Origin of the sequence: Streptomyces marokkonensis (assembly GCF_039539045.1) — a bacterium.
GTDB classification, from domain to species: Bacteria; Actinomycetota; Actinomycetes; order Streptomycetales; family Streptomycetaceae; genus Streptomyces; species Streptomyces marokkonensis.
Window position 1 is genome coordinate 1 of sequence record NZ_BAABCQ010000011.1, and the last position, 56654, is coordinate 56654.

53 protein-coding genes and 1 pseudogene (1 of these 54 running past the window's edge) are annotated in these 56654 nt (G+C 71.7%); 30 read left to right on the forward strand and 24 right to left on the reverse strand.

The features are described from left to right. From ABEA26_RS04250 to ABEA26_RS04265, 4 genes are all read right to left on the reverse strand, one after another. Positions 1–481 (reverse strand): Tat pathway signal sequence domain protein (locus tag ABEA26_RS04250; protein ID WP_345589336.1); only part of this gene is annotated, 481 nt, incomplete at its 3' end. After that, positions 478–927, reverse strand: a complete 450-nt coding sequence (locus ABEA26_RS04255; RefSeq protein WP_345589337.1) for a hypothetical protein — start codon at positions 925–927, stop codon at positions 478–480. The genes ABEA26_RS04255 and ABEA26_RS04250, both read right to left, overlap by 4 nt. A gap of 289 nt (positions 928–1216) precedes the next feature. Then, entirely contained in the window at positions 1217–1705 is a 489-nt protein-coding gene (locus ABEA26_RS04260) for a PaaI family thioesterase (RefSeq protein ID WP_345589338.1), read from the reverse strand. 79 nt (positions 1706–1784) lie between these two features. Further along, complete coding sequence (locus ABEA26_RS04265) at positions 1785–4088, reverse strand: FdhF/YdeP family oxidoreductase (protein WP_345589339.1); 2304 nt, start codon at positions 4086–4088, stop codon at positions 1785–1787. A 280-nt stretch (positions 4089–4368) separates the two neighbouring features. On the opposite strand from ABEA26_RS04265, the gene polA reads away from it, so the two are divergent. Continuing rightward, positions 4369–7095, forward strand: coding sequence for a DNA polymerase I (gene polA / locus ABEA26_RS04270; protein WP_345589340.1), 2727 nt, complete (start codon positions 4369–4371; stop codon positions 7093–7095). Positions 7096–7797: 702 nt separating this feature from the next. On the opposite strand, the gene ABEA26_RS04275 is transcribed toward polA, so the two are convergent. Continuing rightward, a complete protein-coding gene (locus tag ABEA26_RS04275) occupies positions 7798–8652 on the reverse strand; it encodes a DUF4184 family protein (protein WP_345589341.1) in 855 nt (284 codons plus the stop codon). A 238-nt stretch (positions 8653–8890) separates the two neighbouring features. On the opposite strand from ABEA26_RS04275, the gene ABEA26_RS04280 reads away from it, so the two are divergent. Further along, entirely contained in the window at positions 8891–10747 is a 1857-nt protein-coding gene (locus tag ABEA26_RS04280) for a lytic transglycosylase domain-containing protein (RefSeq protein ID WP_345589343.1), read from the forward strand. A 141-nt stretch (positions 10748–10888) separates the two neighbouring features. Here ABEA26_RS04280 and hrpB read toward each other — a convergent pair whose 3' ends face one another. Both hrpB and ABEA26_RS04290 read right to left on the reverse strand, forming a co-directional pair. Further along, positions 10889–13387, reverse strand: a complete 2499-nt coding sequence (gene hrpB, locus ABEA26_RS04285; protein ID WP_345589345.1) for an ATP-dependent helicase HrpB — start codon at positions 13385–13387, stop codon at positions 10889–10891. Between the two features lie 95 nt (positions 13388–13482). Further along, complete coding sequence (locus ABEA26_RS04290) at positions 13483–14391, reverse strand: class I SAM-dependent methyltransferase (protein WP_345589347.1); 909 nt, start codon at positions 14389–14391, stop codon at positions 13483–13485. A gap of 291 nt (positions 14392–14682) precedes the next feature. On the opposite strand from ABEA26_RS04290, the gene rpsA reads away from it, so the two are divergent. From rpsA to ABEA26_RS04325, 7 genes are all read left to right on the forward strand, one after another. Beyond that, entirely contained in the window at positions 14683–16203 is a 1521-nt protein-coding gene (rpsA, locus tag ABEA26_RS04295; protein ID WP_345589349.1) for a 30S ribosomal protein S1, read from the forward strand. A gap of 196 nt (positions 16204–16399) precedes the next feature. Continuing rightward, positions 16400–17338: a PAC2 family protein gene (locus tag ABEA26_RS04300; RefSeq protein ID WP_345589351.1), complete on the forward strand. Its 939-nt coding sequence runs from the start codon at positions 16400–16402 to the stop codon at positions 17336–17338. 154 nt (positions 17339–17492) lie between these two features. Next, the gene (gene coaE / locus ABEA26_RS04305; protein ID WP_345589353.1) at positions 17493–18098 is read left to right on the forward strand and encodes a dephospho-CoA kinase; all 606 of its coding nucleotides are present in this window, start codon (positions 17493–17495) and stop codon (positions 18096–18098) included. 76 nt (positions 18099–18174) lie between these two features. Next, entirely contained in the window at positions 18175–18555 is a 381-nt protein-coding gene (locus tag ABEA26_RS04310; RefSeq protein ID WP_345589356.1) for a tetratricopeptide repeat protein, read from the forward strand. Positions 18556–18625: 70 nt separating this feature from the next. Beyond that, on the forward strand, positions 18626–19537 hold the full coding sequence (locus ABEA26_RS04315; RefSeq protein WP_345589358.1) for an acyltransferase domain-containing protein: 912 nt from the start codon (positions 18626–18628) through the stop codon (positions 19535–19537). A gap of 127 nt (positions 19538–19664) precedes the next feature. After that, positions 19665–20351: a class I SAM-dependent methyltransferase gene (locus ABEA26_RS04320; protein WP_345589360.1), complete on the forward strand. Its 687-nt coding sequence runs from the start codon at positions 19665–19667 to the stop codon at positions 20349–20351. Between the two features lie 79 nt (positions 20352–20430). Beyond that, positions 20431–20883 carry a DoxX family protein gene (locus ABEA26_RS04325; protein ID WP_345589361.1) on the forward strand — a complete coding sequence of 151 codons (453 nt, stop codon included), beginning with the start codon at positions 20431–20433 and terminating at the stop codon, positions 20881–20883. Between the two features lie 59 nt (positions 20884–20942). Here the strand turns inward: ABEA26_RS04325 and ABEA26_RS04330 are convergent, their stop codons facing one another. Both ABEA26_RS04330 and ABEA26_RS04335 read right to left on the reverse strand, forming a co-directional pair. Next, positions 20943–21503, reverse strand: coding sequence for an RNA-binding S4 domain-containing protein (locus ABEA26_RS04330; RefSeq protein WP_345589363.1), 561 nt, complete (start codon positions 21501–21503; stop codon positions 20943–20945). Between the two features lie 135 nt (positions 21504–21638). Beyond that, a complete protein-coding gene (locus ABEA26_RS04335; protein ID WP_345589364.1) occupies positions 21639–22040 on the reverse strand; it encodes a hypothetical protein in 402 nt (133 codons plus the stop codon). Positions 22041–22376: 336 nt separating this feature from the next. On the opposite strand from ABEA26_RS04335, the gene ABEA26_RS04340 reads away from it, so the two are divergent. Together ABEA26_RS04340 and ABEA26_RS04345 are read left to right on the forward strand one after the other, a co-directional pair. Next, entirely contained in the window at positions 22377–23099 is a 723-nt protein-coding gene (locus tag ABEA26_RS04340) for a uracil-DNA glycosylase (protein WP_345589366.1), read from the forward strand. 32 nt (positions 23100–23131) lie between these two features. After that, entirely contained in the window at positions 23132–24163 is a 1032-nt protein-coding gene (locus tag ABEA26_RS04345; RefSeq protein WP_345589368.1) for an alpha/beta fold hydrolase, read from the forward strand. Positions 24164–24187: 24 nt separating this feature from the next. Here ABEA26_RS04345 and ABEA26_RS04350 read toward each other — a convergent pair whose 3' ends face one another. Both ABEA26_RS04350 and ABEA26_RS04355 read right to left on the reverse strand, forming a co-directional pair. Beyond that, positions 24188–24655 (reverse strand): GNAT family N-acetyltransferase, encoded by a 468-nt coding sequence (locus ABEA26_RS04350; RefSeq protein ID WP_345589369.1) that lies wholly within the window; start codon positions 24653–24655, stop codon positions 24188–24190. Next, complete coding sequence (locus tag ABEA26_RS04355) at positions 24652–25065, reverse strand: RidA family protein (RefSeq protein WP_345589370.1); 414 nt, start codon at positions 25063–25065, stop codon at positions 24652–24654. The genes ABEA26_RS04350 and ABEA26_RS04355 overlap by 4 nt, the downstream gene beginning before the upstream one ends. Positions 25066–25221: 156 nt before the next feature. Here ABEA26_RS04355 and ABEA26_RS04360 point away from each other — a divergent pair, with 156 nt between their 5' ends. Continuing rightward, positions 25222–26001, forward strand: a complete 780-nt coding sequence (locus ABEA26_RS04360) for a nucleotidyltransferase domain-containing protein (protein WP_345589372.1) — start codon at positions 25222–25224, stop codon at positions 25999–26001. A 102-nt stretch (positions 26002–26103) separates the two neighbouring features. Here the strand turns inward: ABEA26_RS04360 and ABEA26_RS04365 are convergent. Continuing rightward, positions 26104–26202, reverse strand: a pseudogene (locus ABEA26_RS04365) (transcriptional regulator); the annotation flags it as partial. 132 nt (positions 26203–26334) lie between these two features. On the opposite strand from ABEA26_RS04365, the gene ABEA26_RS04370 reads away from it, so the two are divergent. The 3 genes from ABEA26_RS04370 (at position 26335) to ABEA26_RS04380 (ending at position 28971) form a co-directional block, all read left to right on the forward strand. After that, on the forward strand, positions 26335–27792 hold the full coding sequence (locus ABEA26_RS04370) for an amidohydrolase (RefSeq protein WP_345589374.1): 1458 nt from the start codon (positions 26335–26337) through the stop codon (positions 27790–27792). Between the two features lie 127 nt (positions 27793–27919). Continuing rightward, the gene (locus ABEA26_RS04375) at positions 27920–28609 is read left to right on the forward strand and encodes a DUF899 domain-containing protein (protein ID WP_345589375.1); all 690 of its coding nucleotides are present in this window, start codon (positions 27920–27922) and stop codon (positions 28607–28609) included. A 155-nt stretch (positions 28610–28764) separates the two neighbouring features. Continuing rightward, positions 28765–28971: a hypothetical protein gene (locus tag ABEA26_RS04380; RefSeq protein ID WP_345589376.1), complete on the forward strand. Its 207-nt coding sequence runs from the start codon at positions 28765–28767 to the stop codon at positions 28969–28971. 12 nt (positions 28972–28983) lie between these two features. Here the strand turns inward: ABEA26_RS04380 and ABEA26_RS04385 are convergent, their stop codons facing one another. Further along, positions 28984–29418 carry a hypothetical protein gene (locus ABEA26_RS04385; protein WP_345589378.1) on the reverse strand — a complete coding sequence of 145 codons (435 nt, stop codon included), beginning with the start codon at positions 29416–29418 and terminating at the stop codon, positions 28984–28986. Continuing rightward, positions 29415–30053, reverse strand: a complete 639-nt coding sequence (locus ABEA26_RS04390) for an ATP-binding protein (protein ID WP_345589380.1) — start codon at positions 30051–30053, stop codon at positions 29415–29417. Before ABEA26_RS04390 ends, ABEA26_RS04385 begins: the two co-directional genes overlap by 4 nt. A gap of 226 nt (positions 30054–30279) precedes the next feature. Here ABEA26_RS04390 and ABEA26_RS04395 point away from each other — a divergent pair, with 226 nt between their 5' ends. From ABEA26_RS04395 to ABEA26_RS04405, 3 genes are all read left to right on the forward strand, one after another. Next, entirely contained in the window at positions 30280–31140 is an 861-nt protein-coding gene (locus ABEA26_RS04395; protein WP_345589382.1) for a helix-turn-helix domain-containing protein, read from the forward strand. Next, positions 31141–31431: a DUF397 domain-containing protein gene (locus tag ABEA26_RS04400; RefSeq protein WP_345589384.1), complete on the forward strand. Its 291-nt coding sequence runs from the start codon at positions 31141–31143 to the stop codon at positions 31429–31431. It abuts the gene before it with no gap. 200 nt (positions 31432–31631) lie between these two features. Continuing rightward, positions 31632–32435, forward strand: a complete 804-nt coding sequence (locus ABEA26_RS04405; RefSeq protein WP_345589386.1) for an SAM-dependent methyltransferase — start codon at positions 31632–31634, stop codon at positions 32433–32435. Positions 32436–32516: 81 nt separating this feature from the next. On the opposite strand, the gene ABEA26_RS04410 is transcribed toward ABEA26_RS04405, so the two are convergent. After that, positions 32517–32996: an anthrone oxygenase family protein gene (locus ABEA26_RS04410; protein WP_345589387.1), complete on the reverse strand. Its 480-nt coding sequence runs from the start codon at positions 32994–32996 to the stop codon at positions 32517–32519. Positions 32997–33167: 171 nt separating this feature from the next. Here ABEA26_RS04410 and ABEA26_RS04415 point away from each other — a divergent pair, with 171 nt between their 5' ends. Next, positions 33168–33800 (forward strand): nucleoside/nucleotide kinase family protein, encoded by a 633-nt coding sequence (locus ABEA26_RS04415; protein ID WP_345589389.1) that lies wholly within the window; start codon positions 33168–33170, stop codon positions 33798–33800. Positions 33801–33877: 77 nt separating this feature from the next. Here ABEA26_RS04415 and ABEA26_RS04420 read toward each other — a convergent pair whose 3' ends face one another. Continuing rightward, entirely contained in the window at positions 33878–34549 is a 672-nt protein-coding gene (locus tag ABEA26_RS04420; RefSeq protein ID WP_345589391.1) for an enoyl-CoA hydratase-related protein, read from the reverse strand. Positions 34550–34967: 418 nt separating this feature from the next. Between ABEA26_RS04420 and ABEA26_RS04425 the strand changes: the two genes are divergently transcribed. Continuing rightward, the gene (locus ABEA26_RS04425; RefSeq protein WP_345589393.1) at positions 34968–35762 is read left to right on the forward strand and encodes a class I SAM-dependent methyltransferase; all 795 of its coding nucleotides are present in this window, start codon (positions 34968–34970) and stop codon (positions 35760–35762) included. Between the two features lie 82 nt (positions 35763–35844). Here the strand turns inward: ABEA26_RS04425 and ABEA26_RS04430 are convergent, their stop codons facing one another. Then, a complete protein-coding gene (locus tag ABEA26_RS04430; protein WP_345589395.1) occupies positions 35845–36762 on the reverse strand; it encodes a carbohydrate kinase family protein in 918 nt (305 codons plus the stop codon). After that, positions 36759–37664: a pseudouridine-5'-phosphate glycosidase gene (locus tag ABEA26_RS04435; RefSeq protein WP_345589459.1), complete on the reverse strand. Its 906-nt coding sequence runs from the start codon at positions 37662–37664 to the stop codon at positions 36759–36761. Before ABEA26_RS04435 ends, ABEA26_RS04430 begins: the two co-directional genes overlap by 4 nt. Before the next feature lie 123 nt (positions 37665–37787). Here ABEA26_RS04435 and ABEA26_RS04440 point away from each other — a divergent pair, with 123 nt between their 5' ends. After that, positions 37788–38216: a VOC family protein gene (locus ABEA26_RS04440; protein ID WP_345589397.1), complete on the forward strand. Its 429-nt coding sequence runs from the start codon at positions 37788–37790 to the stop codon at positions 38214–38216. 100 nt (positions 38217–38316) lie between these two features. Here the strand turns inward: ABEA26_RS04440 and ABEA26_RS04445 are convergent, their stop codons facing one another. Together ABEA26_RS04445 and ABEA26_RS04450 are read right to left on the reverse strand one after the other, a co-directional pair. After that, entirely contained in the window at positions 38317–38871 is a 555-nt protein-coding gene (locus tag ABEA26_RS04445) for a methylated-DNA--[protein]-cysteine S-methyltransferase (RefSeq protein WP_345589399.1), read from the reverse strand. Between the two features lie 49 nt (positions 38872–38920). Further along, positions 38921–39838, reverse strand: coding sequence for a glycerophosphodiester phosphodiesterase (locus tag ABEA26_RS04450; RefSeq protein ID WP_345589401.1), 918 nt, complete (start codon positions 39836–39838; stop codon positions 38921–38923). A 290-nt stretch (positions 39839–40128) separates the two neighbouring features. Between ABEA26_RS04450 and ABEA26_RS04455 the strand changes: the two genes are divergently transcribed. From ABEA26_RS04455 to ABEA26_RS04480, 6 genes are all read left to right on the forward strand, one after another. After that, positions 40129–41007, forward strand: coding sequence for an MHYT domain-containing protein (locus tag ABEA26_RS04455; protein ID WP_345589403.1), 879 nt, complete (start codon positions 40129–40131; stop codon positions 41005–41007). 40 nt (positions 41008–41047) lie between these two features. Beyond that, the gene (gene uvrB, locus ABEA26_RS04460) at positions 41048–43186 is read left to right on the forward strand and encodes an excinuclease ABC subunit UvrB (protein ID WP_345589405.1); all 2139 of its coding nucleotides are present in this window, start codon (positions 41048–41050) and stop codon (positions 43184–43186) included. A gap of 142 nt (positions 43187–43328) precedes the next feature. Beyond that, the gene (locus tag ABEA26_RS04465; protein ID WP_345589407.1) at positions 43329–43907 is read left to right on the forward strand and encodes a TerD family protein; all 579 of its coding nucleotides are present in this window, start codon (positions 43329–43331) and stop codon (positions 43905–43907) included. Positions 43908–44015: 108 nt separating this feature from the next. Beyond that, entirely contained in the window at positions 44016–46067 is a 2052-nt protein-coding gene (locus ABEA26_RS04470; RefSeq protein ID WP_345589409.1) for a TerD family protein, read from the forward strand. A 254-nt stretch (positions 46068–46321) separates the two neighbouring features. Then, the gene (locus ABEA26_RS04475) at positions 46322–47323 is read left to right on the forward strand and encodes a TerC/Alx family metal homeostasis membrane protein (RefSeq protein ID WP_345589411.1); all 1002 of its coding nucleotides are present in this window, start codon (positions 46322–46324) and stop codon (positions 47321–47323) included. Between the two features lie 169 nt (positions 47324–47492). Next, positions 47493–48593, forward strand: a complete 1101-nt coding sequence (locus ABEA26_RS04480; protein WP_345589413.1) for a calcium:cation antiporter — start codon at positions 47493–47495, stop codon at positions 48591–48593. 13 nt (positions 48594–48606) lie between these two features. Here ABEA26_RS04480 and ABEA26_RS04485 read toward each other — a convergent pair whose 3' ends face one another. Next, complete coding sequence (locus ABEA26_RS04485) at positions 48607–49653, reverse strand: S66 family peptidase (protein ID WP_345589415.1); 1047 nt, start codon at positions 49651–49653, stop codon at positions 48607–48609. A 104-nt stretch (positions 49654–49757) separates the two neighbouring features. On the opposite strand from ABEA26_RS04485, the gene aroQ reads away from it, so the two are divergent. Then, entirely contained in the window at positions 49758–50231 is a 474-nt protein-coding gene (aroQ, locus tag ABEA26_RS04490; RefSeq protein ID WP_345589417.1) for a type II 3-dehydroquinate dehydratase, read from the forward strand. A 116-nt stretch (positions 50232–50347) separates the two neighbouring features. Here the strand turns inward: aroQ and ABEA26_RS04495 are convergent, their stop codons facing one another. Then, positions 50348–51004, reverse strand: a complete 657-nt coding sequence (locus tag ABEA26_RS04495; RefSeq protein ID WP_345589419.1) for an MBL fold metallo-hydrolase — start codon at positions 51002–51004, stop codon at positions 50348–50350. Positions 51005–51082: 78 nt separating this feature from the next. Beyond that, on the reverse strand, positions 51083–51769 hold the full coding sequence (locus ABEA26_RS04500) for a maleylpyruvate isomerase family mycothiol-dependent enzyme (protein ID WP_345589421.1): 687 nt from the start codon (positions 51767–51769) through the stop codon (positions 51083–51085). Between the two features lie 222 nt (positions 51770–51991). Here ABEA26_RS04500 and uvrA point away from each other — a divergent pair, with 222 nt between their 5' ends. Continuing rightward, complete coding sequence (gene uvrA / locus ABEA26_RS04505) at positions 51992–55021, forward strand: excinuclease ABC subunit UvrA (protein WP_345589423.1); 3030 nt, start codon at positions 51992–51994, stop codon at positions 55019–55021. A 118-nt stretch (positions 55022–55139) separates the two neighbouring features. Here the strand turns inward: uvrA and ABEA26_RS04510 are convergent, their stop codons facing one another. Next, the gene (locus ABEA26_RS04510) at positions 55140–56048 is read right to left on the reverse strand and encodes a carbohydrate kinase family protein (RefSeq protein ID WP_345589425.1); all 909 of its coding nucleotides are present in this window, start codon (positions 56046–56048) and stop codon (positions 55140–55142) included. A 334-nt stretch (positions 56049–56382) separates the two neighbouring features. On the opposite strand from ABEA26_RS04510, the gene ABEA26_RS04515 reads away from it, so the two are divergent. Next, positions 56383–56654, forward strand: partial view of a Rieske (2Fe-2S) protein gene (locus tag ABEA26_RS04515; RefSeq protein ID WP_345589426.1) — the 5' portion only. The gene runs 154 nt beyond the window's last position; only the first 272 of its 426 coding nucleotides appear in the window; it begins with the start codon at positions 56383–56385; its stop codon lies beyond the right edge, outside the window.

The window sequence follows — 56654 nt, forward strand, 5'->3', positions numbered from 1 at the left end:
CGGGGTTCCGCGGTGTTTTATCGCATTCCGTCACCCGCACCGTCAGGATGATCTTGCGGGCGGAATGCGTCTTTGTCTGGAAAGGTGCCGCGGGTGACGACGTCATGGAGAGGCCGTCGTAGGGCTGGGTCAGCCCCGTCACGGTGACGTGCGGTCCGGACCGCACGCTCAGCCGCACCGCGAAGCTGAAGCTGCCGGGACCGGCGCCGCCGGGGCCGGGCACCGCGTCCAGGTAGTCGAGGTCGACCGCCTGGGAGGCCGGCGGCGGTGGGGGAGTCGGCGGCTTTTGCGGCCGGTCGGCGTACAGGTAGCCGCCGCCCGCCAGGACGACGAGTGCCGCGGCGGCCGTGAGGACGGTCGGGCGGTGGCGGGCGTAGTACCCGGCGGGACGTCCGCGCGGCCGGGCACGGGGCGGGGTGGCGTGCGGGGTGTCCCAGGCGCGGGTGCCCTCGCCCGGCTCGACGGGCCCCGTGCCGCTCACTGCCGCGGGCCGTCGCTCGGACCGCCCCCGCGGTACTGTTCGACGCACGCCGCGCGCACCTGGCGGTCGGTCAGCTCCTGGGCGGCCCGGACGCCCTGCTCGCGCTTCGTGGCCCGCGCGGCGCCCACGACCTTCCGCAGGATGTCGTACTGGCGGTTGGACAGTCCCATCGACTGGTGGTCGCCGTGGGGTTCGCGGCCGTGCAGCGTTTGGCGTGCCCAGTACGCGACGGTGCTCGTGCACAACTCGGCCGGGGACGGGGTGCGTCGGCCCGCCGTCGGCGCGCTCGCTCCGGTGGCGGCACCGGGACCGGCCTCGTCGGCGCCTGGGTTGCCGTTGCCGCAGGCTGTCGCCAGGGCCGCGGCCGGCGGCGTCGGTGCGAACAGGATCAGTGCGGGCGCGATCCGTCCATGCGCGATGCGTGCGGGCGCGACCCGCCGGGGCATGGCGTGTGCGAGCGTGAGACGTGCGTGCGTGGCGCGTGCGTGCGTGGCGCGTCCGGGCGCAAGCCGTGTGGGCGTGAACCGTGCGGGCGTGAACCGGAACCGCCGAGCCGTCGCCCCCGGCCTGGGGGCCCCTCCCCGTCCCATGCCCCGAAGCTAGAGCGCCGGGTGGCCGGCGGCAATGGCCGTGGCCGGGAGCGACAGGGTGACCGGGGACGGTGAGGCGGCCGGGGGCGATGAGGCGGCCGGAGCGGGAGCAGGCCGGGCGATCTCGCGCCCGGCGGTACGCCGCTCAGCCCGTCGTGCCGGCCGGTGCCCCGTCGCCGGGGTTCACGTCCCGCAGCAGACAGGTCAGCCGGGCGGTGCACACCCGCCGGTCCTGCTCGTCGCTGATCACGATCTCGTACGTCGCCGTCGACCGGCCCCGGTGTACCGGCGTGGCCACCCCGGTGACCAGACCGGAGCGGGCTCCGCGGTGGTGGGTGCAGTTCAGGTCGACGCCGACGGCGATCTTGGAGGCGCCGCCGTGCAGCATCGAGCCGACCGACCCGAGCGTCTCGGCCAGCACCGCGGAGGCGCCGCCGTGCAGCAGCCCGTACGGCTGGGTGTTGCCCTCCACCGGCATGGTGCCGACGACGCGGTCGGCCGACGCCTCGAGGATCTGGACGCCCATGCGCGTCCCGAGGTGTCCGGCGGAGAAGAGCGCGGGCAGGTCGACGCCGAGTGCGGCGTACTCGTCGATGACCTCCTGCGGGAACTGCACCTGCTGCTGCTCGCCCATGGGCCGGCTCCGTTTCGTCGCTCCGTCTGTTCGATCGGCCGGCCGGCCCGGTAGGCCCGCCGGCTGGCTGAGCAAACGCTCAGTCGGTGGCCGATTGTTCCAGACGGACGACGACGGACTTGCTGGCCGGGGTGTTACTGGTGTCCGCCGTGGCGTCCAGCGGCACCAGCACGTTGGTCTCCGGGTAGTACGCCGCCGCGCAGCCCCGGGCCGTCGGGTAGTGCACGACGCGGAAACCGGGCGCCCGCCGCTCCACCCCGTCCTTCCACTCGCTGACCAGGTCGACGTACGAACCGTCCCGGACGTCCAGCGTCCGGGCGTCCTCCGGGTTGACCAGGACGACCCGGCGGCCGTTTTTGATGCCCCGGTAGCGGTCGTCCAGGCCGTAGATCGTGGTGTTGTACTGGTCGTGCGAGCGCAGCGTCTGGAGCAGCAGCCGCCCCTCGGGCAGCTCGGGGTACTCGATCGGCGCGGCGGTGAAGTTGGCCTTGCCGGTGGCCGTCGGGAAACGGCGCTCGTCGCGCGGGGCGTGGGGGAGGGCGAAGCCCCCGGGGTGTGCCACGCGCGCGTTGAAGTCCTCGAAGCCGGGGATGACGCGTCCGACGCGGTCGCGGATCGTCGCGTAGTCCTTCTCGAACTCCTCCCACGGTGTACGGCTGTTCCCGCCCAGTACGCGGCGTGCCAGCCGGCACACGATCGCCGGTTCGGACAGCAGGTGCGGGCTCGCGGGCTCGAGCCGGCCGCGGGAGGCGTGCACCATGCCCATGGAGTCCTCGACGGTGACGAACTGCTCGCCGCCGGCCTGTACGTCGCGTTCGGTGCGGCCCAGGGTCGGCAGGATGAGGGCACGGGCGCCGGTGACGGCGTGCGAGCGGTTCAGCTTCGTCGACACGTGCACGGTGAGGCGGGCGCGGCGCATGGCCGCCTCGGTGACCTCGGTGTCGGGGGAGGCGGAGACGAAGTTGCCGCCCATGGCGAAGAAGACCTTGGCCTCGCCGTCGCGCAGCGCGCGGATGGCGCGTACGACGTCGTAGCCGTGCTCGCGCGGCGGGGCGAAGCCGAACTCCTTCTCCAGGGCGTCCAGGAAGGCGGGCGCGGGGCGTTCGAAGATGCCCATGGTGCGGTCGCCCTGCACGTTGGAGTGGCCGCGCACCGGGCAGACGCCGGCGCCCGGACGGCCGATGTTGCCGCGCAGGAGGAGGAAGTTGACGATTTCGCGGATGGTGGGCACGGAGTGCTTGTGCTGGGTCAGGCCCATCGCCCAGCACACGATGGTGCGCTTGGAGGCGAGCACCATGCGCAGCGCTTCCTCGATCTCCGCGCGGGTGAGGCCGGTCGCCGTGAGTGTCTCGTCCCAGTCGGCGGCGCGGGCGGCCTCGGCGAAGTCCTCGTAGCCGTGGGTGTGTTCCTCGACGAAGGCCTTGTCGACCGCGCCCTCGCCCTCGCCCTCGGTCTCGGTCTCGGTCTCGAGGATCAGCTTGTTGAGCAGTCGGAACAGGGCCTGGTCGCCGCCGAGGCGGATCTGCAGGAACAGGTCGGTGAGTGCGGCGCCCGCGGTGAGTCCCTTGGCGGTCTGCGGGTTCTTGAAGCGCTCCAGGCCGGCTTCGGGCAGCGGGTTGACGCTGATGATCTTGGCGCCGTTGGCCTTGGCGCGCTCCAGGGCGGAGAGCATGCGCGGGTGGTTGGTGCCCGGGTTCTGCCCGGCCACGATGATCAGGTCGGACTTGTGGAGGTCCTCCAGGAGGACGCTGCCCTTGCCGACGCCGATGGTCTCGCCGAGGGCCGAGCCGGACGACTCGTGGCACATGTTGGAGCAGTCCGGCAGGTTGTTGGTGCCGAGCTCGCGCGCGAAGAGCTGGTAGAGGAAGGCGGCCTCGTTGCTGGTGCGGCCGGAGGTGTAGAAGACGGACTCGTCGGGCGAGTCCAGGGCGGCGATCTCCTCGGCGACGATGTCGAAGGCGCGCTCCCAGGTGACCGGTTCGTAGTGCTCGCCGCCCTCGGGGAGGTACACCGGGTGAGTGAGCCGGCCCTGCTGGCCCAGCCAGTAGCCGCTGCGGGTCGCGAGGTCGGTGACGGGGTGCGCGGCGAAGAACTCCGGGGTGCACCGGCGCAGGGTGGCCTCCTCGGCCACGGCCTTCGCGCCGTTCTCGCAGAACTCCGCCTTGTGCCGGTGGTCCGGCTCCGGCCAGGCGCAGCCCGGGCAGTCGAAGCCGTCCTTCTGGTTGACGCTCAGCAGTGTCAGCGCGGTCCGCTTCACGCCCATCTGCCGCTGCGCCATGCGCAGGGTGTGGCCGATGGCGGGGATGCCCGCCGCCGCGTGCTGGGGGTCCGTGACCTGCGGCGCGTCCTGAACCGGATCACCCTTGGGCGGCTTGGTGGCCATCGCGCGCTCCTTCGCGTACACGTGTGAGGTACATCTCCGATCCTCGCACGCCCCGCCGACATCGACGGTGGCCGGGCGGACCGGGTTCCGGGGGCGGTGGTCGCGACGGAAGAGGGCCGGTGCTGTGCCGCGGGCCGGGAGCCAGGCCCTGGGGCGAGGGGTGAAGGGGCGTGGAACCGTGCGGTCGGCTGTGATGTGTCCGCGGCGAGGGGCGGCCGAGCCCGCGCCCCCCGGGCGGGAGCGGGGCGGAGTGTCAGTGGTCCGTGGCAGGATCGGGGACGTGGCCAAGACAGCAGCGAAGAAGACCGACAGCACCTCCGGCGGCGGCCGTCCGCGCCTGATGCTCATGGACGGGCACTCACTGGCGTACCGCGCGTTCTTCGCGCTGCCCGCGGAGAATTTCACGACCGCGACGGGGCAGCCGACCAATGCGATCTACGGCTTCGCGTCGATGCTGGCCAACACGCTGCGCGACGAGACGCCCACGCACTTCGCGGTGGCGTTCGACGTCTCCCGCAAGACCTGGCGGTCCGAGGAGTTCACGGAGTACAAGGCGAACCGCTCCAAGACCCCGGACGAGTTCAAGGGGCAGGTCCAGCTGATCGGCGAGCTCCTCGACGCGATGCACGTCTCCCGTTTCGCCGTCGAGGGCTTCGAGGCGGACGACGTGATCGCCACGCTCGCCACGCAGGCCGAGGCCGAGGGCTTCGACGTGCTGATCGTCACCGGCGACCGGGATTCCTTCCAGCTGGTCAGCGAGCACACCACGGTCCTGTATCCGACCAAGGGCGTCTCCGAGCTGACCCGGTTCACGCCGGAGAAGGTCTTCGAGAAGTACGGGCTGACCCCCGCCCAGTACCCCGACTTCGCCGCGCTGCGCGGCGACCCGTCCGACAACCTGCCGGGTATCCCGGGCGTCGGCGAGAAGACGGCCGCGAAGTGGATCAACCAGTTCGGGTCGTTCGCGGAACTGGTCGAGCGGGTCGACGAGGTCAAGGGCAAGGCCGGGCAGAATCTGCGCGATCACCTGGAGTCCGTCAAGCTCAACCGCCGGCTCACCGAGCTGGAGCGGCGGGTCGAGCTGCCGAAGACGGTCACCGACCTGGAGCGGCCCGCGTACGACCGCAAGGGCGTCGCGGTGATCCTGGACACCCTGGAGATCCGCAATCCTTCCCTGCGGGAGCGGCTCTTCGCCGTCGATCCCGGCGCCGAGGAGGCGGAGGAGACGCCGGTCGTGGCGGACGGCGTGGAGCTGGACGGCACGGTGCTGGGCACGGGTGAGCTGGTCGGCTGGCTCGCCGAGCACGGCACGCGGCCCCTCGGTGTCGCCACGGTCGACTCCTGGGCGCTGGGCAACGGTTCGGTCGCCGAGGTCGCGCTCGCCGCGTCCGACGGTAAGGCCGCCTGGTTCGACCCGTCCGAGCTGGACGAGGCCGACGGGAAGGCGTTGGCGGCCTGGCTGTCCGACACGGACCGGCCGAAGGTCTTCCACAACGCCAAGGGCGCGATGCGCGTCTTCGCCGAGCACGGCTGGAGCGTCGCCGGTGTCGGCATGGACACCGCGCTCGCCGCCTACCTGGTCAAGCCGGGCCGTCGCTCCTTCGACCTGGACGCGCTGTCCCTGGAGTACCTGCACCGCGAGCTGGCCCCCGCCGCGGCGGCCGACGGCCAGCTGGCCTTCGGCGCGGACGAGGGCGCCGAGGCCGAGGCGCTGATGGTGCAGGCCCGCGCGATCCTCGACCTGGGCGAGGCCCTGGAGGGCCGCCTGGCCGACGTCGGCGCCGCGGACCTGCTGGGCGACATGGAGCTGCCCACGTCCGCGCTCCTGGCCCGTATGGAGCGGCACGGCATCGCGGCCGACCGGGCCCATCTGGAGGCCATGGAGCAGATGTTCGCGGGCGCCGTGCAGCAGGCGGTGAAGGAGGCGCACGCCGCGGCCGGGCACGAGTTCAACCTGGGCTCGCCCAAGCAGCTGCAGGAAGTCCTCTTCGGCGAGCTGAATCTTCCCAAGACCAAGAAGACCAAGACCGGCTACACCACCGACGCCGACGCGCTGGCCTGGCTGGCGGCCCAGACCGAGAACGAACTGCCGGTGATCATGCTCCGTCACCGTGAGCAGGCCAAGCTGCGGGTCACGGTCGAGGGCCTGATCAAGACGATCGCCGCGGACGGCCGCATCCACACCACGTTCAACCAGACGGTCGCCGCGACCGGCCGCCTCTCGTCCACGGACCCGAACCTGCAGAACATCCCGGTCCGCACGGACGAGGGACGCGCGATCCGCCGCGGCTTCGTCGTCGGCGAGGGCTTCGAGTCCCTGATGACGGCCGACTACAGCCAGATCGAGCTGCGGGTGATGGCCCACCTGTCCGAGGACGAGGGCCTGACCGAGGCGTTCACCTCGGGCGAGGACCTGCACACCACCGCCGCCGCGCAGGTCTTCTCCGTCGAGCGGTCCGCGGTCGACGCGGAGATGCGCCGCAAGATCAAGGCCATGTCGTACGGCCTGGCGTACGGCCTGTCGGCCTTCGGCCTCTCCCAGCAGCTCAACATCGAGGCCGCCGAGGCCCGCGGACTGATGGACGCCTACTTCGAGCGGTTCGGCGGCGTACGGGACTATCTGCGCCGGGTCGTCGACGAGGCACGGGCGACGGGCTACACGGCGACCCTCTTCGGCCGCCGCCGCTACCTGCCCGACCTCAACAGCGACAACCGCCAGCGCCGCGAGGCGGCCGAACGCATGGCGCTGAACGCCCCGATCCAGGGCACGGCGGCCGACATCGTCAAGATCGCCATGCTCAACGTGGACAAGGCGCTGCGCGAGGCCGGCCTGGCCTCCCGGATGCTGCTCCAGGTCCACGACGAAATCGTCCTGGAGATCGCTCCCGGCGAACGCGCGGCGGCGGAGGAGCTGGTCCGCCGCGAAATGGCGGACGCGGTGCGGCTCAGGGTCCCCCTGGGCGTCTCGGTGGGCGTGGGCCCGGACTGGGAGTCGGCAGCGCACTAGCCTCCGGCGGTCGGCGGTCGGCGGTCGGCGGTCGGCGGTCGGCCTCCGGCAATCAGGCGGTCGGCTCCGGCAGGGGGCGGTCGGTGGTCGGCCGCCAGTGGTCGGCGGCGCGGGGATCGAGGCGATTCCCTGGCCCGGGAGTCGGCAGCGCACCAGCCGTCGGCGGCCGGCGTTCGGGGCCGGGGAGCGGGACGAGTCCCCGGATCGACGCCGTCCTCGTGGCCCCCGCGGGTGACCTCGCCGTGCCGGGGCACGGGACACGGCCGGCACCCGGCCGACGCCCGCGTGCCCCGCTGCCCCGCACGGCCCGTCACTCAGGTGGCCCCCGCGAAAACGCCCCCGCTCCTGTCTCCCGTGAGGATGCGGGCATGGGTATACGCATGCTCCACCACCGGACGACACCGGCACGGGCAAGCACAGACGGACCCGCCCGCGTGCCATTCCTACGGGTTCCGGTCGTCGCACCGGACGCAAGTACCGGCCGCGTCCCCGCCACTGTCACGACGGCCCTGCGCCGCACCGCGGCAGAGCTCCGCCGCGGACTCGCCCACCGGGACCCGACCGCGGCCACCCGGCGCGAGACGCCCGCCTGGAGCATGTGGGCCGACCTGGCCCGCGGCTACCTGGCGCTCGCCCTCACGCTGCTGCCGCGCTCACGCCCCGCACACACCTTCACCGTGTTCGTCGCGCCCGACGACACCCTCAGCGGGCGACCCGGCGGTCCGGCTCCGCACCGACGGCTCCCGGGCTTCCGGGGACCGGAGCCGGACGCCACACCCTGACCCCCACCGCGTACAGCAGCAGCCCCGGGACGAGCCCGGCGCCCGCTCCGAAGCACACCGTCGGGATCAGCTCCCAGGGCTTCGCGACCTCTCCCCAGTAGTCCCACCACCGGGTCGCGCGCTTCACCGCCCCGGCCACCGCACAGCCGCCCAGCAGCGCCCCGGCCCACCACCGGCCCCCTGCCGAGAGGACCGGAACACCCAGTGGCTCCGCCCGGGGCGTCCGGCGCAGTGCCCGCACCAGGAACACGGCGATGACGATCGCGGCCACCGCGGAACCGCCGTACTGGAGGTACCAGTAGAGCGGTGAGCCCGCGATCTCCCGGCCCAGGGCGGGGAACACCCGCATCCCCCAGCGGTCGAGGTGCGTGAACGCGTCCCACACCACGTGTGTCAGCGCCCCCAGGACCGCGGACACGTACCACGACACCATGAGGGAGGCGCGCACCCGCGCGCGGGCGGCGCCGCAGCGCAGCAGGGCGGCGGCGCGTCCCTGCCGGGACCGCGGCAGCAGGGCCACCAGCGGCTCGCGGACCAGCAGCCACAGCCCCACCAGCGTCCAGGCGATGACCACGTCGATGGTGAAGACGCCCGGGAAGGAGTGCGTGACATCACCGAACTCCATCGCCCCGGACAGGAAACTCGCCGCGTAGTAGGTCAGGTCGGGCGCGAAGGACCCGGCCACCAGCACGGCCGGGACCAGCCGTACCCGGCCGGTGCCGTCGCCCCGCACGGCGGGCAGCACTGCGGCGGCATGACTGAGCGTGAAGGGCAACGAGACTCCTCATATGGCCAACCGGTGAAAATCGGGCACGAACGGGTGCCCGTGCAAAGCAAGTTGTCGTAGGGTCGCCTGCGGTACCCGTACTGGTCGAACAGACGAACAACACGCCCGGGAAGTTGCGGTGCAACCATCGTTGCGGACCGGCCGTCACAACAGGTCGGGTACCGCGGCGAGACGGCCGAGGGCCGACGGAGAGGACGCGCGGGCGTCCACGGGAGGGGTTCACTCTATGGCGGCGCATTTCGACAGGAGACTCCGCAAGGCGGCGGTCACCACCACCGTGGCGGCGGTCGCGGTCGCGGCCCTGTCCGCGTCCCAGGCACCCAACGTGACGGCCGACTCCCACGGCAGACGGACCACCGCCGACAACGCGCCCGCGTCCGACACGCCACCCTCGAAGAGTGCCACCGGCAACTCGCCGTACTACACGGACCTGCCGCCGCTCAACAGCCCGAGCCCCGCACCGACCATCGGCACCCCCGCCTCCCGGGGCACCTCCGAGGCGGGCATTCCCGCGACCGTCCTCGACGCCTACAAGAAGGCCGAGTCGGCGCTGCGCCAGTCCAAGCCCGGCTGCAACCTGCCCTGGCAACTCCTCGCGGCCATCGGCAAGGTGGAGTCGGGTCAGGCCCGCGGCGGTCGCGTCACCACCGACGGCACCACCACCAGCCCCATCATCGGCCCACAGCTCGACGGCAACGGCTTCGCGCTCATCAAGGACACCGACAACGGCGTCCACGACGGCAACAGCAGTTACGACAACGCCGTCGGCCCCATGCAGTTCATCCCCTCCACCTGGGCGTGGGCGAGCCGTGACGGCAACGGTGACGGCAAGGAGGACCCCAACAACATCTACGACGCCGCGCTCGCCGCCGGCCATTACCTGTGCCGCTTCGGCTGGGACCTGTCCACGCAGGCAGACCTCAACAAGGCGATCCTCAGCTACAACAACTCGCAGGACTACCTGCGTACGGTCCTGTCGTGGCTGGAGCACTACCGCAAGGGCACCCACGAGATCCCGGACGGCACCGGCACCCTGCCCGTGGACCGCAGCGACGACACCACCGGCGTGACCGGGCCCAGCCCTTCGCCCGGCGGAACCGGCGGAACCGGCGGAACCGGCGGAACCGGCGGAACCACCGGGCCCCAGGCCCCGGGCACGTCGACGCCCGGTCCGGGGAAGCCGGGCAAGCCCACCGGGCCCAGCGAGCCCGACAAGCCCTCGGACCCCGGCACCGTCTCCCCGAGCCCCAACCCGACCGAACCGACCGACCCGGAGACGCCGCCGGAGACCCCGGCCCCGACCCCGACGCCGACCGACACGGTGCACCACCTGGAGAACGCCGGCGCCACGGGGCTCACCGCGATCGCGGGCGACACGTTCGCCAAGAAGATCAGCACCCGCGCCGAGACCAAGAACGGAAAGGCCGTCGGCAAGGTACGGATCCGCTTCACCGTCCTGGGCGACACGGACGCCACCTTCGCCGGCGGCGAGAAGGTCGCCGCGGTCACCACCAACGCCTCCGGAGTGGCCGTCGCGCCCGCGCTGGTGGCGGGTGAGGAGACCGGCGGGTTCACCGTGCGGGCCACCGTCGTCGGCCGCGCCGTCGCCGGCCTGGACTACAAGGCCACCGTCACCGAGCGCGTCGCCGACGCCCTCGTACGCACCGGCGACAGTGCCCTGACCTGCACGCCGGGCGGGGAGTTCGCCGACCGGGTCGCGGTGAAGGCCACGCACAAGGGCGCCGCCGCGGACAGGGTCGCCATCACCGCGACGCTCGTCAAGTCGGTGCTCGGCCCGGCCGAGGACGACAAGGGCCCCTTCTTCAAGGACGCCGACGGCAAGGCGGTCCGCACCCTGACCGGCCTGAAGACCGACGCCAAGGGCCTGCTGACGCTGCCGAAGCTGTACGCGGACGACACCACCGGCACGTTCGTGCTCCGCCTCACCACGGCGGGCGGCGGCACGCTCGACGTCCAGCTGAAGGTCGCCGAGGCCGAGACGGACCCGTCTCCGACCCCGACCCCGTCCACCGACGCCTCGCCCGGCGCGTCCACGGAGCCGTCGACCGAGCCCGGCGCGTAGACGCGGCCGCTGCCCGGACACCCGAGGGCGCCCCACCGCTTCGGCGGTGAGGCGCCCTCGCCACTCATTGACGCAGCCACTCGGTGACTCAGCCGCTCCGTCACTTCCGCCGCTCCGTCACCTCCACCGCTCCGTCACCCCTCACCTCGCGAGCCGCGCCTTCGTGTGCCGTGTCGGCGCCGCTGTGGCCGGGTCCTCGGGCCACGGATGCTTCGGATACCGGCCGCGCAGCTCCGCCCGTACGCCCTTGTAGCCGTCCTTCCAGAAGGAGGCCAGGTCGGCGGTGACCGCGGCCGGGCGGCCGGCCGGGGACAGGAGATGGACGAGGAGCGGCACCCCGGCGATCTCGGGCGTGTGCTGGAGCCCGAACATCTCCTGCAGTTTCACCGCCAGGACCGGCCGGCCGGGATCGCCGTAGTCGATCCGGATCCTGGACCCACTGGGGACGGCGATCCGCTCCGGAGCGAGTTCGTCGAGCCGTGTCGCCTCCCCACCCGCCCACGGCAGCAGCCGCGCCAGGGCCTGCCCGGCGTCGATCCGCGCCAGGTCGGCCCGCCGCCGGGCCCGGCCCAGCTCGGGTTCCAGCCACTCGTCCACGCGCGCGTGCAGTGCCTCGTCACCGACGTCCGGCCAGGGCTCGCCGAGCTGCCGCCGCAGGAAGGCGAGCCGCTTGCGCAGCACGTCCGCGTCGGCCGACCAGCGCAGCAACCCGAGCCCTTCCTGCCGCAGCCCGTCCAGCAGCGCGTTCCGTACGAGACCGGGGCCGGCGTCGGTGAGGGGCCGCACGGTGAGTGCCACGGCCCCGAGCCGTTCGACACGCCGGGCCACGACGTCGCCGTCACCCCAGTGCACCTCTTCCCGCTCCGTCAGCAGCGCCCCCGCCGCGAGCCGGGCCGTCGCCTCGTCGACGGCCGCCCCGAGCTGCACGCGCGCGTGCCCCTTCCCCACGGGCCGGTCGGCCACGGCGACCGCGATCCACGAGGCGCCGCGCAGCGCCGACGACTCCGGCAGCTCGGCCCTGGTACCGGAGACCATCAGATACGAACCGCCGTCCTTCCGGGCCACCCGCTCGGGAAAGGCGAGAGCGGCCACCAGTCCGGCGAGAGCGTCCTCCGTGAGGCCCCGCGTCCGTCGGTCGTCCCCCTCCTCCTCCACGGCGCCCCGCAGCCGCCGTACCTCGCTCCGCCACCGCGCCCCGTAGGCGTCACCCGCACGCCGGGCGGCCCGCAGCGCGGACGCCAGGTCGTCTCCGTACTCCCGCGGCGGTTCCTCACTGAGCAGAGCGACCACCTCGACGACCGCACGCGAGGCGCCCGCGTCGAGCAGTGCCCGTCCCAGCCGCGGACGCAGGCCCAGGCGGGCCAGTCGTACGCCCCGCGCGGTGGCGCGGCCGGCGGGGTCCACCGCGCCCACTGCGGCCAGCACCGACCGGGCCGCCGCCATCGCCCCGCCCGGCGGCGGATCGAGCAGCGCGAGCCCGGACGCGTCCGGGTCGCCCCAGCATGCCGCCTGGAGCGCGAACGCCGTCAGGTCGGCCGCCTTGATCTCCGGCGCCGGGAACTGCGGCAGACGGGCGTCCTCCGCCTCCGTCCAGCATCGGTACACCGCACCCGGCGCCTCACGCCCCGCCCGCCCGGCCCGCTGTCGTGCCGCCGCCCGCGAGGCGCGGACCGTCGTCAGGGCGCTCAGCCCGCGCGCGTGGTCCACCCGTGGCTCCCGTGCCAGCCCCGCGTCCACGACCACCCGCACGCCCGGAACCGTCAGCGACGACTCGGCCACCGCGGTCGCCAGCGCCACCCGGCGGCGCGACCCGGGGGCCAGCACAGCGTCCTGCACGGCCGCCGGTGCCCGTCCGTGCACCTGGAGCACGTCGACGCCCGCGGGACTTCCCAGCTGTCCGGCTACCCGGGTGATCTCCCCGACGCCCGGCAGGAAACACAGCACGTCCCCGTCCCGTTCCGCCAGCGCCCGCCGTACCACCGACGCCACGTGCGCGAGCAGCGCCGGGTCCACCCGCATCCCGTGCGGCGGCCGTACCGGACGCGCGGGCGGGGCCCACACCACCTCCACGGGGTGCGACACCCCCTCCGCCTCGACGACCGGCGCCCCGCCCAGCAGCCGGGCCCAGCCCTGCGCGTCGGTCGTCGCCGAGGCGGCCACCAGCCGCAGCTCCGGCCGCAGCGTCTGCCGCACGTCCCACAGGAACGCCGCCGTCGTGTCCGCGTCCAGATGCCGCTCGTGGCATTCGTCGAGCACCACCACGTCGACGCCCGTCAGCTCCTGGTCCCGCTGGAGCCGCTGCAACAGCACACCGGTCGTGACGACCTCCACGCGCGTGGACCTTCCCACGACCCGCTCCCCGCGCACGGTGTACCCGACGCTCGCGCCGGGCTTCTCGCCCAGCAGCCACGCCATGCGCCGGGCCGCCGCCCGTGCCGCGATCCGCCGCGGCTCCGCCACGACCACACGCCGCGCGGGGCCCTCGCCCAGCAGCCCGGCCAGCGCGAGCGGCACCAGCGTCGTCTTGCCGGTCCCGGGCGGCGCGACCAGCACCGCGGTGCCGTGCCCCTCCAGGGCGTCGTGCAGCGCGGGCAGGGCACCGCGTACGGGCAGGGCGTCCAGGGCGTCGTAACGGATCACGCCCCCAGTGTCGTACGCCGGCGAGAACACCCTCCACGCGCGCGTGCCCGAACAAGCCCTCCACGCGCGCGTGCGCAACGAAAGCGGACGCGGACTCAGTCGCGCTCGCACACGAAGATCGCCGTGCCCGGGATGAGATGTCCGCGCAGTGGCGACCAGCCGCCCCACTCGGAGGTGTTCCATTCCGGCCACTCCGGCTCCACCAGGTCCACCAGCCGGAAGCCCGACGTCACGACGTCCCGGACGCGGTCGCCGAGCGTCCTGTGGTGCTCGACGTACACCGCGAGGCCCTCGTCGTCCTGCTCGACGTACGGCGTGCGGTCGAAGTAGGAGGCGGACACCGACAGCCCCTCCGGGCCCGGCTCGTCCGGGAACGCCCAGCGCAGCGGGTGCGTGACGGAGAAGACGAAACGGCCCCCGGGCCGCAGCACCCGGCGCACCTCCCGCAGTACCAGGCGCGGGTCGGCGACGAAGGGCAGCGCCCCGTACGCCGAGCAGGCGAGGTCGAAGGAGCCGTCCGCGAAGGGCAGCACGGCGGCGTCGGCACAGACCAGGGGGACGGTGCCGCCGATGCGCAGGGCGTGCTGGAGCTGACGGTGGGAGAGGTCCAGGGCCACCGGACGGGCACCCTGGGCGGTCAGCCAGCGCGAGCACTGGGCGGCGCCGGCGCCGATCTCCAGGACGTCCTTGCCCTTCAGGTCCTCCGGTGGGCCGAGCAGCTCGGCCTCCACCTCGTCCAGGCCCTCGGGGCACCACACGAAGCGGTCGTCGCCGAGGAAGGTGCCGTGCTCGACCTGGTACTCGTCCGCGTTCCGGTCCCACCAGCCACGGTTGGCGCGGGAGCTCTCCGTGACACCGGCGGCACGCCGGGTGGCTTCGGGCTCGGCCTCTGTGGCTTCGAACGTCTCGGGCTCTTGGATGACCGGCTCCCTGATATTAGTCTGCGGGCTCTTTCCGTGCCGCCTGCCCCGCGTGTCACGCAAGGGCCGTACGGGGGTCCGCATGGCCTCGGGAGACGGCTTTTGTGCCGGGTATGCGACGATCCGCCCCGGGTGTGCGGCTTCGCGCATTGACCCCGCCCGGCTGCCCCCGTATGCTACAAGTTGCGCTGCGGGCCTGCGCACCTCAGACGTAGCAGGTCGCGCTCGCATCTGTTGTATGTCCCCTCGGTTCTCGAGGTGTCACTCCTGGTTTGGGTGACGCTTCCTTGGCTGTCCGGCTTCTGCAGAGCGAAACGGGCTCCCGGCGTAAGCAGTACCTACGACTTCAATGTCCGTACCGGAGCCCTTTCCCACATGACGAGCAGCACCGAGACCACCGCCACCACCCCGCAGGTTGCGGTCAACGACATCGGTAACGAGGAAGCTTTCCTCGCCGCGATCGACGAAACGATCAAGTACTTCAACGACGGCGACATCGTCGACGGCGTCATCGTGAAGGTCGACCGGGACGAGGTCCTGCTCGACATCGGTTACAAGACCGAAGGTGTCATCCCGAGCCGCGAGCTCTCGATCAAGCACGACGTCGACCCCAACGAGGTCGTCGCCGTAGGTGACGAGATCGAGGCCCTTGTTCTCCAGAAGGAGGACAAGGAAGGCCGCCTGATCCTCTCGAAGAAGCGCGCCCAGTACGAGCGGGCCTGGGGCACGATCGAGAAGATCAAGGAAGAGGACGGCATCGTCACCGGTACCGTCATCGAGGTCGTCAAGGGTGGTCTCATCCTCGACATCGGCCTCCGCGGCTTCCTCCCGGCCTCCCTGGTCGAGATGCGCCGTGTCCGCGACCTCCAGCCCTACGTGGGCAAGGAGCTCGAGGCGAAGATCATCGAGCTGGACAAGAACCGCAACAACGTGGTCCTGTCCCGCCGTGCCTGGCTCGAGCAGACCCAGTCCGAGGTCCGCCAGACGTTCCTCACGACCCTCCAGAAGGGTCAGGTCCGTTCCGGCGTCGTCTCCTCGATCGTCAACTTCGGTGCCTTCGTGGACCTGGGCGGCGTCGACGGCCTGGTGCACGTCTCCGAGCTGTCCTGGAAGCACATCGACCACCCCTCCGAGGTTGTCGAGGTCGGCCAGGAGGTCACCGTCGAGGTCCTCGACGTCGACATGGACCGCGAGCGTGTCTCCCTGTCGCTGAAGGCGACCCAGGAAGACCCGTGGCAGCAGTTCGCCCGCACCCACCAGATCGGCCAGGTCGTGCCCGGCAAGGTCACGAAGCTGGTGCCGTTCGGTGCGTTCGTCCGCGTGGACGAGGGCATCGAGGGTCTGGTCCACATCTCCGAGCTGGCCGAGCGCCACGTGGAGATCCCGGAGCAGGTCGTCCAGGTCAACGACGAGATCTTCGTCAAGGTCATCGACATCGACCTCGAGCGTCGTCGCATCAGCCTCTCGCTGAAGCAGGCCAACGAGGCCTTCGGTGCCGACCCGTCGGTGGTCGAGTTCGACCCGACCCTGTACGGCATGGCCGCGTCGTACGACGACCAGGGCAACTACATCTACCCCGAGGGCTTCGACCCCGAGACCAACGACTGGCTCGAGGGCTACGAGACCCAGCGCGAGGCGTGGGAGACCCAGTACGCCGAGGCGCAGACCCGCTTCGAGCAGCACCAGGCGCAGGTCATCAAGTCCCGCGAGGCGGACGAGAAGGCCGCTGCCGAGGGTGTCGACACCGCGGGTGCGGCTCCGGCCGCGTCCGGTGGCAGCGGTGGCGGCGGTGGAGGCGGCTCGTACTCCTCCGAGGGCGGCGACAACTCCGGCGCCCTGGCGTCGGACGAGGCGCTGGCCGCGCTGCGCGAGAAGCTGGCCGGCGGCCAGAGCTGATCGCAGGCTGAGCAGGAGCTCCTCATCGAGCGTCAGCTCGTGAGCCGAGGGCCCGTACCCTTCCCGGGGTGCGGGCCCTCGGCGTGTTGGCGGCCGCCTGTCGTCCGTCTGTTCGCCCTGTTCGACGGACGTCCGGGGAATGCCCGGGCCGGGACCCTTGTTGTGCAGTACGAACACGAGGAGGGGAGCGGTCACTGTGCTTGATCCGCAGGGTTTGTACGCATGGGAGCCGAAGGGCTTGGCCGTCGTCGACATGGCACTCGCCCAGGAGTCGGCCGGACTGGTCATGCTCTACCACTTCGACGGATACATCGACGCCGGCGAGACCGGCGACCAGATCGTCGACCAGGTGCTCGACTCGCTGCCCCATCAGGTCGTCGCCCGCTTCGACCACGACCGGCTCGTGGACTACCGGGCGCGCCGGCCGCTGCTGACCTTCAAGCAGGACTCCTGGACGGACTACGAGGAACCCGCCATCGAGGTGCGGGTCGTCCAGGACGCCACCGGAGCACCCTTCCTGCTGCTCTCGGGCCCCGAGCCGGACATCGAATGGGAGCGCTTCGCCGCGGCCGTACAGCAGATCGTCGAGCGGCTCGGCGTCCGCCTCGCGGTCAGCTTCCACGGCATCCCCATGGGCGTCCCGCACACCCGCCCCGTCGGCATCACCCCGCACGGCAACCGCACCGACCTGGTGCCGGGCCACCGCAGCCCCTTCGAGGAGGCGCAGGTCCCCGGCAGTGCCGAGGCGCTCGTCGAGTACCGGCTCATGCAGGCCGGCCACGAGGTGCTCGGCGTCGCCGCGCACGTCCCGCACTACATCGCCCGTTCCCCGTACCCGGACGCGGCGCTGACCGTCCTGGAGTCGATCACCGCGGCGACCGGCCTGGTCCTGCCGGGCGTCGCGCACTCCCTGCGCACGGACGCCCACCGCACCCAGACGGAGATCGACCGGCAGATCCAGGAGGGCGACGAGGAACTGACCGCCCTCATCCAGGGCCTGGAGCACCAGTACGACGCCGCCGCGGGCGCCGAGACCCGCGGCAACATGCTCGCCGAGCCCGTCGAGATCCCGTCGGCGGACGAGATCGGCCGCGAGTTCGAACGGTTCCTGGCGGAGCGGGAGGGCGAGGGCTGACGGAGTGCCCTGCTGGGCGGGGCGACGGCGGACGTACGCCGCGCTGCGGGGCGGGGCGTACGTACGCCGCGCTGCGGGGCGGGGCGGACGTACGCGGCCCCGCGAGGTGGGGCGCCGTCCGACGTCGCCCCGGGACAGGCCTAAGCTTCCGCTCATGCTGAAGGTTGGCCTGACCGGTGGAATCGGCGCCGGCAAGAGCGAGGTGTCACGGCTGCTCGTCGAGTACGGCGCCGTACTGATCGACGCGGACCGGATCGCGCGCGAGGTCGTCGCGCCCGGAACCCCGGGGCTCGCCGCGGTCGTGGAGGCGTTCGGCGAGGACGTGCTCACCGGGGACGGCAGCCTGGACCGGCCGAAACTCGGCTCGATCGTGTTCGCCGACCCGGAGAAGCTGGCCGTCCTGAACTCGATCGTGCACCCCCTGGTCGGTGCCCGCTCCCGCGCCCTCGAGGAGGCCGCCGCCGAGGACGCCGTCGTCGTCCACGACGTCCCCCTGCTCACGGAGAACGGCCTGGCGCCGCTGTACGACGTCGTGGTCGTCGTGGACGCCGACCCCGCCACCCAGCTCGACCGGCTGGTACGGCTGCGCGGCATGTCCGAGCCGGACGCACGCGCGCGCATGGCCGCCCAGGCGACACGGGAGCAGCGGCGGGAGATCGCGGACGTGGTCATCGACAACGACGTCCCGCTGGACGAACTGCGGGCCCGCGTGCGGGAGGTGTGGGCCGAGCTGACCCGCAGAGCGCACGCGGCGCGCTGAACGCCCCGGCACCGGCCGTCGGAATAGCCGCTGCCGCGCGGGCGTTGATCCCTTCGAGTGAGGGAAGGACTCTGCCGTGCCCGAGACCAGTGGTTCGACCGGACGTACGCCGGAGACGGATGTCATCGACTTCCGTGCCGCCGAGCAACTGCTCGCGGCGCGGGATCCGCAGGGCGCGGTGAAACTGCTCGACGGGGTCATCGCCACGCATCCGGAGAGTACCGCCGCGCGGCTGCTGCGCGCGCGTGCGTTCTTCGCGGCGGCGCAGCTGAGACCGGCCGAACTCGAGTTCACCATCGTCCTGGAGCGTGAGCCGGACAACGCGTTCGCGCACTTCGCGCTCGCCCGCACCTACGAGCGCCGGGGATGCCCCGACCAGGCCAGGCGCCACTTCCGGCTGGCGGCGGCTCTCGACCCGAATCCGGAGTACCTGCAGCAGGCGCGGTTCGATTCCTGACGGGCGACTGTTCTTCTGACGATCGCGCAGACGACGAGGGGGACAAGCTGTGCCACTGGACCGACCCGTCATGCCGGACGCCGACGACCTGCCCGATGTACTGCTCGACCTGGCGGTGCCGCACGAGGACATCAACGCCCTGGTGCGACTGAGCGGGGCGGTGACGCACGACACCGGAGTGACGCGGCTGCTGGAGGAGTGCGTCCAGGAGCTGGTGCGGGACCTCGGCGAGGTGACCGGGGACAGGGAGGGCGTGCGGCGGTTCGGGGAGCGTCTCGCAGAGGCTCCGAAGACGCTGGGCGCGTATTTCGCCGCGTACGTGTACGTCGCGGCGCTGCCGCACACGCGCGCGTACCACCAAGAGCGCGGCGTCCCGGCCGAGATCACCCGGCACACCCTGGCCGACCTGGGACGGAACATGGCGAGCCGGCGCAGGGGGCACGGCACGGGCGGGGTGCGGGCTCCGCAGTGGCTGGTGCACCATTTCCGGGGAGAGCTGTACCAGCTGGGGCGGCTGCAGTTCGAGCGGGCCGTGATCGGGCAGCGGACGGCACCGGTGCTGCGGGCGGCAGGGCTGGACGCGGTGCCGGGCGAGCCCTGTGTGAACCTGCACATCCCGGACTACCGCGGGCCGCTGACACCGGCAGCCTGCGACCGCTCGCTCACGCTCGCCAGGCGGTTCTTCCCCCGGCACTTTCCCGAGGAGCCGTATCGGGCCGCGACGTGTCACTCCTGGCTTCTCGACCCGCAGCTGAAGAGGTGCCTGGCCGCGGACTCCAACATCGTCCGGTTCCAGGAACGCTTCCGGGTGACGCGCGAGGACACCGAGCCGGCCGACGAGGAGCCGGTCCGCTTCGTCTTCGGGCACTCCTGCCTGCCGGTCGAGGAGCTGCCGCGCCGCACCTCGGTGGAGCGTGCCGTCGGAGACCATCTACGGGCGGGCGGCCACTGGTACATCGGGCGTGGCTGGTTCCCGTTCTGAGGGCAGACTCCTGTGCTGATCGTCCCGGCTCCGTGCGGACCGGCGAGCGTTCGCTCGATCAGGTGAACCGGAGCTGGACGGGAACGGTCGTGCGAGAGCGGTCCGTTGGACGGGCATGGAGCTGAAAATGCGAGAGGGATACCAGGGGACGGGACCCGGAGCCATCACTCCGGACGGCTGCGCCGTCGAGCTCTACTCACGGCTGCCCGCCGGAGCCGAGCCGGACATCGTCGCCGCCGCGTCGCCCGAAGGCGCGCGCATCCTCGAACTGGGCAGTGGTGTGGGGCGCATGACCCATCCGCTGCTGGAGCGGGGCTTCGACGTCACCGCGGTGGACGAGTCCGCCGAGATGCTGGAGCACGTGCGCGGGGCACGGACGGTACGCAGCCCGATCGAGGAGCTCGACCTGGGCGAGAGCTTCGACGTGGTGATGCTGGCGTCGTTCCTCGTGCACTCCGGCGACATAGAGGTGAGACGGGGACTGCTGCGCACCTGCGCCCGTCATGTCGCGCGGGGCGGCTGTGTACTGATCCAACGGGAGGGTGAGGACTACCACACGAATCTGCCGCGTGAGCGGGTGGACCCCAGCGGCTTCACCGTGCGGATCGTGTCGTCACAACCGGTCGGGGACGGCGTCAACTCGGTACGGGCGGAGTACGAGTTCCCGGACGCGGTCTGGACGCAGACCTTCCGGGCCCGGCCACTGACCGTGGAACAGTTCGAGGAGGCACTGGAGGAGGCGGGACTCGGGGTGGACCGGTATCTCACCGATGACGGGACGTGGGTACGGGCGGTCCCCGTGAAAGAAGGATAGGAGATCGGCGATGAGTTCCGAGCCGGCGAGCGGTCTGTACCCCTGACAGCAACACTGACCGCTCAGCTCAGGAGACCCCGTGCCCGACACCTCCGCTCCCGCCGCACCCGCCGCTTCCGTCACTTCCGCGACTCCCGTCACGCCGTCCCGCGGGCGTGGCGCCCGGATCGCCCTGCGCGCGGTGCAGGTGCTCCTCGCGCTGTTCTTCGCCGTCGCGAGCGCCTCTCCCAAGTTGATCGCGCATTCCTCGGCGGCCGACACCTTCGCCGAGATGGGCTGGGGCAGCGCGGGCATGTACGCGATCGGCGTCCTCGAGCTGGCCGGAGCGATCGCCCTGTTGATCCCGGTGCTGCAGTCGGCGGCGGGGGTTGCGCTGAGCGCGCTGATGGTCGGCGCGTTCGTCGTCCAGCTCGCCTACTTCGACGGCGAGCAGGCGGCGACACCGCTCATCCTGATGGTGCCGCTCCTGCTCGTCGCCTGGGCCCGCCGCGGGCACAACGAGGAGCTGTTCCGGCTGATACGCCGCGCCTGACGATGCGCCGGACCAAGTGCCCGACCGTTGCCGGCAGGGCACGAGAGTGGTCCACGGTCTCAGGGCTTGGTCTCGGCTTCCCTCCGGGCGCGACCCAGGCCCTCGAGCCCCCGCAGGCGTTCCAGCTCGCGGCGGTCGCGCTTGGTCGGGCGGCCGGCGCCGCGGTCGCGGATACCGGCCGGGGCCACTGCCTCGCGGGGCGGGGGCGGCGGGGAGTTGTCGACGTAGCACTGCACGGCGACCGGGGCACCGACGCGCTTGCGGATCAGCCGCTTCACGACGACGACGCGTTCCCTGCCCTCCTGCCGCAGACGCACCTCGTCACCGACGCGCAGGGAGTACGCGGGCTTCACACGCTCGCCGTTCACCCGGACATGGCCGCCCCGGCAGGCGGTCGCGCCGAGGGAGCGGGTCTTGATGAGACGGACGGCCCAGATCCAGCTGTCCACGCGGACGCTCTCGCCGTTCTTCGGCCCGGCCGCCTCGGCGGCGGCGATCGCGGAGGCGGTCTTCGGGTCCGGGCCCGAAGACCGGGCGGTGGTAGCGGCGCCGTCGCCGCCCGTGTCCTGTGGGTGGTCGGCCGTCCCGCCGTTCCCGCCCTCGTCATGCTCGGAAGCCATGGCTCGACCTTAACCGCCCGGCCAGGCGAAGGAGGCTCCCTTTTTCCGGCGACGGCTGAGGTGGGACGGTCGCGTCTGATGCCCGCAGGACGACGCGCCCCGGCGCGCGCCCGGCGCCGGGGCGCGACGACAGGCTCAGTACCGCGTCGGGAACAGCTGAAGTGCGGCCTTCTTTCCGGAGACCGACTTCACCCAGATCTTGAGGTTGTTGAACTGGACGGTGCCGCCCGGGCTGGAGCTGCCGCCGAGGCGCCCGCCCGCGGCCGACATCTTCACGGACCGGGAGCTGACGCTCGTGATCCTCAGCTTCCCGAACCCGAACTTGCGGCTGTCGACCTTGATGGTCTTGGGCGCCGACACGGTGGTCGTGCACCGTCCGTCGTAGCAGGGCCCGTTGGCGGCCGACGCCACCGGCGTCATCACGCCGAACCCGAGTGCGCCCGCCATGGCCAGCGTCACGACAGTCGTCGTGGCCCGCCGGCGCGCACCGGCGGTGGTCACCGGGACGGCGGCTGTCAGTCGGTGGAAACGGTTCACGTCAGTGTCCTTCGGTCGATCGGAAGTGGTACGGCGGAGAGCCTCCGCCCGAGCCCGAGCCCGAGCCCGAGCCGGAGCCGGAGCCGGAGCCGGAGCCGGAGCCCGAGCCCGAGCCCGAGCCCGGGCACGGGCACGGCACCGGTGCGCTGGGAGCCGAGGCGGTCGGTTCGGTGCCCCGCCGTACCGAGTCCAGCACCCACCCGGTTGTTCAGGAACGTGCTCCGTACCTCTGAACAACCCGCGGCGCGAATGCCGGGAGGACGGGGACGGGACGGGAACGGGACGGCGCCCGCAGGCGTACGGCGCCTCAGGGCTGGACGGCCGTACGGTGGAGGGATGGACACCACCGGCCTCTCCGTACTCGACCAGCGGATCTCGAGGTGCCGGGCCTGTCCGCGGCTGGTCGACTGGCGGGAGGAGGTGGCCCGTACCAAGCGGGCGGCCTTCGCCGACTGGACGTACTGGGGTCGGCCGGTCCCGGGTTTCGGCCCGCCGGACGCGCGTCTGCTGATCGTCGGGCTCGCCCCCGCAGCCCACGGCGGCAACCGTACCGGCCGGATGTTCACCGGCGACCGTTCCGGTGACGTGCTGTACCAGGCGTTGTACGACGTGGGCCTCGCCTCGCAGCCCACCGCGATCTCCGCCGACGACGGCCTGGAGCTGTACGGCGTGCGCATCACCTCGCCGGTGCACTGCGCCCCGCCCGCCAACAAGCCCACCCCCGCCGAGCGCGACACCTGCCGTTCCTGGCTCGTCCAGGAGCTGGGCCTGCTGCGGCCGACGCTGCGGGCCGCGGTGGTCCTCGGCGCCTTCGGCTGGCAGGCGGCGCTGCCCGCGTTCGCCGAGGCGGGCTGGCCGGTGCCCCGCCCCCGTCCCGCCTTCGCGCACGGCGGGCACGTCACACTGGACGCCCCGGACGGGGCCGGCCTGGACCTTTTCGGCTGCTTCCACGTCAGTCAGCGCAACACGTTCACCGGCCGGCTCACCCCCGAGATGCTCCGTGAGGTGCTGCGCACCGCGGCCGGGACGGCGGGGCTGCCCACCCGGCAAAGGGGATGAGTGCTCCCGGCCGACGGCGCTACGGTGCCCTGATGGGCCTGTATCCGGAGATCGAACCGTACGACCACGGCATGCTCGACGTCGGCGACGGCAACCGCGTCCGCTGGGAGACCTCCGGGAACCCGCACGGCAAGCCCGCGCTGGTGCTGCACGGCGGACCGGGATCCAGCGCGAGTCCGAATCTCAGACGGTACTTCGACCCGGCCGCCTACCGGATCGTGCTCCTCGACCAGCGCGGCGCCGGACGGTCGGTCCCCCGGGCGAGCGAGTACCGCACCGACATGAGCGTCAACACGACCGCCCACCTCATGGCGGACCTGGAGCGGTTGCGCGCCCACCTGGGCATCGAACGCTGGTTGGTGTGGGGCGTGTCGTGGGGGTCGGTACTCGGGCTGCGGTACGCGCAGACACACCCGGGGGTGGTGTCCGAGCTGGTGCTGACCGGGGTGGCGACCGGCTCCGACGCCGAAGTGGCCCTCATGACCCGAGGGCTGGGAAAGATCTTCCCCGAGGCCCACGAGCGGTTCCTCGCCGAGTTGCCCGCCGACGAACGCGACGGCGATCCGGCGGCCGCGTACAACCGGCTGCTGGAGTCGCCGGACGTCGACGTCAGGGAACGGGCCGCGCGCGCCTGGACCGACTGGGAGACGGCGGTGATCCCCGCGCCGCCGCGCTCGGTCGCCCGGTTCGAGGACCCGGAGTTCCGCATGGGCTTCGCGCGTACCGTCACGCACTACTGGGGCAACGCCCACTTCCTCGGCGATGGCGATGGCGATGGCGATGGCGATGGCGATGGCGACGGCGACGGCGACGGCGACGGCAACAGCAACGACGGGGGCGTGGTCCTCAGGGACGCGCACCTGCTGAAGGGCATCCCCGGCACCCTGGTGCAGGGCAGCCTCGACTTCGGCAACCTCCTCGGCATCGTCTGGCGGCTGCACCACGCCTGGCCGGACAGCGAGCTGGTCATCGTGGACGAGGCCGGACACGACGCCGGAGTGGTCGGTGACGACGTACTGGTGGCGGCGACGGACAAATACGCGCGCACCGGCACCGGCACCTGACCGCCCGGGTCCGGGTCCGGGTCCTCAAGGCCGCCACACGTACCGCACGTCCGGCTCCCGCTCCTCGTTCCCGGCGCCGTCCGTCCACTCCACGGCCGTGAGACCGTGCCGTTCGTAGAAACGGTGCGCGGGCGTGTTGACCTGGAAGGTCCACAGCGAGAGCCCGTCCGGCCTGCGCTCCTTGGCCAGGGCGACGAACCGGTCCCCGATCCCGCGCCCGCGCCACTCCGGGGCGAGATACAACTGCGACAGCTCCCCCTCTCCCAGCACCATCACGCCGACGACAACACGGTCGGCGGCCACCTCCGCCACCCAGGTCTCGCGCAGAGGCACCACCACATGGCGGAAGTAGTCCCGGACCTCGTCGTCGGCGCGGGGCCGGACCACGGTCGGCAGCGCGGCGGCGAAGGACCGCAGCCAGACGTCGGCCGCCGCACCGGCGTCGGCGGCCACGGCCCGTCGCAGGGCCACTCCGCCTTCCTCCCGGCTCACGGACGTGTCTCCTCCGGGACGACGGCCGTCGCAGTGATCTCCACCAGCTGCCCCGGATACCCGAGACAGCTCACCCCGAGGAGCGTCGAGGAGTGCGGGCCGGTACTGAGCCCGGACGCCTCGACGACCTCCCAGACGGCGGACAGCGCGGAAGTCTCACCGCTCACCACGTACACATCGGTCGACAGCACGTGCCCCAGTTCGCTCCCGACGGCACGCAACTGCTCGGTGAGGTTGGCGATCACCTGTTCGGCCTGACGGACCGGATCGCCCTCACCGGCCAGATTCCCCTCCGCGTCGAGCGGAACGGACCCGGCGAGGAACGCCAGCCTCGTCCCGGCCTCGACGACGGAGGCATGGGAGTAGGTGGGCGGCGGGAACAGGCCGGGTGCGGTGACGCGCTGGATCACGTGGGCTCCTGGGACGGTGAACGGACAATCTCCGGATCCTCTGATCGTCCGTTCCGAGGACAGCCGCCGCATCCGAATTTCCCTCGCGCCCCGCGGCCGGCCCACCTAGGCTTCCGGCGTCCGTCCCGCAGCCCCCACCGTCAGGAGCCCGAAGCAGTGCCCACCCTCGCGGACCAGGCCTTTCTCGACGCGACCGCCGACCGACTCGCCGCCCTCCCCACCGTCCGGGCGGTCACCCTCGGTGGCTCCCGGGCCCAGGGCACGCACGGACCCGACAGCGACTGGGACCTGGCGGTCTACTACCGGGGCGCCTTCGACCCGGACGACATCCGCGCCCTCGGTTGGCCCGGCGAGGTCTCCGGGATCGGCGCCTGGGGCGGTGGCGTCTTCAACGGAGGCGCCTGGCTGACCATCGACGACCGCCGGGTCGACCTGCACTACCGCGACCTCGACGTGGTGGAACGCGAGGTCGCGGAGGCAGAGGCGGGCCGTTTCGGCATCGAGCCGCTGATGTTCCACCTCGCGGGCATCCCGACGTACCTGGTCGTCGCGGAGCTGGCGATCAACGAGGTGCTGCGCGGCGAACTGCCCCGCCCCGCCTACCCGCAGGCCCTCCGCGTGACCGCCCCCGAGCGCTGGTACGGCTCCGCCACCGCCACCCTCGCCTACGCCGAGGCCGGCCACGCCCCCAAGGGCGCCCTCACCCAGGTCGCCGGCGCGATCGCCCTCGCCACGACCCAGACGGCGCACGCGGTACTGGCGGCGCGCGGGGAGTGGATCACCAACGAGAAGGGGATGGTCGGCCGGGCCGGACTGGGCGGGATCGACGCGCTGCTGACGGGCCTGACGCCGGAACCGGAAAGCCTGGCACGGACGATCACGGAATGCGGGACGCTGCTCGACCATGCCGTACGGACAGCCCGGCAGGCGGTGTAGGCGCTGGTCAGTCCCGCGCGGCGTACGAGACGAAGTCGTCCCACGCGGCGGGGGAGAGGGCGAGCTGCGGACCGCGCGTCTGCTTCGACTGGAGGACTGGCCGATCAGCTCCCGTGTCACCTCCACCCCGCCCGTGCGCCGCAGAAACAGGTGCTCCTCCAGGATGAAGCCGAACGCCGTGTTCGGCCGTGCCCACAGCAGTCAGGAGGTGGTGGACCGCGTGTCGTACGGCGTCGCCCTCCCCGGCAAGACGATCCGCGCCGAACTGGACCTGCCGCGCTGACCGGCCCGGCATCAGCCCGTACACGCGGATCGGCACCGTACGTTGGCGGGATGACGCCTTCTTCGCACGAGAAGCCGGCCGACTCACGCGAGCCGGCCGACTCACGCGAGCCGGCCGACTCACGTGAGCCCGCCGACTCACGTGAGCCCGCCGACGTCCGCAAGAAGCCCGCCGATCTCGTCATCACCGGCTGCACCCTCCTCGTGCACGACGACCGGGAACGGATCGGCTTCCAGGAGGACGCGGCCGTCGTCGTACGGGACGGAGTCGTCGACGCGGTGACGAGCGCCGCCGCCGTGGACGGACTCCCCGCCGTCGAACGCATCGACGCACGCGGCCAGGTCGCCCTGCCCGGTCTGATCAACTGCCACACGCACGCGCCGATGGTCGCCCTGCGCGGACTCGCCGAGGACCTGCCCACCGAGGAGTGGTTCAACGACGTCGTCTGGCCCGTCGAGTCCAACCTCACCGGGCGGGACGTGGAGCTGGGCGCCCGGCTCGCCTGCGCCGAGATGATCCGCGCGGGGGTGACGACGTTCGCGGACCACTACTTCGCCATGGACGCCGTCGCCGTCGTCGTCGCCGAGTGCGGGATGCGGGCGCTGTTGGGGCAGGCGTACTTCTCCTCGCGGGGCCCGCGAGGGCGGGAGGCGGCACTCGAGTTCGCGCTGAGTCACCGCGGCACCGCCGGCGGCCGGATCACGACCGCCCTCGCCCCGCACGCCCCCTACACCGTGACCGACGCCGACCTCGCCGCCACCGCCGAGCTGGCCAGGGAACACGGCCTGCCCGTGCACCTGCACGCCGCCGAGAACCGCAACCAGACCGACGCCAGTCTCGCCCGGCTCGGCGTCACCCCCATCGAGGTCCTGGAGCGCACCGGCATCCTCGACACCGACGTACTCATCGCGCACGGCACCGGCATCGTCGAGACCGATCTGCCACTCCTCGCGCGCGCGGGTGGCCGTACGGCCGTGGCGACCGCGCCCCGCGGCTATCTCAAGTTCGCCTGGCCCACCACCACGCCCGTGCGCGCCCTGCGCGACATCGGTGTTCCCGTGGGGCTCGCCACGGACGGCGCCGCCTCCAACAACTCCCTCGACGTGTGGGAGTCGATGGCGCTCACGGCGCTGATCCAGAAGGCCACCGAGGGCGACCCGCGGTGGTTGACCGCCCGCCAGGCGCTCCACCACGCCACCGTGCAGAGCGCCGACGCGGTCGGGCTCCGGGACACCGTCGGCCGCATCGCGCCGGGGTGGCGGGCCGATCTCGTCCTCGTCGACCTCACCGGACCGCACACCCAGCCCGTGCACGACCTCGCCGCCACCCTCGTGCACAGCGCCCGGTCCGCCGACGTGCGCACGACGATCGTCGACGGGCGCGTCCTCATGCGGGATCGCGAGCTGCTGACCCTCGACGTTCCCGCGGTGGTGCGGGAACTGGGGGAGCGGCTGCCCGCCCTGACCGACCGCGGTCACGGCCGGCGCGTCCAGGAGTACGACACCTGAAACACCCAGGTCAGCGGCTTCCCGGTGGCCGCCCGAAAAGAATCTTGCCGGGCCGCGATGAGTTCCGCTCCGTCCGTCGGTCACCACCCCGACGGACCGATACGCGTCGCACAGGAGGAGCTGGAACATGTCGCTGCCCAAGATCGTCACCCGCGCGGACTGGCGCGCGGCGCGCGAGGCACTGCTGGTCGAGGAGAAGGCGGCCACGCGCGCGCGTGACGCGCTCAACGCCGAGCGGCGCGGGCTGCCCATGGTGGAGGTCGACAAGGAGTACGTGTTCGAGGGCGGAGACGGCAAGGCCTCCCTGCTCGACCTCTTCGAGGGGCGCGATCAGCTCGTCGTCTACCACTTCATGTTCGCGCCCGAGTGGGACGCCGGCTGCCGCAGCTGCTCGGCGTTCCTGGATCAGATCGGGCACCTCGCGCACCTGAGGGCCCGCGGTACGTCCTTCGCGGCCGTCTCCCGGGCGCCGTACCCGAGGATCCTGCCGTTCAAGGCGCGGATGGGCTGGACGCTGCCCTGGTACTCGTCGTACGTCAGCGACTTCAACACCGACTTCGAGGCGACCCTCGAACACGAGGGCGAGCTGGTCGAGAGGCCGGGCGTCAGCTGCTTCCTGCGGGACCGCGACCGGGTGTTCCACACCTACTCGACGTACGAGCGCGGCCTGGACGGAATCGGCTCGACCACCACGCTGCTCGATCTGACCGCGCTCGGCCGGCAGGAGCAGTGGGAGAAACCGGAGGGGCGCGCGTCGGCCCTCGGCGCGCCCGCGGGCAGCGGGAACATCCGCTACCACGACGAGTACGAGGACTGACACACACCGTGGCGAAAGGGCCCGAACGGCTGAGGTGCCGCTCACGCTTTGCGGTGAACGGGTGTCAACTATGTCTCAGTACCATCACCGCGCGAGGCGTTCGCTCCATGGTTGGCGTTTGACTCTACGAGTACAGCGCTACATGGAGGTGCGGGGTGAACGGGCGAACGGTGCTCGAACGCTTTCCCGCCGGCGGGCCGCGAGGATCCTGGCCGGCGGAGGAGTTCGCGAACGCGCGGCGTCTGGAGGGCCTGCCCGCGGAGGTCGTCATGGACCTTGCCACGGACATGTTCCTGGTCATCGTCCGCGGTGATGTCCGCGGTGATGTCCGCGGTGACGTCGTCGGCGACGCGGCCGCCTGAGCGCGGCGGCGTCTACGCGCTCACCGGCCGCGACCATGTGGGCGTCGTGTCCGTGAGCCGGCACAGCGCCAGGTAGAGCGGAATCGGCGGGGTGTACGGGACCGTGCCGTCCGGACGGTGGATGAGGCCGGGGACGTCCGGGGCGTCGAGGACGACCGCGCCTGTGGCGTACCGCGCGGGCGCGGGCCAGTCCAGGGCGTAGTCGGAGTCGGACGGGACGATCCACCACCAGTGCGCGTCGTCGGCGTAGACGCAGCCCACGCGCGGCAGCCGGGGCAGCACCAGGGGGCCGAAACGGGCGGGCACCGCCACCGCGTCGCAGCCCAGTGGGGCGGTCATACCGTCCGGCACGGGCAGCCGTCGGAGTGTCCCGGGGGCGTGCATTCCGCGCTGGAGGCGGACGAGTGTGTCCAGACCGAGCGGTCGGATGCCGGATGCGGCCCTCATGGCCATTCGGTCCCCGTTCCGCGGGGGGCCGGAAGGTGGCGTCCCTCCTCCTCGCCGCCGTCGCCCGTGCCGTCGGCGGGGCCGGGCTTCGGGCGGGCTCCCCACCCCAGGTCGTTGTGGGGCTCCGACGGATCGCGCGGCTCGTCGGCCTTGCGTGGCAGCTCGGCCCAGACCAGCAGTCCGGGGCCGTGCTCCTGGGCACCCCAGGCGTCGCACAGGGCGTCGACGAGGAGCAGCCCTCTGCCGTGCTCGTCCTCGGGCTGCCGGCCGGCCGACGGGTGGGGCTTGCCGGGGGCGCAGCCCTCGTCGCGTACGGCTATGCGGACCAGGTCGGCGCCGTCGTGCAGCTCGCACACTATGTGTCTGCTCGCGGTGTGCACGATCGCGTTGGTCACCAGCTCGGAGACCACCAGAGCCGCGGTGTCGCAGGTGTCCTCGCACACCGACCAGCCGTTCAGCCGGGCGCGTGTCAGGTGTCTGGCCTGCGCGGGGGAGCCCGGATGTGCGGCCAGCTCGAAGCGGAACCGGCGCTCGGCGGCGGGGGCCCCCGAAGAGACTCCCATGGCGGCACCGAGGCCCAGGGAGCCCGCGGCGGCGTCTGTTCCTAAGGGCGCGGACGGAATCACGCTTGCCACTATCGCCCCGCCGTGAACACTTGGCAAGAGCCACTCTGAAAAATGCAGAGTGCTGTGTGACGGTCTGGACGGCCGTGGCACACTGCTCGCAACAGCACGTCGAGCGGCGCCACTTCGGACCAGCGGGAGCCCGACCAGGTTCTCGAACGGGTCTTCGAATGGCGCCGCCGGGCTGTCCGCACAAAGACGTGTCAGGACTCTTTCGGGACTCTTCAGGAGGTGGGCGGTGAGCGAGCCGCGGTCCGCGCCGACGGTCGGCCAGGTCGTCCTCGGCCGGCGCCTGCTGGACCTGCGCGAACGCGCCGGTCTCAAACGCGAGGAAGCCGCCCGCATCCTGCGCGTCGCCCCCGCCACGGTCCGCCGGATGGAGATGGCCGAGGTCGCCCTCAAGATCCCGTACCTCCAGCTCCTGCTGAAGGCCTACGGCATCGAGGACGAGGAGGCCGACGCCTTCGTCCAGCTGGCGGAGGACGCCAACCAGCCCGGTTGGTGGCAGCGCTTCCACGACATCCTGCCGGGCTGGTTCTCCATGTACGTCAGCCTGGAGGGCGCGGCCTCCCTCATCCGCTCCTACGAGCCCCACTTCGTCCCCGGAGTGCTGCAGACGGAGGACTACGCGCGCGGGGTGCTGCGCTCGGGAGCCATCGGGCAGACCCGGCCCGACGACATCGAACGCCACGTCGACCTGCGCATGCGGCGCCAGGAACTGCTCACCCGCGAGGACGCGCCCAGGCTGTGGGTCGTGATGGACGAGACCGCTCTGCGCCGCCCCGCCGGGGGCCCGGAGGTGATGCGCGCCCAGATCGACAAACTGCTCGATGCCACGAAGCTGCCCAACGTGACACTCCAGGTCGCCCCATTCTCCAGCGGGCCGCACCCGGGCACGTACGGGCCCTTCGTGCTGTTCCGATTCGCCATGCCGGAACTGCCGGACATGGTCTACAGCGAGTACCTGACCGGTGCCGTCTACCTCGACGCGCGCGCCGAGGTGGCGACCCATCTCGAGGTCATGGACCGCATGGCGGCGCAGGCCGCCACGGCACATCGCACGAAGGAGTTCCTCCGGGATCTCCGCAAGGAGCTGTGAATGAACCGCATCAAACCCCAGCGCTCGCCGTACAACCGCGGCGAGCGGCTCCACAACGAGCGGATCTACAACGGCATGCCCGCCCGTGAGCTGGGCAGCGAGGGTTGGCACAAGCCGTGGAGCGGCGGCAACGGGGGCAACTGCCTGGAGGCGATGAAGCTCGCCGACGGCCGGATCGCGGTACGGCAGTCCACCGACCCCGACGGACCGGCGTTGATCTACACCTCCGCCGAGATGACGGCCTTCGTCGAGGGAGCGAAGGCGGGAGAGGCGGACTTCCTGCTGTCCTGAAACATGTGTTCTGTTGATGCTTGTTTTCTAAGCTGCTTGGCACTGAGTTGATCACCCACCACGTTCACTCCGGTCATCACTCTTAGTCATCACTCGTAGCGCCATCACCCACCCATTCACCCATCCAGTCATCCACTCACCCGCACCGTCCGTCGCCGTCACCCTCGCCAGGGCAAAAACCCAACACCTTGGAGCTCGTCATGACCGGGCAGCACCGCACCGAGATCGACACGAGTAGGCCGCACCCCGCGCGGATGTACGACTGGTACCTCGGTGGCAAGGACAACTACCCGGTCGACGAGGCGATGGGCCGGCAGATGCTCATGCTGGACCCGAGGGTGCCGGTGATGGCGCGGGTCAACCGCGCCTTCATGCACCGCGCCACCCGCTGGCTCGCCGGCCAGGGCATACGGCAGTTCCTGGACGTCGGTACCGGCATCCCGACCGAGCCCAACCTGCACCAGGTCGCTCAGGAGGCCGCCCCCGACGTCCGCGTCGTCTACTGCGACAACGACCCCATCGTGCTGGCTCACGCGGCGGCCCTGCTGCGCGGCACGCCCGAGGGGGCGACGGAGTACCTCCAGGCCGACGTCAGGGACCCGGACGCGATCCTGGACGGCGCCAGGAAGGTCCTGGACTTCGACCGGCCCGTCGCGCTGTCCCTGGTCGCGCTGCTGCACTTCGTCTCCGACGAGGACGGCGCGCACGACCTGGTCGGCCGGCTGCTGTCGGCGCTGCCCTCCGGCAGCCACCTGGTGATGACCCACGCGACGGCAGACTTCACGCCAGAGGAGTCGCGGGCGGCCACCGAGAAGCTCAAGGCCGCCGGTGTCACCCTGGCCCTGCGCTCACGCGAGGAGTTCGCCCGCTTCTTCACCGGCCTCGATCTGGTCGAGCCCGGCGTCGAGGTGCCCCACCTGTGGCACCCGGAACTGGGCGAGCCGGTCGCCGGACAGGAGGAGGGGGTCATTCCCGGGTACGGAGCGGTGGCCCGCAAACCGTGATCCGGAAACGGTGATCCGGAAACGGTGATCCGGAAACGGTGATCCGTTCACCCTGACCTGTGTCTCCGGCCAGTAGGCCAGTCACGTGAGGGCCAGCACGTACGCCACCGACGACGCGGCCGAGGCAGCCGTGCGGACGTGGTTCCACGCCGTCCACTCGCGCACGTACGAGGACCATCGGGCGGCCGCCTCCGCGCTGCCGGGCTCGAGCCGGAGCAGCGCGGAGTTGCGTGGCACGTTGGCGGCCGCCGTCACCCCGAACGACCCGCACAGGAACAGCGCGCTGCCCAGCAGCAGCTCCACCGCGGCCCCCTCAGGCCACCGTACGAACGTCACCACCGCGATGACCGCCGCCAGCAGCGACGTTCCGAGGAACACGAGCATGAAGGCCGGCCGCACCGCGGCCGTGTTGACCGCGTTCATCGCGGCGACGCCCTGCGCGGGCGGCAGCGCCGCGAGCCCCCGCACGACGAAGGTCGAGAACGCGCAGAAGACGCCGGCCGTCAGACCGGTCCCGAGTACACCCAGCACCATCAGCACGAAGTACGGTCCGTCGATCATGTCGTGTCGGCTCCCACTCGTCGCGTCGATGCACGCTCGGCACCGTCGGTCATCGATCACTCCAAGTCAACCTCCGCACGGGCACGGTGACCATGGCCGATCGGCGCGAGCGCATACGCGAGCGTCCAGGCGGGCGGGCGGGCAGCCCGGCGGCTGACGCATCATGGGCGGGTGCGACTGGAAGCGATCACCTGGGACCGGCTCGGCGACCTGCTCGCCGATCGCCTGCTCGACCTCGAGCCCGCCGACGGAAGTGCCTGGCCGCGCGTCGCCTTCGACGGTGCCCCGGCCGCCCGCCCCGGCGACCTCGCGGACCGGGTCTCCGCCGCGCTGCGCATCCGCGGCCGGCCCTCCCTCGTCGTCGGGACGGAGGGTTTCCTGCGCCCCGCCTCCCTCCGCCTCGAGTACGGGCGTCAGGACGTCGAGTCCTACTACAGCGGCTGGCACGACACCGGCGCCCTGTGGCGCGAGGTCTTCGACCCCCTCGGACCCGGTGGCGACGGGCGTGTCCTGCCCGACCTGCGGGACCCGGCCACCGACCGCGCCACCCGCAGCGCCTACGTCCACGTCCCGCCCGGCGGTGCGCTGCTGCTGCATGGCCCCTTCCTGCTGCACCAGTGGTTTCCCCTCGATCTGAGCGTCCACCTCGTACTCGGCCCCGGCGCACTGCGCCGCCGCACCCCCGAGGCCGAGCACTGGACCCTCCCCGCCTTCGACCGCTACGAGGAGGAGAGCGATCCTTCCGGCGCCGCAGACGTCCTGGTACGCGCCGACGATCCACGGCACCCCGCGTGGAGCGGCTGACGCGGCCCGCCCCCGGGCAGAACGCCGGAGAGCGGGGTAGCGGGTCAGTGGGGTGGCGGGGTCGGTGGGACGCCGGTTCAGCCGAGCGGGGCGGTGGTGTCGCGCAGGGTGGCCAGAGCCGGGCCGTACATGCGGGCCTTGATGGTGCCGAGGGCGTCGCCGGCCTTGTTCACCTGAGCCTGGGCGATCTCGATCGCGGCCGAGCGCACGGCGTCCTCGCCGACCGCCCGGTCGACGATGCCGGCGGCCGCCGCGTCGGTGCCGCCGTAGCGGCGGGCGGTGAGCATGGCCTCGTGCGCCGTCTGCGGTGCCAGCCGGGACTGGATGAGCGCGGCCATGCCGGGGGTGAAGGGGATGTTGATGTCCGCCTCGGGCAGGCACCAGTAGCCGCGGTCGGCGCGCATGACACGGAAGTCGTGGGCCAGGGAGAACATCGCGCCGGCGGCGAAGGTGTGCCCCTGCAGCGCGGCCACCGTGACGGCCGGCAGCGACAGCATCCGCGCGAACAGCTCGTGGACCGAGACGACGTAGTCCTGGTGCTGATCGGCATGGGCGAACAGCCAGTCCAGGTCGAGCCCGTTGGAGTAGAACTTGCCGGTGGCGGCGGTGACCAGGGCGCGCGGGCCCTCCGCCTTCTCGACTTCGTCGAGCGCGGCGCCGACCGTGGTGAGCCAGTCGGGATGGAAGCGGTTCTCCCCGTCGCCGAGGTCGAGGACGAAGACGTTGTCGTGACGGTCGAGCGAGGGCATAGCGACTCCTTCGAGCGATGTAGGTGAAGCGGCCGGGCGGCTGCGGGCTACGGCCGGGCTCCGGGTTCGGCACCAGGACTGCCACGCAGGGCGTAGCGGAGCGGGTCGTGGATCTCGGCGGCGGCGGCCTCGATCGGGGCAGTGCTCTGCTCGGCACGGCACATGATCGCCGCGCCTTCCTCGGTCGGGCCATGCCGCAGGAAGAGAACCGCCGGGATCTCCCGCCAGCAGGCTACCCTTCAGTAACTTATGGGATGCGCCACAGAACACGCAAGGGTCACTGACGTCAGGCATGGCGGCGCCCCCCGGGCACGCTCGGCTCACCCGTCCCGGCGCGCCTTGATCTCCGAAGTCGCCCCGGCGTACCCCCGGAGCGTCGACCACTTCGGGCAAGCCGGACAACTGGGATGATCGGCGCATGACGCGAACCGACGGATACCTTCTCGACAACCGGCGGGCCGAGGCTGCGGAGCGCTTCGACGCCTTCGCCGCACTCTTCGACCCCACGACGTTTCGGTACCTCCAGGCGCTCGGTGTCGGCCCCGGCTGGCGTTGCTGGGAGGTCGGAGCCGGGGGCACCTCGGTGGTGTCCTGGCTGGCCAAGACGGTGGGGCGGACCGGCAGGGTGCTCGCGACCGACATCGACACCTCGCGGGTCGCTCCGGCCGGCCGGCATCCGGTCGAGGTGCGCGTGCACGACGTGGGCGCGGAGGAACCGCCGGGGGAGGGCTTCGACCTGGTGCACGCCCGGCTCGTGCTCGTCCACGTGCCGGACCGGGAACGGGCGGTGCGGTCGATGGTCAGGGCCCTGCGACCGGGTGGGCGCCTCCTTGTCGAGGACGCCGATCCCGCGCTGCAGCCCCTGCTCTGCCCCGACGAGCACGGCCCCGAGCAGCAGCTGGCGAACCGGCTGCGGCACGGCTTCCGCCAGCTGCTGGCCCACCGCGGTGCCGATCTCTCCTGCGGCCGTCGGCTCCCGCGTCTGCTCCGGGAGGCCGGGCTGCGCCGTGTGGAGGCCGACGCACACTTCCCGGTCACCTCACCCGCGTGCGCCGCGCTGGAGTCCGCGACGGTCCGTCAGGTCCGCGACCAGTTGGTCGGCGCCGGTGCGGCCACGCACGAGGACATCGACCGCCACCTGGCGAACGTCGCGTCCGGCGGCATGGACCTCGCGACGGCTCCGATGATCTCGGCGTGGGGGCGCAAGCCGTAGGGGAGGGGCTTGACGCGTTGTCGTCCATGTCCCCTCCCCCTCCCACCTGCCCGGTTGGCCCTCAGCCTGCCCTCAGCGGCCCTCAGCCGGCTGCCCGTGGAGGTCTCCCGCCCACCCGTTCGACCGCCCTCGCCCCCGCCAGGCACCCTGCGGCCGCCGCCTCCTCGGGCTCCTCGCCCGCGAGCAGCGCGGCGAGGAACGCGCCGGTGAAGGCGTCACCGGCGCCCGTACTGTCCCGCGGCGACGCCGGGGCGGCGGGGACACGCGCGCACACGGCGCCGGACCGGGCCACCAGGGCACCCTCCGCGCCCTGCTTGGCGATCACCAGCGGGACGTGCCGGCTCAGCTTCGCCGCCGCGTCCACCGGGTCGCGCAACCCGGTGAGCAGGCACGCCTCGTCACGGCTGGGCAGCAGGACGTCCACTCCCGAGACCAAGTCCAGGAAGCGGCCGACGCCCAGCCCGGTGAGGAAACCCGCCGACGCAGGATCCAGACTGACCGGCACTCCCCGCGCGCGTGCCGCCGCCAGGGCGACCGGCACCAGAGCGCGGCTCGGTTCCGAGAACAGGAGGTAGCCCGACAGGTGCAGCCGGGCCACGCCGTCCAGCAGCCCGCCCGACCAGTCGCCTGGCCCGATCCGCAGCGACGCCCCGCTGTCCGTCAGGAACGTCCGCTCGGCCGAGTCGCCCGCGTCGACCAGACAGATCACCGTCCCCGTCGGCGCCTCCGGGTCGACGACCAGGACGGGACGCACACCATGGGCGGCCAGCTCCCGCTCGTGCCAGGCCGCCGCGTCGGCGCCGACGCGCCCCAGCAGCCGTACGTCACCGCACCCTGCGCAGGCGGCCCAGCAGGCCACGTTGGCACCCGCCCCGCCGGGCAGCCGGCGGATCGAGGCGGCCGTGTCCGTGCCGGCGGCCAGCGGTCCGCGGTGCCGGGCGACGACGTCCGTGACGACGTCCCCGACGACCAGCAGCGCGCCGCCAGGCTCCGCGGTCACGCCCCGGCCCAGGCCGCCGCGACGCGCGCCGCCAGCCGCACGTTCCCGCGCACGGCCGCCAGGTTGGCGCTCAGTGAGGCACCGTCGGTGTGCCGTACCAGGTGGTCGAGCAGGAACGGGGTGACCGCCTGGCCCGTGACCCGCTCCTCCTCGCACGCGTGCAGCGCGTCGGCGAGCACCCGCCCGTGCAGCGCGGGGTCGAGCTGCTCGTCCTCGGGGACGGGATTGGCGACCACGAGGGCGGACCGCGGCCCACCGAGCGTGTCCTGCGCCCGCATGACCGCCGCCACCTGCTCCGGGGTGTCCAGCGTCCAGTCCACCGGATGACCCGAGTCGGACAGGTAGAAGCCGGGGAAGCGGCCCGTACCGTAACCGGCCACCGCGACGCCCAGCGTCTCCAGCCGTTGCAGGGTCGCCGGCACGTCCAGGATGGACTTCACGCCCGCGCAGACCACCGTGATCCGGGTGCGTGCCAGCAGGCCCAGATCCGCCGACTCGTCCTGCGTCGCCGTCCACTCGCGGTGCACGCCGCCGAGCCCGCCGGTCGCGAACACCCGCACGCCCGCCAGGGCCGCCAGCAGGGCGGTGGCCGACACGGTCGTCGCGCCGCTCGCCCCGGCGGCCACCGCGAGCGGCAGGTCCCGGTGGCCCAGCTTGCGGACGCCGTCCTCGTTCGCGACCCGCTCCAGCTGCTCCTTGTCCAGGCCGACACGGGGCCGTCCGTCCAGCACGGCGACGGTCGCCGGTACGGCGCCCTCCCGCCGTACCGTCTCCTCCAGCTCCCGTGCCACCAGCAGATTGCGCGGGCGTGGCAGCCCGTGCGCGATGATCGTGGACTCCAGCGCCACCACGGGGTGTCGCGCGTCGATCGCCGCCCGTACCTCTTCCGACACCATCAGCATCACGCGTCTGCCTCCTGTCCGTCGGTTCTCCTCATCTCTGGCGGGCCGAGGACCGGGGCAAACCCTCGCCGAGTCCCCGCCGGACTCTTGCGAAGCGGGAGGGAGGGCACGAGGCTGACAGCCATGACGGACAACACGACACGTCTCGACCATGTCGTCCTCTGGGTGCGCGACCCGGTCGCCGCGGCCGGTTTCTACGAGAAGACCCTGGGGCTGGAGCCCCTGCGGCTCGAGGAGTACGCCGCGGGGACCGTGAGCTTCCCCTCCGTACGCCTCAACGAGGAGACCCTTTTCGACCTCGCACCGCACTCCCTGGCGGAACGCATGCGCATGCTCCCCGGCGCCGACGGCAGTGCGGGCCATCCCGTCAACCACGTCTGCGTGACACTGTCACGGCACGACTTCGAGGCACTGCGCACCCGCCTGGAGGAGCAGTCGGTGCCGGTCTCGGAACTCTCGTACGACGCCTACGGTGCCCGCGGCGCGGCCCGGCGCAGCTTCTACTTCGGCGACCCGGACGGCAACATCTTCGAGGCACGGCACTACGAGTAGCCCGACACCGCCCGACACCGCCCGGCGCCGCCCGGCACAGCTCCGCGCACACGGCCGACTCGGTGCACCGGCCGCCCGGTACACGCGGGCGGCCGGTCCCTCAGAACAGCGGCTCGGGCAGCACGCCCTCCAGGGCGAGCAGCTGCCGCTTGGTGTCCAGGCCGCCCCCGAACCCGCCGATGCCGCCATCGCTCTCCACGACCCGGTGGCACGGCACGACGACCGGCAGCGGGTTGGCCCCCATGGCCGTGCCCACCGCCTGGGCGGCGCCCGGCCGGCCGACGCGGCCGGCGAGGTCGCCGTAGCCGACGACCGAGCCGTAGGGGACGCCCGATGCCAGCTCGCGCAGCACCTGTCGGTTGAAGCCCGAGATCAGCGACCAGTCCAGCGGCAGGTCGAAGTCACGCCGGCTGCCCGCGAAGTAGGCCTCCACCTGCCGTATCGCCTCGGACAGCAGCGGGGAGCCGGGCGCCTCGACGGGCTCCGTGCCCAGCCGGGCCGCGAGCCCTTCGAGTGCCTGGTCGCGCGCGGCGTCGGTGGCGTGGAACACGACGTTGACCAGACCGACGCGGGTGGCGGCCAGCAGCAGTGGACCGATGCCGGTGCCGACGACGGTCCACACCACCCGCTGTTCGTACTCCCCATGGTTGTCCATGCGCCCACGGTACGGCCGGCTGCTGACAGCCCGTAGGAGCGTCAACGGGTCACCGGTCGGAGTAGTCCTCGTCCCGGTCCTCGTCCCGGTCCTCGTCCCCCTCCACGGCGTCCCGCACCACGTCGGGCTTGTTGGTGATGATGCCGTCGACGCCGTACTCGGCGGCCCGCCGGGCGGTGCCCGCCGAGTCGACCGTCCAGGTGAAGACCTCCAGCGGCCTGCCGTGTGATCCCGTGAAGGCGTGGACGGCGGAGACGTAGCTCCTGGACAGGGAGCCGTACGACGGGTTGATCTGGTCGGTGAACTCGGCGTACTCGGGCAGGTCCGACACGGAAGGTGCGCCGAGGAAACCGGTCCTGACGGCCGGTTTGAGCTCGTGGACGGTCCGGACACTGTCCGCGCTGAAGCTCTGCACGACCAGCCGGGCCGCCACATGCCGCCGGTCGAGCCAGCCCTCGTTGGCGAGAACCTTGAGGGTCTGCTGCTCGATGCCCGGGTACAGCTGGGGGTTCTTCAGCTCCAGCAGCAGCTTCTGGTGGTTGTGATCCACGCGGTCCACGTACTGCTTCAGCGTCGGCACGCGCGCGCCCGCGTACTCGGAACCGAACCAGCTCCCCGCGTCCAGCCGCGCGATCTCCGCGGCGGTGAAGTCCTTCACCTTCCAGGGCGACCGGTCGGGGAAGACCTCCTCCACGTTCGTCGTACGGCGCAGGCTGTCGTCGTGGAGGACGACGAGTTCGCCGTCCCTGGTGCGCTGTACGTCGTTCTCCACCCAGCGGATGCCCAGCTCGGCCGCCTTGTCCACGGCGGCCAGCGTGTTCTCCGGCGCATACCCGGAAGCGCCCCTGTGGGCGACGACCGTGGGCGCGTCGTCGGCACTCCTGGCGGTCCGGGCGTGCGAGAGCGGAGCGAGCAGGGCGACTCCCAGAAGCGCGGTGGTCGTGACGGCAACTGCGCGCACGTGCATGCGTTCTCCTTGCGTCGGTCGATCACGGACAGCACCACTGTGACATCAGAGAGTCAACAAGAGAGGGTTGCGGAATGGCCAAAGGCTTAATGGAGTTGCTCAACTCCGCTCACCGGGGCTGCACAAGTGGGGCAAACCCGTGATTCTTTGCCGGAGAATCGTTCGACCATTCCGGTGGGAGTCATACTCTCTGCTCCGACCCTGACCGCTCACGCGGCGCTGGGACGGCGTGCACATCAGCAAATTCCGGGACGTAACCGGGGCGTAGGAAAGCGGAAGGGCAGCCGCACATGCAAGGCACGGTCGAGGGATTCAACTACGGACTCGTCACACCGCTGGTGGCCTATCTCATGGCCTGCCTCGGCGGTGCCCTCGGGCTGCGCTGCACCACCAGGTCCATGCGGGTCGCCCGGTCCTGGCGCCCCGGATGGCTCGCGCTCGGCTCGGCGGCGATCGGCTCCGGCATCTGGACCATGCACTTCATCGCGATGATGGGGTTCACGATCGAACACACGCCGGTCCGCTATGACTGGCTGATGACCTTCGCCAGCCTGGCCGTCGCCATCGTCATGGTGGGCGTCGGGATCTTCATCGTCGGCTACCGGGGCGCGCGGGGAACGGCCCTGTTCACCGGCGGCACCATCACCGGCCTGGGCATCGCCTCGATGCACTACCTGGGCATGGCCGGGATGCGCCTGGACGGGCAGCTGACGTACAACACGTTCACCGTGGCCGTGTCCGTCGTCATAGCCATGGCCGCCGCCACCGCCGCGCTGTGGGCGGCCGGACAGGTCCGGGGGTTCCTGTGGAGCGTGGGCGCCAGCCTGGTCATGGGGCTGGCCGTCACCGGCATGCACTACACGGGGATGGCCGCCCTGGAGGTCCACCTCCACGGCACCACCGACCCCTCCACCGGAGGGTCGCCCGCCGAGCTGCTCGCCCCCATGCTGATCGGCCCCCTCGCCTTCCTCCTCCTGGCCGGTGTGGTGATCATGTTCGACCCGCTGATGGTCGTGGGGAAGCCCGCCACAAGTACCGTCGAGCGGAAGCCGGGCGTCCCCGCCCACACCGAGGCCCCACGCGCGGTCCGCCACCCGGTGCACCACCCCGCGCACCACACACGCCGCCCCCTCGCGCACCGGCGCTCCCGCACCCCGCAGAACCGCTGATCCGGGCCCGTTGTCAGTGCGGGGTCGTACGGTGGAAGTCATGCGGCCCGTTTCTCAGATCGAACGCACGGTGGCGCCCTTCGAGGTCGTCAGCCCCTACCAGCCGAACGGCGACCAGCCGGCGGCCATCGCCGAACTCGCCCGGCGTGTCGAAGCAGGCGAGAAGGACGTCGTGCTGCTCGGCGCAACCGGCACCGGCAAGTCCGCCACCACCGCGTGGATGATCGAAAAGCTCCAGCGCCCCACCCTCGTGATGGCGCCGAACAAGACACTCGCCGCCCAGCTGGCCAACGAGTTCCGCGAGCTGCTGCCGAACAACGCGGTCGAGTACTTCGTCTCGTACTACGACTACTACCAGCCCGAGGCGTACGTCCCGCAGTCGGACACCTACATCGAGAAGGACTCCTCGATCAACGAGGAGGTGGAGCGCCTGCGCCACTCGGCGACCAACTCACTGCTCACCCGCCGTGACGTCGTCGTGGTCGCCTCCGTCTCCTGCATCTACGGCCTCGGCACCCCGCAGGAGTACGTGGACCGCATGGTCCCGCTCCGGGTGGGCGAGGAGCACGACCGGGACGAGCTGCTGCGCCGCTTCGTGGACATCCAGTACACGCGCAACGACATGGCCTTCGCCCGCGGCACCTTCCGGGTGCGCGGCGACACCATCGAGATCTTCCCGGTCTACGAGGAGCTCGCGGTCCGCATCGAGATGTTCGGGGACGAGATCGAGGCCCTGTCGACGCTCCATCCGGTCACCGGCGAGATCATCAGCGACGACCAGCAGCTCTACGTCTTCCCGGCCTCCCACTACGTCGCGGGCCCCGAGCGCCTGGAGCGGGCTGTCAACGACATCGAGAAGGAGCTGGCGGAGCGCCTGACGGAGCTGGAGCGGCAGGGCAAGCTCCTGGAGGCCCAGCGCCTGAGGATGCGCACGACGTACGACCTCGAGATGCTCCGCCAGATCGGCTCCTGCTCCGGCGTGGAGAACTACTCCATGCACTTCGACGGCCGCCTGCCCGGTTCCCCGCCGAACACTCTGCTGGACTACTTCCCGGACGACTTCCTGCTCGTCATCGACGAGTCGCACGTCACCGTGCCGCAGATCGGCGCCATGTACGAGGGCGACGCGTCCCGCAAGCGGACCCTCGTCGACCACGGCTTCCGGCTGCCCTCCGCGCTGGACAACCGCCCGTTGAAGTGGGAGGAGTTCCAGGGGCGCATCGGGCAGACCGTGTACCTGTCGGCGACCCCGGGCGCCTACGAGCTCTCCCGCTCGGACGGCGCCGTCGAGCAGATCATCCGCCCCACCGGCCTCGTCGACCCGGAGGTCGTCGTCAAGCCCACCGAGGGCCAGATCGACGACCTGGTGCACGAGATCCGCAAGCGGACCGAGAAGGACGAGCGCGTCCTGGTCACCACGCTCACCAAGAAGATGGCCGAGGACCTCACCGACTACTTCCTGGAGCTCGGCATCCAGGTCCGCTACCTGCACAGCGACGTCGACACCCTGCGTCGCGTCGAACTCCTGCGTGAGCTGCGGGCCGGCGAGTACGACGTCCTGGTCGGCATCAACCTGCTGAGGGAGGGCCTCGACCTGCCCGAGGTCTCCCTGGTGGCGATCCTCGACGCCGACAAGCAGGGCTTCCTGCGCTCCGGCACCTCCCTGATCCAGACCATCGGCCGCGCGGCACGCAATGTCTCCGGTCAGGTCCACATGTACGCCGACCAGATCACGCCGGCGATGGAGAAGGCGATCGACGAGACCAACCGCCGCCGCGAGAAGCAGGTCGCGTACAACAAGGCGAACGGCGTCGATCCGCAGCCGCTCCGCAAGAAGATCAACGACATCGTGGCACAGATCGCCCGCGAGGACGTCGACACCGAGCGACTGCTCGGCTCGGGCTACCGCCAGTCGCCGGACGGCAAGAGCGCCAAGGCCCCGGTGCCCGCCCTCGGCGGCCGGGCGGCGACCGGGACGAAGGCGGCCAAGGGCAGGGCGAAGGAGACGGCGGTGACCGACCGCCCCGCGGCGGAGCTCGCCGAACAGATCGAGGACCTCACCACCCGTATGCGGGCGGCCGCCGCGGACCTCCAGTTCGAGATCGCGGCCCGGCTGCGCGACGAGGTCTCCGAGATGAAGAAGGAACTGCGCCAGATGAAGGAGGCCGGCCTGGCCTGACGGCCCGTCCGGGCACGCGCTGTGTTGCAAGACCGACACAAAGTGCGGATCGGGGTGGGGCGCTGTCAGTGCCCCTGCGTAGGGTTCTGGTCAACCGCGGGGACCGCGGTAACAGGGGACAGTCCGAAGAGGGGATCAGCGCGTGACCGTCAACATGACCAAGGGTCAGGCCATCAGTCTGCAGAAGAACGACGGCGGCAGCCTGACGTCGGTGCGCATGGGCCTCGGCTGGCAGGCGGCTCCCCGGCGCGGCCTGTTCGGCTCGCGCACCCGCGAGGTCGACCTGGACGCCTCCGCCGTCCTCTTCGCGGACAAGCAGCCGGTCGACGTCGTCTTCTTCCGTCACCTGGTGAGCGACGATGGCTCGGTGCGCCACACCGGTGACAACCTCGTCGGCGGTGTCGGCCAGGGCGGTGACGACGAGGCGATCCTCGTCGACCTGCAGCGTGTCCCGGTCCACATCGACCAGATCGTCTTCACCGTGAACTCCTTCACGGGCCAGACCTTCCAGGAGGTGCAGAACGCCTTCTGCCGCCTGGTCGACGAGACCAACGGCGAGGAGCTCGCCCGCTACACACTCGCCGGCGGTGGCGCCTACACGGCCCAGATCATGGCGAAGGTGCACCGGGTCGGCCAGGGCTGGTCGATGACCGCCATCGGTTCCCCCGCCAACGGCCGCACCTTCCAGGACCTGATGCCGGCGATCCTGCCGGTCCTGTAGCGGACCGACAACGACCGGCCGGTCCGGTGAGCGGGGCGGACGGGCGCGGCGGCACGACACATCACGAGTGACGCACGAGCGACGTACGAGTAGCACGGGGGGAAGGCGATGACGGCCGAGCTGACGCGGGGACAGAACCACCCGCTTCCCGGGGCCCGTCTCGAGATCCGGGTCTCGGCCGGCACGACGATCGTGGCCGGAGCCACACTCGGCGACGAGAACGGCGAGGTCCACGGCGTCGAATGGGTCGCCCACCCGGGCACGCCCACCCTGCCGGGTCTGGAGGTCTCCCGGCAGGCAGCCGCCGAGCACCGCCTCGCGGTCGACCTGGAAGCCGTGCCGGACGTCGTGCACCGCGTCAGTGTGCTGCTCGCCCTGCCCGTCGGTGGGGCGGGTCCGGCCCGTTTCGGGGCCGTCGCAGCCCCCTTCGTCGCCGTCACCGGTCTCGACGGCGGCGAGGTCGCCAGCTACACCATCACCGGTCTGGAGGCCGAGTCCGCCGTCGTAGCCCTGGAGCTCTACCGGCGCCAGGGCGCCTGGAAGGTGCGCGCCGTCGGCCAGGGCTACGCGGGCGGCCTCGCCGAGCTCCTCACCGACCAGAACCTCCCCCAGGCCCACCAGCTCGCCGGGAGCATCCAGGAGGCGGTGGCCGGCGGCCTGGCCCGCTCCGTGCCGGCGCCCCCGGCTCCCGGGGCCCGCACAGCCGACGGCGACCGCTCCTGGACGGCCGCCGCCCCGGCGCACGGCCCGGACCACGGTGCCGCCGCACCCCACGGCACCACCGGCCCCGTACCCCCGGCGTCGCCGTACGATCCGCAGGGTGGCTCCGACCCGCACACGCCCGGAGCCCCGGGGCAGCACGGCGCGCGGCAGCCGTACCCGGGCGGACCGGGAGGCTCCGGCACCGCCGGGCAGCCGTCCGAGCCCGACGGCAGCGGCCCGATCGACTACAGCCACCCGCGCCGGCGCAACGCCGCCCCGCCTCCGCCTCCGCCGTCCGCGCCCCCGCCCACACCCGGGCAGCCCACCCGGCCGGTCGCGGGCGATGCCACCGGCTGGTCCATGGAGGAGCGGCTCTACAACCAGGTGTGGGGCATGTTCGAGGACCTGGCGCGCACCACGGCCGCCTACCGGAGCGCCGTCGACTTCGCCGACTCGCGCATGGAGAAGGAACTCGACCAGGTCCTGTCCGACCCGCGCAACCGGATCGGCGGTCAGGGCGACGCCGCCCGGGGGGCGGCGCGTGCCCGGCACGCCCAGCTCGTCTCCCAGGCCCAGGAGGTCCTGGACCGGGACGTCGCCCAGCTCGCCGCCGAGGCGGAGGTGGTCGAGCCCGCCCTGCCGGCGGCCTGCGCGAGCTGGGACAGCCCCGTCTGGCACACCTACCGCGTGCCCATGGAGATCCCCATGGCTTTGCGGCTGGGCGATCTCCATCTGCCCGAGTCGCCCCGGATCAGCATCCCGCTGCTGGCCCGGCTGCCGCTGGAGCGCGGCCTGTGGATCGACAGCGGGCGTTCCACCTCGCTCGACGGTTCGTTCACCGACTCCCACGAGGTGCGGCGGCTGGGCCTGGAGACCGCGGTCGCGCACGCGGCCAGGTTGCTCGCCGTCCATCCGGCGGGCGAGTTCACCGTGCACGTCATCGATCCGGCCGGGTCGGGGACGCGGGGGCTGGCGCCCCTGGTGCACAGCGGTGTGCTCGCGGCCCCGCCCGCCCTGGGCGCCGCCGGGGCGGCGGACGTGCTCACCCGCCTCACCCAGCGCGTCGACCTGGTGCAGATGGCGTTGCGCGGAGGGGCTCCCGACGCGCTCCCGCCCGGCCTCGACACCTCCCAGCAGCTCCTGGTCGTCAACGACTTCCCGCACGGCTTCGACGACCGGGCGGTGAACCAGCTGCGCTATCTCGCCGACGAGGGGCCGGCCGTGGGCGTCCACCTGATGATGGTCGCCGACCGTGAGGAGTCCGCCGGGTACGGTCCGCTGCTCGACCCCCTGTGGCGCTCGCTGCTCCGGCTGACCCCGGTGGCCGACGACCACCTCGCAGACCCGTGGGTCGGGCACGCCTGGACGTACGAACCCCCTCTCGTGCCGCCCGGCAGCCAGGTGCTCCAACAGGTGCTCGCTCAGGTCGCCGAGGCCCGCCGTTCGTGTCAGCGGTGAGCACGTCCGAGCTGGGCTTTTGAGCTTAATTTGCGAATCTCTTTACCTTCCCTTGGGGAATGGGGTACTGTCGTCCGTACGGAGGGGAGTACTCCCTGTCTGTGCGGCGTACCCGTCAATACGGATCAGGCCAGATCCCGGGGCGTCGGCCCGTGGAATCCGAACGCGCCACGCGTCCCGGACCCGGGTGGAAGAGACCTCCGGCAGCGACGACGCTGACATCTGCCGTGTGACGTACTGCCGGAGGCGTAGTAGTGGAAGTTTCTGTGACCCTGTGGGTCCTGACCGTCGTGGGCCTCGCTGCCCTGATCGGCGCCGATTTCTTCATCGGCCGCAAGCCGCACGACGTATCGATCAAGGAAGCCGGGATCTGGACGGCCGTCTGGATCGCCCTGGCGGCCCTCTTCGGAATAGGCCTGTTCGTCTTCGGTGGCAGCCAGCCCGGCGGCGAGTTCTTCGCGGGCTACATCACCGAGAAGTCCCTGAGTGTGGACAACCTCTTCGTCTTCATCCTGATCATGGCGAAGTTCGCGGTGCCCACGCAGTACCAGCAGCGAGTGCTCCTCGTGGGTGTCCTCGTGGCCCTGGTCCTCAGGACCATCTTCATCGCGGCCGGCGCCGCGATCATCGCCAACTTCTCCTGGGTCTTCTACATCTTCGGGGCCTTCCTCATCTACACCGCCTGGAAGCTCATCCAGGAGGCGCGGGCCGACGAGGACGACGAGGAGTTCGAGGAGAACAAGCTGCTCAAGGCGGCCGAGCGCCGCTTCGGCGTCGCCGACCGATACCACGGCACCAAGCTGTGGATCGAGGAGAACGGCAAGCGCATCATGACCCCGATGCTGGTCGTGATGCTCGCGATCGGCACCACCGACGTGCTCTTCGCACTCGACTCCATCCCGGCGATCTTCGGCCTGACCCAGGACCCGTACATCGTGTTCACGGCCAACGCGTTCGCCCTGATGGGTCTGCGACAGCTGTACTTCCTCCTCGGCGGTCTGCTGAGGAAGCTGGTGCACCTCTCCTACGGCCTGTCGGTCATCCTGGGCTTCATCGGCGTCAAGCTGGTGCTGCACGCCCTGCACGAGTCCGGTGTCCACGTCCCCGAGATCAGCATTCCGGTCTCGCTGGGTGTGATCTGCTCCGTCCTGGTCGTCACCACGATCACCAGCCTCCGTGCCTCCAAGAAGCAGGCAGAGGCGGAAGCGGCGGCCACGAAGGACGACGACGCCCCGAAGGACAGCGTCGAAGCCTGACCACGTACGTCCCCCCCCCCAGATCGGACGTGACAGACCACCGGGAGCGGTGGGCGGCGAAGAGCCGCCCACCGCTCCCTGCGTGCGCACACCATGGCGAAAGCGAACGCCTTCGCCGGTCCGTGTGACAGGGAATGCGGGCCCTGTCGCCCTCTGCGACGATCACCGCATGGTCACTCGTCCCAGGGATCTCCTCGCACAGTGGACGACCGTCACGCCCGTGGCCGCGGTCGTGCTGCTGGCCTTCACCTGGGGCCGGGAACTGCCCGGCGCCGTCGTCGCGCTGCTGACGATCGTCCTGGCGATGGCCGTACTGGCCGCCGTCCACCATGCCGAGGTCGTCGCCCACCGGGTCGGGGAACCCTTCGGCTCCCTCGTCCTCGCCGTCGCCGTCACGGTCATCGAGGTCGCGCTCATCGTGACCCTCATGGCGGACGGCGGCGACGAGAGCGCGACGCTGGCCAGGGACACGGTTTTCGCCGCCGTGATGATCACCTGCAACGGCGTGGTCGGCCTCAGCCTGCTCGTCGCCTCCCTGCGGCACGGCACCGCGGTGTTCAACCCGGAGGGCACCGGCGCCGCCCTCGCGACGGTCGCGACGCTGGCCACGCTCAGCCTCGTGCTGCCGACGTTCACCACCAGCGCGCCCGGCCCGGAGTTCTCCACCGTCCAGCTGACGTTCGCCGCGCTCTCCTCGCTGGTCCTCTACGGCCTGTTCATCGCGACCCTCACGGTGCGGCACCGCGACTACTTCCTCCCGATCACCCGCCAGGGCGAAGTGATCACCGCCGAGGACCACGCCCACGCGCCGTCCGCCCGCACCGCCCTGATCAGCCTGGGACTGCTCGCCCTGGCCCTGATCGGCGTGGTCGGGCTGGCGAAAGGGGTGTCGCCCACCATCGAGGACGGAGTGGCGGGCGCCGGGCTGCCGCACGCCGTCGTCGGCGTCATCATCGCGCTGCTCGTCCTGCTCCCCGAGACCATCGCCGCCCTGCGCACCGCGCGCCGCGACCGCGTCCAGACCAGCCTGAACCTGGCGCTCGGCTCGGCGATGGCCAGCATCGGCCTGACCATCCCGGCGGTCGCCCTGGCCTCCGTATGGCTCTCCGGCCCGCTGGTCCTCGGCCTCGGCTCCACCCACATGGTGCTGCTCGCCCTGACCGTGGTGGTGGCCTCGCTGACGGTCGTGCCCGGCCGTGCCACGGCCCTGCAGGGAGGCGTCCACCTGGTGCTGTTCGCGGCGTATCTGGAACTCGCCGTCAACCCGTAGGCGAGAGGGTGCGTCAGTACGTGACGGTGACGCGTCGGGAGGGGCCGTCGACCCGTACGGTGCCCCCGTACGGGAGGACCACCTGCGGATCGGTGTGGCCGAAGTCCACGTCGAAGACGATCGTGGCCCCGGGAGCGTAGGCCCGCATCGCCCGCAGTACCGCCCCGCGCTGCTCCGCCGCGTACCGAACGCCCTCCTCGGGACTGGTGGGGCGCTCCAAGGACCACGTCTTCGGACGGGCCATCAGCAGCGCGGAGAAGCGGCCCAGCAGCCCGCGCTCACCCATGTTGCGCAGGGTGCGGAAGACCTCCTCCGCGCTGGGCATCTCCTCGGAGGTCTCCAGGATCAGCACGTCACCGTCGTACTCCGCCGGGTCGCGCGCGATCTCGAGGTCGGCCATCAGCAGCCCGGCGAGGATCTCCAGACAGCCGCCCCAAGTCCGTCCCTCGACCACCCGGTCGGCGTTCACCCAGGACCAGCCCGACCCGGGCCGGCCCCCGGGCTCCTCGTCGAAGGTGGCCGGGTCGGCCCAGTCGCGGTCGACGTCGTTCCAGCGTTCGGCGGGCCGCAGCTCGTACGGGCCCGGGGTGAACAGCGCCGCGCGCAGGGAGTCGGCGGTCTGCGGGTGCATGGCGGCGGGACGCCCCAGCTCCACCATGACGCTCGCGCCGTGGTAGCCGACGATGCCGGTGTTGCGCAGGTAGGCGAGCAGGTTCGTGTTGTCGCTCAGGCCGAAGAACGGCTTCGGGTTGGCCCGGATCAGCTCCCGGTCCAGCAGCGGCAGCACGGTGATCTGGTCGTCACCGCCGATCGACGCGAACACGGCCTTGATCCCGGGGTCGGCGAAGGCCGCGTGGATGTCGGCGGCCCGCTCGGCGGGCGTGGAGCCCATCTTCCGGGTGGCCGGATACTCGACCGGCTCCAGTTCGAACTCCTCGCGCAGCCGCTCCAGGCCCAACTCGTAGGGGAGCGGGAAGAGTCCCGGCAGCCCGGCGGAGGGGGATATCACCGCGACACGGTCGCCGGGCGAGGGCTTGGGCGGGTACGTGATCGTAGTCATGGCCGGAGGGTACGGCCGGCCGGGTGGCCGGCGCACCGTGATAAACCGGGGTCCGAGCGGCGGCCGGGCAACGGCTGCCGCACCCCGAACGGACCGGAGGAACCGTGCCCCGCAACCTGGCCAACGCCCCGATCATGATCCTCAACGGCCCCAACCTGAACCTGCTGGGTCAGCGCCAGCCGGAGATCTACGGCTCCGACACCCTCGCCGACGTCGAGACCCTGTGCGCCAAGGCGGCGGCGGCGCACGGCGGCACGGTGGACTTCCGGCAGTCCAACCACGAGGGCGAACTGGTCGACTGGATCCACGAGGCCCGGCTGAAACACTGCGGGATCGTGATCAACCCCGCCGCCTACTCGCACACCTCCGTCGCCCTCCTCGACGCGCTCAACACCTGTGACGGGCTGCCGGTGGTGGAGGTCCACATCTCCAACATCCACCAGCGCGAGTCGTTCCGGCACCACTCGTACGTATCGCAGCGGGCCGACGGAGTCATCGCCGGTTGCGGTGTGCAGGGGTACGTGTTCGGGGTGGAGCGGATCGCGGCGCTGGCCGGGGTGGGACGGGCCCAGGCCTGAGGCACCCGGGCAGCCGGTCGAGGGCAGGCGGGAGATCGGGGAACCGACGAAGTGGACGCGTCGCACGGGGCACGCGCGGGGAGCCGGCGCGTGCGCCCGCCGCACACGCCGGGTGTTCACCAGCCGCGGTCGCGCCACTCCGGCAGGTGCGGCCGTTGCGCGCCGAGCGTGGTGTCGCCGCCGTGGCCCGGGTAGACCCACGTCTCGTCCGGGAGCACGTCGAAGACCTTGGTCTCCACGTCGTGGAGCAGGCTCGCGAACGCCTTCGGGTCGTCGTGTGTGTTGCCCACACCGCCAGGGAAGAGGCAGTCCCCGGTGAAGACATGGGGGTGCCCGTGCGGGTCGTCGTACACCAGGACGACGGAGCCCGGCGTGTGGCCGACCAGGTGGCGCGCGGTGAGCTCCACCTGCCCCACCCGGATCGTGTCGCCGTCGTCGACGAGGACGTCGGTCGGCACGGGGATGCCCTCGGCGTCGTGCCGGCCCGCGTAGGTGCGGGCGCCGGTGGCCGCGACGACGTCGGCGAGTGCCTGCCAGTGGTCGCCGTGCCGGTGGGTGGTGACGACGGACGCGATGCCGCCGTCTCCGATCGTGCCGAGCAGCGAGTGCGCCTCGTTCGCGGCGTCGATCAGCAGCTGCTCGTCGGTGGCCCGGCAGCGCAGCAGGTAAGCATTGTTGTCCATCGGGCCGACCGCGACCTTGGTGATCATCAGGTCCTTGAGCTCGTGCACGTCGGCGGGGCCGCCGACCCGCACCTCTCCGCTGTACGTCATGACCGCCAGCCTAGTAGCGCTTCGTGGGGTTCTGTGCTGTCCGGCGCCGGGAGGCGGTCCGGGGGCCGCCGCCACGGGCTACAGCGGGGGCAACGACGGCAGCGGGCCGCCCTCCACGGTCAGGGCGGATCCCTGGCGTCGCCCGGCGAGCCAGCCGAGCAGATCGGCCGGGTGACCGGCGACGGTCACCTCCGGTTCATCCGCCTCCCGGCCTGTGCTCCACACGTGCGTGCCGTCGGTGAGCCGGGTGGGCGGAACGTCCGGGTGCCCGGTGAACCGGGCGGCCAGGAACGCGGTCTCCCGCTCCCCGAACTCCGCCGGAAGATCCTCCAGCTCGTACCCGACACCCAGGTCCACGTGGTGCAGCTCCACCTCGACCCAGCGCCGGAACGGCACCCGGGACGCGGTGTCGGTGACCCCGTTGCGCAACTCCACCGTGCGCGACCAGTCCGCGGGCGCGGCCGAGGCGTCCTGGAACCGGGCCGCGCTCTCGCGCACGTCGGTGAGCTGGACGTCGAGAGGGCGAGGGGCGTCACGCTCGATGTCGGCGTCCCGGGCCTCGCCGGAGACATACATGGGACGTCCCTCGAAGACGTTCACGAGGGCGTCCGCGTTGCGGGCGAGGTGGGCGAGGACGTGGCCGCGGGTCCAGCCGGGAAGCCGTGACGACTCCGTCACGGACGCGTTGTCCAGTTTCCCGACCGCGGTGAGCAGCCGCTCGGTAGCGTCACGTACAGACGCCAGGTCACGCGCGTGATCAATCATGGTGCCGACTCTAGACCGCGTCACACCTTCGGGTGAAGGTGATGGACGACGCCCGTAAATCGAATGCGCGTGCTATATGGTCGGGTGCGGCGTCGGGCATGCTGGGGAGTCGGGGTTTGTTGACAACCGGTGAATCCGACCGGCGTTGTCAGTGGCTCCCCCTAGTCTGAGAAAGACGGGGGCCTCGCCCCTGTCACTCTCTCAAGAAAGGTGCGGACCGGCGTGGCCGACCGTCTCATCGTCCGTGGCGCGCGCGAGCACAACCTGAAGAACGTCTCGCTCGACCTGCCTCGTGACTCGCTCATCGTCTTCACGGGCCTGTCCGGGTCGGGCAAGTCCTCCCTGGCCTTCGACACGATCTTCGCCGAGGGCCAGCGGCGCTACGTGGAGTCGCTCTCCTCCTACGCCCGGCAGTTCCTCGGCCAGATGGACAAGCCGGACGTCGACTTCATCGAGGGTCTCTCCCCGGCGGTCTCCATCGACCAGAAGTCGACCTCGCGCAACCCGCGCTCCACGGTCGGCACCATCACCGAGGTCTACGACTACCTGCGCCTGCTCTTCGCACGCATCGGCAAGCCGCACTGCCCCCAGTGCGCCCGGCCGATCACGCGCCAGTCGCCGCAGGCCATCGTCGACAAGGTCCTGGAGCTGCCGGAGGGCAGCCGCTTCCAGGTGCTGTCCCCGCTGGTGCGTGAGCGCAAGGGCGAGTTCGTCGACCTCTTCGCCGACCTCCAGACCAAGGGCTACTCCCGCGCGCGGGTGGACGGCGAGACCGTCCAGCTGTCCACCCCGCCCACGCTGAAGAAGCAGGAGAAGCACACCATCGAGGTGGTCGTCGACCGCCTCACGGTGAAGGACTCCGCCAAGCGCCGCCTCACCGACTCCGTGGAGACCGCCCTCGGCCTCTCCGGCGGGATGGTCGTGCTCGACTTCGTCGACCTCCCCGAGGACGACCCCGAGCGCGAGCGCATGTACTCGGAGCACCTGTACTGCCCGTACGACGACCTGTCCTTCGAGGAGCTGGAGCCCCGCTCCTTCTCCTTCAACTCGCCCTTCGGCGCCTGCCCCGACTGCTCCGGCATCGGCACGCGCATGGAGGTCGACCCGGAACTGATCGTCCCCGACGAGGACAAGTCCCTCGACGAGGGCGCCATCCACCCCTGGTCGCACGGACACACCAAGGACTACTTCGGCCGCCTCATCGGCGCCCTCGCGGACGCCCTCGGCTTCCGAACGGACATCCCCTTCGCGGGCCTGCCGCTGCGCGCCCGCAAGGCCCTGCTGTACGGGCACAAGACCCAGGTCGAGGTCCGCTACCGCAACCGGTACGGGCGCGAGCGCCGGTACACCACGGCCTTCGAGGGTGCGATTCCCTTCGTCAAGCGCCGGCACAGCGAGGCCGAGAGCGACACCAGCCGCGAGCGCTTCGAGGGCTACATGCGCGAGGTGCCCTGCCCCACCTGCGAGGGCACGCGCCTGAAGCCCCTCGTTCTCGCGGTCACGGTCATGGGCAGGTCGATCGCCGAGGTGTCGGCGATGTCCATCAGCGACTGCGCGGACTTCCTGGGCGAGCTGAAGCTCAGCACCCGCGACAAGAAGATCGCCGAGCGCGTGCTGAAGGAAGTGAACGAGCGGCTGCGGTTCCTGGTCGACGTCGGCCTGGACTACCTCTCGCTGAACCGCGCGGCCGGCACCCTCTCCGGCGGCGAGGCCCAGCGCATCCGCCTGGCCACCCAGATCGGCTCCGGACTCGTCGGCGTGCTGTACGTGCTCGACGAGCCGTCCATCGGCCTGCACCAGCGCGACAACCACCGGCTGATCGAGACCCTCGTCCGGCTCCGCGACATGGGCAACACCCTCATCGTCGTCGAGCACGACGAGGACACCATCAAGGTCGCCGACTGGATCGTCGACATCGGCCCCGGCGCCGGTGAGCACGGCGGCAAGGTGGTGCACAGCGGATCCCTCAAGGAGCTGCTCGACAACGCCGAGTCGCAGACCGGCCTGTACCTGTCGGGCAAGAAGGCCATCCCGCTGCCCGACCTCCGGCGCCCGCGCGACCCCTCCCGGCAGCTCACCGTGCACGGAGCCCGCGAGAACAACCTCCAGGACATCGACGTGTCCTTCCCGCTGGGCGTGTTCACGGCCGTCACCGGCGTCTCCGGCTCCGGCAAGTCGACCCTGGTCAACGACATCCTGTACACCCACCTGGCACGCGAGCTGAACGGCGCCCGGAGCGTGCCCGGCCGCCACACGCGCGTGGACGGCGACGACCTCGTCGACAAGGTCGTCCACGTCGACCAGTCGCCCATCGGCCGCACCCCGCGGTCCAACCCGGCGACGTACACGGGCGTCTTCGACCACGTCCGCAAGCTGTTCGCCGAGACGACCGAGGCCAAGGTCCGCGGCTACATGCCGGGCCGCTTCTCCTTCAACGTCAAGGGCGGCCGCTGCGAGAACTGCGCGGGCGACGGCACGATCAAGATCGAGATGAACTTCCTCCCGGACGTCTACGTCCCGTGCGAGGTCTGCCACGGCGCCCGGTACAACCGGGAGACCCTGGAGGTCCACTACAAGGGCAAGTCCATCGCCGACGTCCTGGACATGCCGATCGAGGAGGCGACCGACTTCTTCGAGGCGGTCCCCGCGATCTCCCGGCACATGAAGACGCTGAAGGACGTCGGACTCGGTTACGTCCGGCTCGGCCAGTCCGCGACCACCCTGTCCGGCGGTGAGGCACAGCGCGTCAAGCTCGCCAGCGAGTTGCAGCGCCGCTCCACCGGACGCACGGTCTACGTCCTGGACGAGCCGACCACCGGTCTGCACTTCGAGGACATCAGCAAGCTGCTGACGGTCCTGTCCGGCCTGGTCGACAAGGGCAACACGGTCATCGTCATCGAGCACAACCTCGACGTGATCAAGACCGCCGACTGGGTCGTCGACATGGGCCCCGAGGGTGGTGCCGGTGGTGGACTGGTGGTCGCGGAGGGCACGCCCGAGCAGGTGGCGGGTGTTCCCGCGAGCCACACCGGCAAGTTCCTGCAGGACGTCCTCGGCGCCGACCGGATCAGCGAGGCCGCCACGGTGAAGACCCCGCGAAAGGCGGCGAAGACGGTGGCGGCCAAGGCCACCGCCAAGAAGACCGCCACCAAGGCCGTCACCGGCACGGCCGCCAAGAAGACCGCTACGAAGACGGCCCCAAAGGCCACCAAGCCCGCCGCGAAGAAGACGACGCGGACGAGCAAGGCCTGAGACGGAGTCGCGCCGGGCCCCACGGCATCGTCCGTGGGGCCCGGCGCGTCGTTCGTCCGGCCCGCCCAGGCACTCGGCCGGACCGGAGCCGGTGCCGTCGGAGTTCAGCCGTCGGTGCTCAGAAGGAGACCTCGTGTGCGTACGGCGGCTCCGCGCCCGCTCGTGAGCAGGTGACCGCCGCGGCCCGGGCGGCGAAGCCCAACAGCTCCGCCCAGCCCTGGGCCCCCAGGCCGGCCACCGCCTCGTCACCGAGGGCGTCCCGTACCGCGAGGCCGTGCAGCAGCGCCGCGTTCACCGTGTCACCCGCGCCGATCGTGTCCACCACGTCGACCGCTTCGCCCGGCACCGCGTACTCGTCCCCCTCACCGGTGTACGCCGTCAGTCCCGCACCGCCCCGGGTGACCACGACCGCCGCCGGGCCTGCCGCCAGCCACTCCCGGGGCGTGCCCCCGAGCCACTCGGCGTCCTCGGCGGACAGTTTCAGCAGCGACACCGACGGCAGCCAGCTCCTGAACCGGGCCCGGTAGGCGTCCGGGTCCGGGATCAGTCCCGCCCGGATGTTGGGATCGAGCGCCGTGAACACACCTCGGGCGGCCGTCTCGCGCAGCAGCTCCTCGTACGCGCTCGCGCCCGGCTCCAGCACCATCGAGCAGGTCCCGAAGGAGACCGCCCGGGTGCGGGACGGCAGCGCGGCGGGCGCCGCGAACAGCCGGTCCGCCGTCCCGTCCACGTAGAAGGAGTACGCGGCCGAGCCGTCCGCGTCCACCGAGGCCACGGCGAGTGTCGTCGGCTCGGCCCCGCGCTGCACCGGCGAGACGTCCACGCCGGTCTCACGCAGCCGGTCGAGCAGCGCCTCGCCGAAGGCGTCGCGCGACACCCGGGAGCAGAAGGCGGCGGGGGAGCCGAGGCGGCCCAGGGCGACGGCCGTGTTGTACGGACCGCCGCCGAGCGCCGGCCGCAGCGCGGCCAGGGCACCCGTGCCCTGCGGTACCAGATCGATCAGTGCCTCACCGGCGACGACGATCACGGGAGGGTCCTTTCGAAGGCCTGTGCGGGGTTTGCCCGGGGCTGCTCGGATCGCCGACCCTGGTCGGGGCAGCCGCACGGTCCGCTCGGGCGGATCCGCACGGACCGGTCCGGCGCGGTGAGGCGTTCCAGCGGCAACCGGACGGCCAGGTCGCCTGCTGCCGTGCACTGCCCCGCACTGATGCGTGGGCACTGGCGGGGACCGTATCCCATCGGGAGATGGACGTAAACGCTTGCGCAAGCTTCCTCAACGGCAGACCCGACACCCACCCCGCAGGCCGCCCGCGAGCGCCGGATATCGTCGCCCTGCACATCCCCAGAACAGTGGAGACCCCATGCCCGGCCGTCCCGTTCCGAGCCGCCGTACCGTGCTGCGCTCGGCGGCCCTCACGCCCGTCGCCGGACTCGGTGTGGCCGCCTGCTCACCGGGTGACGACGGCGCCGCGCCGGCCAGGCCGACCGCGCCCGTCGACCTGGGAACGGACGGCGAGGTCGCCAAGGGCGCGACCAAGCTCTACCAGGACCAGAACGTGGTCGTCAGCCGGGATGACGAGGGTGCCCTGAAGGCGTTCAGCACGGTCTGCACACACGCGGGGTGCCCCATCAA

Excerpts from the sequence above, each read along its gene's own strand:
- ABEA26_RS04255 (WP_345589337.1), bottom strand. The coding sequence starts at position 927 with ATGCCCCGGCGGGTCGCGCCCGCACGCATCGCGCATGGACGGATCGCG.
- ABEA26_RS04260 (WP_345589338.1), bottom strand. The coding sequence starts at position 1,705 with ATGGGCGAGCAGCAGCAGGTGCAGTTCCCGCAGGAGGTCATCGACGAG.
- ABEA26_RS04265 (WP_345589339.1), bottom strand. The coding sequence starts at position 4,088 with ATGGCCACCAAGCCGCCCAAGGGTGATCCGGTTCAGGACGCGCCGCAG.
- ABEA26_RS04280 (WP_345589343.1), top strand. The coding sequence starts at position 8,891 with ATGGCGGCGCATTTCGACAGGAGACTCCGCAAGGCGGCGGTCACCACC.
- ABEA26_RS04290 (WP_345589347.1), bottom strand. The coding sequence starts at position 14,391 with ATGCGGACCCCCGTACGGCCCTTGCGTGACACGCGGGGCAGGCGGCAC.
- rpsA (WP_345589349.1), top strand. The coding sequence starts at position 14,683 with ATGACGAGCAGCACCGAGACCACCGCCACCACCCCGCAGGTTGCGGTC.
- coaE (WP_345589353.1), top strand. The coding sequence starts at position 17,493 with ATGCTGAAGGTTGGCCTGACCGGTGGAATCGGCGCCGGCAAGAGCGAG.
- ABEA26_RS04315 (WP_345589358.1), top strand. The coding sequence starts at position 18,626 with ATGCCGGACGCCGACGACCTGCCCGATGTACTGCTCGACCTGGCGGTG.
- ABEA26_RS04320 (WP_345589360.1), top strand. The coding sequence starts at position 19,665 with ATGCGAGAGGGATACCAGGGGACGGGACCCGGAGCCATCACTCCGGAC.
- ABEA26_RS04330 (WP_345589363.1), bottom strand. The coding sequence starts at position 21,503 with ATGGCTTCCGAGCATGACGAGGGCGGGAACGGCGGGACGGCCGACCAC.
- ABEA26_RS04340 (WP_345589366.1), top strand. The coding sequence starts at position 22,377 with ATGGACACCACCGGCCTCTCCGTACTCGACCAGCGGATCTCGAGGTGC.
- ABEA26_RS04345 (WP_345589368.1), top strand. The coding sequence starts at position 23,132 with ATGGGCCTGTATCCGGAGATCGAACCGTACGACCACGGCATGCTCGAC.
- ABEA26_RS04370 (WP_345589374.1), top strand. The coding sequence starts at position 26,335 with ATGACGCCTTCTTCGCACGAGAAGCCGGCCGACTCACGCGAGCCGGCC.
- ABEA26_RS04375 (WP_345589375.1), top strand. The coding sequence starts at position 27,920 with ATGTCGCTGCCCAAGATCGTCACCCGCGCGGACTGGCGCGCGGCGCGC.
- ABEA26_RS04385 (WP_345589378.1), bottom strand. The coding sequence starts at position 29,418 with ATGAGGGCCGCATCCGGCATCCGACCGCTCGGTCTGGACACACTCGTC.
- ABEA26_RS04400 (WP_345589384.1), top strand. The coding sequence starts at position 31,141 with ATGAACCGCATCAAACCCCAGCGCTCGCCGTACAACCGCGGCGAGCGG.
- ABEA26_RS04405 (WP_345589386.1), top strand. The coding sequence starts at position 31,632 with ATGACCGGGCAGCACCGCACCGAGATCGACACGAGTAGGCCGCACCCC.
- ABEA26_RS04410 (WP_345589387.1), bottom strand. The coding sequence starts at position 32,996 with ATGATCGACGGACCGTACTTCGTGCTGATGGTGCTGGGTGTACTCGGG.
- ABEA26_RS04420 (WP_345589391.1), bottom strand. The coding sequence starts at position 34,549 with ATGCCCTCGCTCGACCGTCACGACAACGTCTTCGTCCTCGACCTCGGC.
- ABEA26_RS04425 (WP_345589393.1), top strand. The coding sequence starts at position 34,968 with ATGACGCGAACCGACGGATACCTTCTCGACAACCGGCGGGCCGAGGCT.
- ABEA26_RS04435 (WP_345589459.1), bottom strand. The coding sequence starts at position 37,664 with ATGCTGATGGTGTCGGAAGAGGTACGGGCGGCGATCGACGCGCGACAC.
- ABEA26_RS04440 (WP_345589397.1), top strand. The coding sequence starts at position 37,788 with ATGACGGACAACACGACACGTCTCGACCATGTCGTCCTCTGGGTGCGC.
- ABEA26_RS04445 (WP_345589399.1), bottom strand. The coding sequence starts at position 38,871 with ATGGACAACCATGGGGAGTACGAACAGCGGGTGGTGTGGACCGTCGTC.
- ABEA26_RS04450 (WP_345589401.1), bottom strand. The coding sequence starts at position 39,838 with ATGCACGTGCGCGCAGTTGCCGTCACGACCACCGCGCTTCTGGGAGTC.
- ABEA26_RS04455 (WP_345589403.1), top strand. The coding sequence starts at position 40,129 with ATGCAAGGCACGGTCGAGGGATTCAACTACGGACTCGTCACACCGCTG.
- uvrB (WP_345589405.1), top strand. The coding sequence starts at position 41,048 with ATGCGGCCCGTTTCTCAGATCGAACGCACGGTGGCGCCCTTCGAGGTC.
- ABEA26_RS04470 (WP_345589409.1), top strand. The coding sequence starts at position 44,016 with ATGACGGCCGAGCTGACGCGGGGACAGAACCACCCGCTTCCCGGGGCC.
- ABEA26_RS04480 (WP_345589413.1), top strand. The coding sequence starts at position 47,493 with ATGGTCACTCGTCCCAGGGATCTCCTCGCACAGTGGACGACCGTCACG.
- ABEA26_RS04485 (WP_345589415.1), bottom strand. The coding sequence starts at position 49,653 with ATGACTACGATCACGTACCCGCCCAAGCCCTCGCCCGGCGACCGTGTC.
- ABEA26_RS04495 (WP_345589419.1), bottom strand. The coding sequence starts at position 51,004 with ATGACGTACAGCGGAGAGGTGCGGGTCGGCGGCCCCGCCGACGTGCAC.
- ABEA26_RS04500 (WP_345589421.1), bottom strand. The coding sequence starts at position 51,769 with ATGATTGATCACGCGCGTGACCTGGCGTCTGTACGTGACGCTACCGAG.